The 57,671-nt window shown below is 37.8% G+C and carries 51 protein-coding genes (1 of these 51 running past the window's edge); 27 read left to right on the top strand and 24 right to left on the bottom strand.

The annotated features are described in order from the left end of the window. Together ESU54_RS18285 and ESU54_RS15095 are read left to right on the top strand one after the other, a co-directional pair. A partial coding sequence (locus ESU54_RS18285; protein ID WP_146848100.1) for a T9SS type B sorting domain-containing protein occupies nt 1–120 on the top strand: 120 nt, incomplete at its 5' end. A 9-nt stretch (nt 121–129) separates the two neighbouring features. Then, entirely contained in the window at nt 130–1,149 is a 1,020-nt protein-coding gene (locus tag ESU54_RS15095; protein ID WP_111845146.1) for a PorP/SprF family type IX secretion system membrane protein, read from the top strand. Between the two features lie 70 nt (nt 1,150–1,219). Here ESU54_RS15095 and ESU54_RS15100 read toward each other — a convergent pair whose 3' ends face one another. Further along, complete coding sequence (locus tag ESU54_RS15100) at nt 1,220–2,374, bottom strand: vWA domain-containing protein (RefSeq protein WP_111845145.1); 1,155 nt, start codon at nt 2,372–2,374, stop codon at nt 1,220–1,222. Nucleotides 2,375–2,586: 212 nt separating this feature from the next. On the opposite strand from ESU54_RS15100, the gene ESU54_RS15105 reads away from it, so the two are divergent. The 3 genes from ESU54_RS15105 (at nt 2,587) to ESU54_RS15115 (ending at nt 6,098) form a co-directional block, all read left to right on the top strand. Continuing rightward, nucleotides 2,587–4,782, top strand: coding sequence for a tetratricopeptide repeat-containing sensor histidine kinase (locus tag ESU54_RS15105; RefSeq protein ID WP_111845156.1), 2,196 nt, complete (start codon nt 2,587–2,589; stop codon nt 4,780–4,782). After that, a complete protein-coding gene (locus tag ESU54_RS15110; RefSeq protein WP_111845144.1) occupies nt 4,782–5,513 on the top strand; it encodes a LytR/AlgR family response regulator transcription factor in 732 nt (243 codons plus the stop codon). Before ESU54_RS15105 ends, ESU54_RS15110 begins: the two co-directional genes overlap by 1 nt. 72 nt (nt 5,514–5,585) lie before the next feature. Then, nucleotides 5,586–6,098 (top strand): gamma carbonic anhydrase family protein, encoded by a 513-nt coding sequence (locus ESU54_RS15115; protein WP_111845143.1) that lies wholly within the window; start codon nt 5,586–5,588, stop codon nt 6,096–6,098. 1 nt (nt 6,099) lies between these two features. Here ESU54_RS15115 and murI read toward each other — a convergent pair whose 3' ends face one another. The 8 genes from murI to ESU54_RS15155 form a co-directional block, all read right to left on the bottom strand. Beyond that, nucleotides 6,100–6,891, bottom strand: a complete 792-nt coding sequence (gene murI / locus ESU54_RS15120) for a glutamate racemase (protein WP_111845142.1) — start codon at nt 6,889–6,891, stop codon at nt 6,100–6,102. 175 nt (nt 6,892–7,066) lie between these two features. Beyond that, nucleotides 7,067–7,576, bottom strand: coding sequence for an OmpH family outer membrane protein (locus ESU54_RS15125; RefSeq protein ID WP_111845141.1), 510 nt, complete (start codon nt 7,574–7,576; stop codon nt 7,067–7,069). Between the two features lie 65 nt (nt 7,577–7,641). Further along, nucleotides 7,642–8,523, bottom strand: coding sequence for an OmpH family outer membrane protein (locus tag ESU54_RS15130; protein WP_111845140.1), 882 nt, complete (start codon nt 8,521–8,523; stop codon nt 7,642–7,644). Nucleotides 8,524–8,562: 39 nt separating this feature from the next. Continuing rightward, nucleotides 8,563–11,163 carry an outer membrane protein assembly factor BamA gene (gene bamA, locus ESU54_RS15135; protein ID WP_111845155.1) on the bottom strand — a complete coding sequence of 867 codons (2,601 nt, stop codon included), beginning with the start codon at nt 11,161–11,163 and terminating at the stop codon, nt 8,563–8,565. Beyond that, nucleotides 11,144–11,878: an isoprenyl transferase gene (locus ESU54_RS15140; RefSeq protein WP_394348877.1), complete on the bottom strand. Its 735-nt coding sequence runs from the start codon at nt 11,876–11,878 to the stop codon at nt 11,144–11,146. Before ESU54_RS15140 ends, bamA begins: the two co-directional genes overlap by 20 nt. Before the next feature lie 7 nt (nt 11,879–11,885). After that, the gene (gene porG, locus ESU54_RS15145; RefSeq protein WP_111845138.1) at nt 11,886–12,578 is read right to left on the bottom strand and encodes a type IX secretion system protein PorG; all 693 of its coding nucleotides are present in this window, start codon (nt 12,576–12,578) and stop codon (nt 11,886–11,888) included. Between the two features lie 99 nt (nt 12,579–12,677). Next, on the bottom strand, nt 12,678–13,562 hold the full coding sequence (locus tag ESU54_RS15150; RefSeq protein ID WP_111845137.1) for an NAD kinase: 885 nt from the start codon (nt 13,560–13,562) through the stop codon (nt 12,678–12,680). A gap of 69 nt (nt 13,563–13,631) precedes the next feature. After that, nucleotides 13,632–14,288 carry a CBS domain-containing protein gene (locus ESU54_RS15155; protein WP_111845136.1) on the bottom strand — a complete coding sequence of 219 codons (657 nt, stop codon included), beginning with the start codon at nt 14,286–14,288 and terminating at the stop codon, nt 13,632–13,634. Between the two features lie 88 nt (nt 14,289–14,376). Here ESU54_RS15155 and ESU54_RS15160 point away from each other — a divergent pair, with 88 nt between their 5' ends. The 10 genes from ESU54_RS15160 (at nt 14,377) to ESU54_RS15205 (ending at nt 26,152) form a co-directional block, all read left to right on the top strand. After that, nucleotides 14,377–15,090 carry a pyridoxine 5'-phosphate synthase gene (locus tag ESU54_RS15160; protein WP_111845135.1) on the top strand — a complete coding sequence of 238 codons (714 nt, stop codon included), beginning with the start codon at nt 14,377–14,379 and terminating at the stop codon, nt 15,088–15,090. Beyond that, on the top strand, nt 15,090–15,851 hold the full coding sequence (locus ESU54_RS15165) for an alpha/beta fold hydrolase (protein ID WP_111845134.1): 762 nt from the start codon (nt 15,090–15,092) through the stop codon (nt 15,849–15,851). The genes ESU54_RS15160 and ESU54_RS15165 overlap by 1 nt, the downstream gene beginning before the upstream one ends. 94 nt (nt 15,852–15,945) lie before the next feature. Continuing rightward, nucleotides 15,946–17,196 (top strand): OmpP1/FadL family transporter, encoded by a 1,251-nt coding sequence (locus tag ESU54_RS15170; RefSeq protein ID WP_111845133.1) that lies wholly within the window; start codon nt 15,946–15,948, stop codon nt 17,194–17,196. Between the two features lie 18 nt (nt 17,197–17,214). Further along, complete coding sequence (locus ESU54_RS15175) at nt 17,215–18,747, top strand: SGNH/GDSL hydrolase family protein (protein ID WP_111845154.1); 1,533 nt, start codon at nt 17,215–17,217, stop codon at nt 18,745–18,747. Between the two features lie 99 nt (nt 18,748–18,846). Beyond that, the gene (locus ESU54_RS15180; protein ID WP_111845132.1) at nt 18,847–19,191 is read left to right on the top strand and encodes a phage holin family protein; all 345 of its coding nucleotides are present in this window, start codon (nt 18,847–18,849) and stop codon (nt 19,189–19,191) included. Nucleotides 19,192–19,273: 82 nt separating this feature from the next. Then, nucleotides 19,274–20,593, top strand: coding sequence for a trigger factor (gene tig, locus ESU54_RS15185; RefSeq protein WP_111845131.1), 1,320 nt, complete (start codon nt 19,274–19,276; stop codon nt 20,591–20,593). Nucleotides 20,594–20,704: 111 nt separating this feature from the next. Further along, nucleotides 20,705–21,379, top strand: a complete 675-nt coding sequence (clpP, locus tag ESU54_RS15190) for an ATP-dependent Clp endopeptidase proteolytic subunit ClpP (protein WP_111845130.1) — start codon at nt 20,705–20,707, stop codon at nt 21,377–21,379. A 26-nt stretch (nt 21,380–21,405) separates the two neighbouring features. After that, the gene (gene clpX, locus ESU54_RS15195; RefSeq protein ID WP_111845129.1) at nt 21,406–22,638 is read left to right on the top strand and encodes an ATP-dependent Clp protease ATP-binding subunit ClpX; all 1,233 of its coding nucleotides are present in this window, start codon (nt 21,406–21,408) and stop codon (nt 22,636–22,638) included. A gap of 162 nt (nt 22,639–22,800) precedes the next feature. Beyond that, nucleotides 22,801–25,545, top strand: a complete 2,745-nt coding sequence (locus tag ESU54_RS15200; protein ID WP_111845128.1) for a T9SS type A sorting domain-containing protein — start codon at nt 22,801–22,803, stop codon at nt 25,543–25,545. Nucleotides 25,546–25,561: 16 nt separating this feature from the next. After that, nucleotides 25,562–26,152: a hypothetical protein gene (locus ESU54_RS15205; RefSeq protein WP_111845127.1), complete on the top strand. Its 591-nt coding sequence runs from the start codon at nt 25,562–25,564 to the stop codon at nt 26,150–26,152. A gap of 117 nt (nt 26,153–26,269) precedes the next feature. On the opposite strand, the gene ESU54_RS15210 is transcribed toward ESU54_RS15205, so the two are convergent. Beyond that, a complete protein-coding gene (locus tag ESU54_RS15210; protein WP_146744014.1) occupies nt 26,270–26,608 on the bottom strand; it encodes a hypothetical protein in 339 nt (112 codons plus the stop codon). 462 nt (nt 26,609–27,070) lie between these two features. Next, complete coding sequence (locus ESU54_RS15220) at nt 27,071–28,591, bottom strand: GH3 auxin-responsive promoter family protein (protein ID WP_111845124.1); 1,521 nt, start codon at nt 28,589–28,591, stop codon at nt 27,071–27,073. Between the two features lie 122 nt (nt 28,592–28,713). Here ESU54_RS15220 and ESU54_RS15225 point away from each other — a divergent pair, with 122 nt between their 5' ends. The 7 genes from ESU54_RS15225 to ESU54_RS15255 all read left to right on the top strand — a co-directional run bounded on the left by ESU54_RS15225 (nt 28,714) and on the right by ESU54_RS15255 (nt 36,968). Beyond that, a complete protein-coding gene (locus ESU54_RS15225) occupies nt 28,714–29,508 on the top strand; it encodes a DUF2797 domain-containing protein (protein WP_111845123.1) in 795 nt (264 codons plus the stop codon). 14 nt (nt 29,509–29,522) lie between these two features. Further along, nucleotides 29,523–30,650 (top strand): 2-amino-4-hydroxy-6-hydroxymethyldihydropteridine diphosphokinase, encoded by a 1,128-nt coding sequence (gene folK, locus ESU54_RS15230; protein ID WP_111845122.1) that lies wholly within the window; start codon nt 29,523–29,525, stop codon nt 30,648–30,650. A gap of 133 nt (nt 30,651–30,783) precedes the next feature. Then, complete coding sequence (locus tag ESU54_RS15235) at nt 30,784–31,713, top strand: pseudouridine synthase (protein WP_111845121.1); 930 nt, start codon at nt 30,784–30,786, stop codon at nt 31,711–31,713. A gap of 306 nt (nt 31,714–32,019) precedes the next feature. Further along, nucleotides 32,020–33,417 carry an arginine decarboxylase gene (locus ESU54_RS15240; protein ID WP_111845120.1) on the top strand — a complete coding sequence of 466 codons (1,398 nt, stop codon included), beginning with the start codon at nt 32,020–32,022 and terminating at the stop codon, nt 33,415–33,417. Next, nucleotides 33,407–34,345, top strand: coding sequence for an agmatinase (speB, locus tag ESU54_RS15245; RefSeq protein ID WP_111845119.1), 939 nt, complete (start codon nt 33,407–33,409; stop codon nt 34,343–34,345). The genes ESU54_RS15240 and speB overlap by 11 nt, the downstream gene beginning before the upstream one ends. Next, entirely contained in the window at nt 34,335–35,312 is a 978-nt protein-coding gene (locus ESU54_RS15250) for a deoxyhypusine synthase family protein (RefSeq protein WP_111845118.1), read from the top strand. Before speB ends, ESU54_RS15250 begins: the two co-directional genes overlap by 11 nt. Nucleotides 35,313–35,429: 117 nt before the next feature. Further along, entirely contained in the window at nt 35,430–36,968 is a 1,539-nt protein-coding gene (locus ESU54_RS15255) for a bifunctional GNAT family N-acetyltransferase/carbon-nitrogen hydrolase family protein (RefSeq protein ID WP_111845117.1), read from the top strand. An 18-nt stretch (nt 36,969–36,986) separates the two neighbouring features. Here ESU54_RS15255 and ESU54_RS15260 read toward each other — a convergent pair whose 3' ends face one another. Both ESU54_RS15260 and ESU54_RS15265 read right to left on the bottom strand, forming a co-directional pair. Continuing rightward, on the bottom strand, nt 36,987–38,390 hold the full coding sequence (locus tag ESU54_RS15260; protein WP_111845116.1) for a glycosyltransferase 87 family protein: 1,404 nt from the start codon (nt 38,388–38,390) through the stop codon (nt 36,987–36,989). 72 nt (nt 38,391–38,462) lie between these two features. Next, on the bottom strand, nt 38,463–39,590 hold the full coding sequence (locus ESU54_RS15265) for a TolB family protein (RefSeq protein WP_111845115.1): 1,128 nt from the start codon (nt 39,588–39,590) through the stop codon (nt 38,463–38,465). Nucleotides 39,591–39,621: 31 nt separating this feature from the next. Here ESU54_RS15265 and ESU54_RS15270 point away from each other — a divergent pair, with 31 nt between their 5' ends. Then, nucleotides 39,622–40,851: a M20/M25/M40 family metallo-hydrolase gene (locus tag ESU54_RS15270; protein ID WP_111845153.1), complete on the top strand. Its 1,230-nt coding sequence runs from the start codon at nt 39,622–39,624 to the stop codon at nt 40,849–40,851. Between the two features lie 383 nt (nt 40,852–41,234). Here the strand turns inward: ESU54_RS15270 and ESU54_RS15280 are convergent, their stop codons facing one another. From ESU54_RS15280 to miaB, 11 genes are all read right to left on the bottom strand, one after another. Continuing rightward, nucleotides 41,235–42,629, bottom strand: a complete 1,395-nt coding sequence (locus ESU54_RS15280) for a radical SAM protein (protein ID WP_111845113.1) — start codon at nt 42,627–42,629, stop codon at nt 41,235–41,237. Further along, nucleotides 42,601–43,374, bottom strand: coding sequence for a prolipoprotein diacylglyceryl transferase family protein (locus ESU54_RS15285; protein ID WP_111845112.1), 774 nt, complete (start codon nt 43,372–43,374; stop codon nt 42,601–42,603). Before ESU54_RS15285 ends, ESU54_RS15280 begins: the two co-directional genes overlap by 29 nt. Before the next feature lie 101 nt (nt 43,375–43,475). Then, nucleotides 43,476–45,110 (bottom strand): chaperonin GroEL, encoded by a 1,635-nt coding sequence (gene groL / locus ESU54_RS15290; RefSeq protein ID WP_111845111.1) that lies wholly within the window; start codon nt 45,108–45,110, stop codon nt 43,476–43,478. A 78-nt stretch (nt 45,111–45,188) separates the two neighbouring features. Then, entirely contained in the window at nt 45,189–45,464 is a 276-nt protein-coding gene (locus ESU54_RS15295; RefSeq protein ID WP_111845110.1) for a co-chaperone GroES, read from the bottom strand. A 151-nt stretch (nt 45,465–45,615) separates the two neighbouring features. Beyond that, the gene (gene secG / locus ESU54_RS15300) at nt 45,616–45,948 is read right to left on the bottom strand and encodes a preprotein translocase subunit SecG (RefSeq protein ID WP_111845109.1); all 333 of its coding nucleotides are present in this window, start codon (nt 45,946–45,948) and stop codon (nt 45,616–45,618) included. Continuing rightward, on the bottom strand, nt 45,945–46,847 hold the full coding sequence (locus tag ESU54_RS15305) for a hypothetical protein (RefSeq protein WP_111845152.1): 903 nt from the start codon (nt 46,845–46,847) through the stop codon (nt 45,945–45,947). The genes secG and ESU54_RS15305 overlap by 4 nt, the downstream gene beginning before the upstream one ends. Nucleotides 46,848–46,851: 4 nt before the next feature. Further along, entirely contained in the window at nt 46,852–47,364 is a 513-nt protein-coding gene (locus ESU54_RS15310) for an LptE family protein (protein ID WP_111845108.1), read from the bottom strand. 33 nt (nt 47,365–47,397) lie between these two features. After that, nucleotides 47,398–48,675, bottom strand: a complete 1,278-nt coding sequence (locus ESU54_RS15315; protein ID WP_111845107.1) for a sigma-54 interaction domain-containing protein — start codon at nt 48,673–48,675, stop codon at nt 47,398–47,400. Nucleotides 48,676–48,712: 37 nt separating this feature from the next. Further along, nucleotides 48,713–49,573, bottom strand: coding sequence for a hypothetical protein (locus ESU54_RS15320; protein WP_111845106.1), 861 nt, complete (start codon nt 49,571–49,573; stop codon nt 48,713–48,715). 18 nt (nt 49,574–49,591) lie between these two features. Beyond that, nucleotides 49,592–50,458: a hypothetical protein gene (locus tag ESU54_RS15325; protein ID WP_111845105.1), complete on the bottom strand. Its 867-nt coding sequence runs from the start codon at nt 50,456–50,458 to the stop codon at nt 49,592–49,594. A gap of 12 nt (nt 50,459–50,470) precedes the next feature. Continuing rightward, a complete protein-coding gene (gene miaB, locus ESU54_RS15330; protein WP_111845151.1) occupies nt 50,471–51,907 on the bottom strand; it encodes a tRNA (N6-isopentenyl adenosine(37)-C2)-methylthiotransferase MiaB in 1,437 nt (478 codons plus the stop codon). Nucleotides 51,908–52,038: 131 nt separating this feature from the next. On the opposite strand from miaB, the gene ESU54_RS15335 reads away from it, so the two are divergent. The 4 genes from ESU54_RS15335 to porK all read left to right on the top strand — a co-directional run. After that, on the top strand, nt 52,039–52,809 hold the full coding sequence (locus tag ESU54_RS15335) for a hypothetical protein (RefSeq protein ID WP_111845104.1): 771 nt from the start codon (nt 52,039–52,041) through the stop codon (nt 52,807–52,809). Nucleotides 52,810–52,964: 155 nt separating this feature from the next. Beyond that, entirely contained in the window at nt 52,965–55,463 is a 2,499-nt protein-coding gene (topA, locus tag ESU54_RS15340; protein WP_111845103.1) for a type I DNA topoisomerase, read from the top strand. Then, nucleotides 55,463–56,626 (top strand): formimidoylglutamase, encoded by a 1,164-nt coding sequence (locus tag ESU54_RS15345; protein ID WP_111845102.1) that lies wholly within the window; start codon nt 55,463–55,465, stop codon nt 56,624–56,626. Before topA ends, ESU54_RS15345 begins: the two co-directional genes overlap by 1 nt. A gap of 113 nt (nt 56,627–56,739) precedes the next feature. Next, a protein-coding gene (gene porK, locus ESU54_RS15350; RefSeq protein WP_111845101.1) for a T9SS ring complex lipoprotein PorK/GldK crosses the window boundary here: on the top strand, nt 56,740–57,671 show its 5' portion. Its footprint extends 442 nt past the window's final position; 932 of the gene's 1,374 nt are visible here — the first part of the coding sequence; its start codon is at nt 56,740–56,742; the stop codon falls past the right edge of the window.

Raw genomic sequence — 57,671 nt, forward strand, 5'->3', positions numbered from 1 at the left:
GGATGGGACGGTACCTATAACGGCAGACCGCTGCCCTCGAGCGACTACTGGTTCCGGGTGGAATACACCGAGGACGGAAACGCAAAGGAATTTAAAGGACATTTTACCTTAAAACGATAAATAGAAATTATGAACATTAAACAAATCCCCATTATCCTATTTTTGATATCATCGCTTTACGGATTTTCTCAAGACGGCATACCTGTATATTCAGACTATTTTTCTGATAATTTGTATTTACTCCATCCTTCCATGGCTGGGGCATCATCATATGCCAAACTCCGAATAACGGCACGTCAGCAATGGTTTGATCAAGATGAAGCTCCCAATATGCAAACTATAAGTTTTCATACTCCTTTGGGAAACAATACAGGAATTGGGGCTATTATTTTTAATGATAAAAATGGGTACCATTCCCAAACCGGAGGCTATTTAACTTTCGCATATCATCTATTGTTTTCACGGAGCAGGGTAGACATAAACCAATTATCTTTTGGTTTAAGTGCGGGTTTAACACAACAAAAGCTTGATGAAACTAAATTTTCCTTAGAAGATTACGACCCAATAATAGCTGGAATTGTTCAAAGTACTTCCTATTTTAATGTGGATGCAGGTCTTTCTTATAATTTCTTAAATTTCTCGGGCCATTTTACAGTAAAGAATATTATTTTTCAAAACAGAAGTATTTATTCGAGTGAAATTGAACCCAATAATCAGCGCAATTATTTAATTTCCGGAGCATACGCCATTCAAAGCAGAAAGACGCCATGGACCTATGAACCATCTCTAATGTTTCAAATGAAAGAGAGAACCGGTGAAAAATCCATCGATGTAAATTTTAAAGCATATCGTTCCATGGATTTTGGCAGACTGTATGGGGGAATTTCATACAGAAGAAGTTTTGATGGGAGCGAATATTTGGATGGAACTGAAATTAAGGCTCAAAAATTACAATACATAACTCCTGTGATAGGTGCTAATTATAACAAATTTATGTTCGCTTACACCTACACACATCAATCGGGGAGTATAAAATTTGGCAGTGGTGGTTTTCATCAGATTACTTTAGGGTATAATATTCTTGAGGGTAAAATCCAAACTTGGGACCAGGATATGAGATATAATGGGATGCTACGTCCTGATAATTAAAATCGCTTCATAATACAAGAAAAGCCTGATACCATTATACGTATCAGGCTTTTTTTATATTAAATAAAACTTATTCCCAAGTATAATTCTTTTTTTCAGCTTGCTTTTTTATGGCTTGCACCATTGCGTTTTCTAAACCGTTGCTAGTCTCTTTTGTGTTTTCTGCAATATACTTTCTACGCTCTTCATTGAGGTCCATAATTTCTTTTTGGATTGCTTCTCTTTCGGAACGCTTTACTTCAAGATATTTTTTTATTTCGGAAGCACTCTTTCCTTTCAGTTCCTTTGGCAATTCGTCTTTTTTCAACTTGTCATAACTGAAATTTGCTTCTTCTTCGGCATCTACCAAATCCCAAGTGCTATTGGTATACAGATGGCTTCCTTTTGAAACCGTTCGGCTTACTGCGTTGGCTTTACTATATTCTGCAGCGTTGGCATCCTGTTCTTGCTGTACGCGACTTTTGTTACTTCCCGCGCTTCCGTAGGGAACATAAGTTTTGTTTAGTTTCACATTCAATTGGATGATAATATCATCATAAGGGGAAGGTACATATACAGTTTGCTGATTTTGATTTATCGCCATATAGTCGCCATAGGTAAGTTGGGCACCATCTTTCCAGTAGCTGTCTATTCCGTGTTTATAATCGCCACAGAAAATGGTATTCACAACCACGCCGTTTTCCTTGGCATTTGCCGCGGCATCTTTGTAATTGATTCCTCCTTGATCAAAAGGCTCATTGCCTGCTATAAAAACCATTTTCAAATCATCTGCTTCGTTTCCCCAATCAAGTTTGTTCAAAGATTCTTGGATTACGGCACCGCAGTATTCGCTTCCGCCATTGGTGGTCAATGAAAAAAGTTCTTTTGAAACATCGTCTAAATCTTCCGTAAAGCTTAAAATTTTACGGATGTAATTGTCTCGTGAATTCAAATTATCGTTTCCATATTCGTATAAAGCTATTTGAAGTTTCGGACGGTCATTGCGGCATTTGGCATAGCTCAACTCATTCACAATCTCCCAAAGTTGGGCCTTGGCTTGGTCTATCAATCCGTCCATACTGTTGCTAGTGTCCAGTAAAAGAGCCACCTTTATATAGTGGTCTTTTTTCGGGTTTTGGGTTTCCAATGTTGCTAATAATTGCTTGTCGGTTTTCTGGTTATCCGCTTTGCAGGAAATCGTCAGCATGAAGGCTGCGAAGATGAAGATGATTTGTAACTTTTTCATAATTATTTTTTTAAATGAGTTTACAACGGTATAAACCTAAGGCGAACTTTTTTTGAAAAAAACCAACTTTGAGGAAGGGGTTTATCTGAATTAGTGAAAAGTATTTTTGGATGAGTGAAGTATTCTTTTTTTGCATTAGTGGAAGCTATTTCAGAAAAACGTAATTTTAAACATTGCGCCAAAGTGCGTATGTTTACCGTTTTAATGACAAAATGAAAAAACTTCTTTTCCTTTTTTTGGCCCTTACCTTTTTTTGTTCCACAGATAGCTTTTCACAAGTAAAGCGTTTGACGAACAATAAGCCTTTTATGCTGAAAGGCGAGGTGATTGATGGCGAAACCAATATACCTATCGCAAAGGTGAACGTGGAGATTTTGGGCGGACAATACACAACCACAAACGGACAAGGCAGGTTTGCGATTTCAGCCAAAATAGGCGATGAGCTTGTTATAAAAAGCGATGATTTTGTAACGGTTTATCACACAATTAAAGAAAACGATTTTATAACCCTGCGGGTCGAAAAGGCAAAATCAGAACCTGCGCCAATTGTGTCCAAAAGTTCCAAAGGTAAAGAGCAAGCAGGTTTCAACGTTTATTTGGACTCTGCAAAATTCTTTCTGAAAAAAGATGCACAGAAAAGCATTGAATACGTTACCAAGGCGCTGGAACCGATGCGCGGCAAAACCATTTCAAATAAAGAGAATAGTTTGGCCTTTGAAACTTTGGGTGACATCAACTTGTTTTGGACCTTGCCAGATCTTGCCATCGACAATTATAAACAAAGTATTCAAAACAATGCAAATACAGATGTTTCAATCAAGTTGGCAAAGGCCTTTGCGCAAAACAAAAACTATCAGGAAAGCATTTCGGTATTTCAAAAATTGTTGAAGGAGAATCTTTCTGCGTACCAAAAAGTAGAAGTTTACGAAGGTTTAGGCGATACGTATAAGGCAATTGGAGATGGCGTGAAAAGTGTTTTTAACTATCAAAAAGCGTTAGATGTAGCCAAAGAGAATAAAATTACGCCGAAAATTACAAACTTAAATTCCAAGATTGGCGAAGCTTATGCCCAGAGTGGTGCTTTGAATGAAGCTGAAGAATATTTTGACAATTCCCTCAAACTTGCCAAAAAAGAAAATAAACAACGAGCTGTTTCAGAAAAAAACAAAGTGGCAGATTTTTACAACCAAAACCGCGAATACGATAAAGAAATCCAGCTTCGTGAAGAAACTTTGGAAGAACTTAACTCGATGGGAAAAGCCGCCACGGTTGAAGATGAAGCCCTAACACCACAACGGCAAAACTATAAAATTGCAAATGCTTTTGTGGCGCAGGAAAAATATAAACAGGCTATTCCGTATCTCGAAAGAAGTATTGCAGAGGCAGACAAAAAGGAAGATTTAATTGTTCAGAAGGACGCTGTGCGAAAACTTTCCGAGATTTATCGAGACATTGGCGAGTTTGACAAAGCAACCGAAAGCTATCAACGGTATGTAGAAGTTGTAGATGAGCTTTATGTGAAAAAGGAACAGGAAATAAGCCAAGCGGCACGTCTTAGCAAAGAAATTACCCAAAAACAAAACCGAATTGCCAGCCTCGAAAACGACCGAAAGCTGAACGAAAGCAGATACAAACTCGCTTTTGAAAATCAAGAATTGATTGAAAGAAACAGCCAAATCCAAAAGTGGGTTATCATTTCATTAGCTGTTATTGTTTTGCTGCTGTTTTTTGCAGCTTACACCCAGTACAAAAATGTGAAACAGCAAAAGTTCGCCAATAATGTTTTAGCATTGAAATCGCTTCGATCCCAAATGAATCCCCATTTCATATTTAATGCGCTAAATTCCGTGAACAGCTTTATTGCGGTCAACGATGAACGTACCGCAAACAAATATTTGACGGATTTTTCACTGTTAATGCGTTCCGTTTTGGAAAACAGCGAAGAAGATTTTATCCCGCTCGAAAAAGAAATTGAGTTGTTGCAGCTGTATGTGAAGCTGGAACATTTCAGATTTAAGGATAAATTTGACTATAAAATTACGGTTGATGAAAACATAAAACTGAATGAATTTGTGATTCCACCAATGTTACTTCAACCTTATGTTGAAAATGCTGTGTGGCACGGACTTCGGTACAAAGAGGAGAAAGGTTTACTGGAAATCAACTTTCAACAAATTGATTCTGAAACCATAAAAATTTCCATAACCGATGATGGAATTGGCCGTTCAAAATCGAAGGAATTCAAAACCGAAAACCAAAAGAAACAAAAGTCGAAAGGAATGGGCAACACCCAAAAGCGCATTGCTATTTTGAACCAAATGTACAAAGACAAGGTGGATGTGAAAGTGGAGAATATTTTTGAAAACAATGAAGGGACCCGAGTGGAACTTATTTTAAAGAAAGATTGATGAAACTAAACGCAATAATTGTTGAAGACGAAGAAACCAGCAGGGAAATTCTGCGGAATTATTTGGCAAAATACTGCCCGAGTATTGTTTTAAAAGGTGAAGCCACAAACGTGGACGAAGCTTTGGTTTTGATAAGGAATAACGATTTGGACGTGGTTTTCCTCGATGTAGAAATGCCTTACGGAAATGCTTTCGATTTGCTTGACAAAGTTGGCGACCGTCAGTTTGAAACTGTTTTTGTTACTGCCTACAATCATTATGCGATTGATGCTTTAAATGCCCATGCTTCCTATTATTTGCTAAAACCAATTTCAATAGATAAATTGATTGAGGCTGTTGATTATGTTTCGGAAATAAAGACAAAGGAAAACAATCTTCAAAATTCAATTTTAAAGCCGCTTCAGACGCAAGTTGCTGGCAAGATTACAATTCCCTTGCAAAATGGTTTTGAAGTGCTTCAAATGGAAGATATACTCTATTGTCAGGCAGATGACAATTACACACAGATTCATTTAAAAGTCGGAAAGCGATTGGTGAGCAAAACCTTGAAATATTTTGAAGATTCACTTTCGGAAAATGGGTTTGCTCGGGTTCATAAATCCTATTTGGTAAATGTGAACGAAATTACTGAATACAAAAAAGGAAAGGGTGGGAGCGTAGTGCTTAGTAGCGGTAAGGAAATTATGGTTAGCCCATCACGTAAAAAAGAATTGTTGGCTTATTTTGGATAAAAGTTGCAAGTTTGATATGATTAAATTTAATTGCTTTTATTTTTGAAACCTGAAACCTGAAACCTGAAACAAATGATAATTAAATCCGTAAACGGAAAACACCCTCAAATCCCAGAAGATTGTTTTATAGCTGAAAATGCTACGATTGTTGGAGATGTAGTGATGGGCAACGAATGTAGCGTTTGGTTTAACGCTGTAATTCGAGGTGATGTGCATTTCATTAAAATGGGCAATAAAGTGAATGTTCAAGATGGCGCTGTAATTCACGCGACCTATAAAACTTCGCCCACTACAATTGGGAACAATGTTTCCATTGGGCACAATGCCATTGTTCACGGCTGCACTATACACGATAATGTTTTAATCGGAATGGGAAGTATTGTTATGGACGATTGCGTGGTTGAAAGTAATACGATAATTGCCGCGGGTGCTGTGGTTTCGAAAAATACAAGAGTTGAAAGTGGAAGCATTTATGCAGGCATTCCCGCCAAAAAAATAAAAGATATTAGCCCCGAATTGACCAAAGGTGAAATTGAACGGATTGCCAATAATTATGTTATGTACTCTTCGTGGTTTAAGGAATAATTTAGAAGTCTTTTTTTTCTATAGAAATCTTTTTAGCATAATCTTTCAATAGAAATTTTAAAGTATCCGTTTCAGCATTTGTAAAAAACTCAAGCTTTGGTTTGGTGTTCTCTTCGCGAAGCAAATCCAAGCTTTGTAAAACTATTTTTGTTTGCCGTGCAACCGCTTCGCCGGAATCTATAATTTTCACATTTTCAGGAAGTAATTTTTTCAACTGCGGAATTATGTAGGGGTAGTGGCTACATCCCAAAACAACATAATCAACATTAGCTTCAATCAGCGGTTTAATGTATTTTTTTAAAAGTGAGATCATTTCTGGACCGTCAAGATTTCCCGCCTCTATCAAAGGCACGAGACCTTCGCCAATAATTTCAACCACGCTTATATCCTTTGTAAATTCCTTTGTTGTTCTGCTGAAAAGTGCACTACTGAGGGTGCCTTTTGTAGCCAGAATTCCAATGCTTTTTGATGTGGTTTGTAGTGCTGCGGGTTTAATAGCTGGTTCTATACCAATAATGGGAATGTCGTAATTTTCCCGAAGTGTTGAAATAGCATTCGTTGTTGCCGTGTTGCAGGCCACAACAATTATCTTACTGCCTAGTTCCAGCAATTTTTCAACATTTTTAATGCTGAGCGCAGTGATTTCTTTCGATGATTTATATCCGTAGGGTGCATTTTTGCTATCGGCGAGATAGATGGTATTCTCAAACGGTAGTAGTTTGTGGATTTCCTGCCATATAGATGAACCGCCAACACCCGAATCAAAAATGCCTATGGGATTATTTTTATCCATTTTATCTGTATAAAATATTTGATCTTTAGGAAGATGGAATGTCCAGGTATACCACTTCAGTTAATTTGCAATTTGTTTATAGGTATTTCGTAAAAGTAGCCAATTACTTCAAATTTGGATAAAAAAAAACTGCCCATAAATGAGCAGTTTTAAAATTTATAGTTTTAAGAAAGAATTACATTCCCAAATCTTTTTTAACATCTGCCATAAGATCTTTTCCGTCTGCAAGGATAACGCCGCTACCTACGGTTGAATCCAATACATATTGATATCCTTGTGCTTTTGCTACTTTTTGAATTGTAGATTGAGCTTTTTCAAGAATTGGCTTAAAAATATCAGTTCTTTTCTTGTCTAGATCCTGAAGTGCTTGTTGTCTGTATGCTTGAATATTTTCTTGCATCCCTTGAACTTCTTGGAATCTTTTTTGATTTTCTTCATCAGTTTTAGTGGTGGCCTCTGCATCGTACTGCTTCATTTTGGTCTCTAATTCCTTAGCCATTGCCTTAATCTCTGTGTCGTACGTTTTTTGCACTTTTTCCAATTGGCTTTGCGCTGCTTTGTACTCTGGCATAGCTTCAATAAGCTCTTGTGCATTAATATGTGCAATTTTTGATTGAGCATTCACAAAACTTGTAGCTCCCACGAAAAGTGCAATTGCAACTAATAACGTTTTCATTTTTTTCATTGTAAGTGTATTTAATTTAAGTGTTATTTTATTTTAAAGTATTGATTGTTAAGTTTTTATAATGCCTATTGGCCACCCTCATCGCCATCGCCTTCATCACCACCTTTTGGAGGATTGTTGTTGTTTTGGCGGGATTCTATAATGGAATCTTTTCTTTGCTCTCTTTCCAGAATCAAACGTTGTCTACGTTCTTCAAACTCTGCTTTCTTTACAGCGCGGATGGAATCGCGTTCTTTTTGACGTTGGGCCATCATTTCTTCACGTTCAGTTTTTTTGGCTTCAACTACTTTTTCGCGTTCCTCTTGTTTTTCTTGAATAGCTTTTTCTCTTTCGGTAACTGCGCCTTCTTCTTCTACTGAAAGGTTTTCACGTTGTTCTATTTCGCGTTTTTCTTTTTTATCTGCGGCTTGTACTCTTCTGCCGGCGCGTTCAATGCTACGTAGCACTAAATCGCTGATATCGTTTCTTTTTGCTGCAAAAAGCATTACAACATCTGCAGATTTGTCAAAGATGAAATCATACTTTTTGTTTTCTGCAACTTCCTGAACAATATTGAAAACCTGATCTTGGATAGGCTGAACCAGTTGTCTACGCTGTATCATCAAATCTCCATTTGGTCCAAAACGGTCCTGCTGATATTTAAGCATTTCGTCTTCCTTGATTTTTATTTCCTCTTCGCGTTCATCGATCAATTCTTTTGTCAAAAGAACCCTTTCATTCGCTAGGTTCAATTTCATTTGATCAATTTCTTTTTGTTTTTTCTCAATGTCCTGTTTCCAGCGTTGCACCTTACCTTCTAACTGTATGGAAGCTTCTTTATATTCAGGAACACTTTCCAAGATATATTCCATATCAATATATCCTATTCGAACGCCTCTTTGTGCTTCTGCCATGAAGGTGAAGCAAAAAAGGGCAAGAGTAAAAATGAGTATTTTTTTTGTCTTCATATTATTTGGTTGTTGTTTAAGAAAATATCGTGCCAGTTTTTAAAATTGTTGTCCAATAATAAAGTGGGTTTGCCATCCATTTGGTTCTGTTCCGCCCAAAACAGGGTCGAATCCATATCCAAAATCGATGCCTAATAACCCAAATGCTGGCATAAATATACGCAATCCTGCGCCAGCAGAACGTTTTAGCTCAAATGGATTGTAATCCTTGAATCCAGTATAGGATGCTCCACTTTCCGCAAAACCAAGCACATAGATAGATGCCATCTGTGCAAGGGTAACAGGATATCTTACCTCTAACGAAAATTTATTGTAAATCGTATTTCCATCTACATCAGATAAAGATTGATTGGGATAACCTCTTAATTGAATTACCTCACGGCCGTCCAAACTATAGGCTCCAAGACCATCTCCACCCAAAAAGAATCTTTCAAATGGTGGTACGCCCCTTTCTTGATTGTAAGCTCCCAAAAATCCCAATTCGGTATTGGTGCGAAGTACTAATTTTTCATAAAGACGGGTGTACCAAGTTCCTTTGAATTTAATTTTATAATACTCCAGCCATTTAAAACGCTCTTGGTCAATTTCAGAAATTCGTTTGGAAGCATTTACAAAATTAGGATTATCAGAGGTAACAAGATCAAGTTGATCCCTTTCTTCAGATAATGCTTTGTAATCTATATTGTTAAATGCCGAATAGGGTATGGTTAATTTAGCAGTAATACTAAAATCAGAACCCTGGGTAGGATAAATAGGGTTGGTGGCGGTATTATTTCGACTTATGCCGATGGTATATGCCAAGTTATTGGAGTACCCATCTCCAAAGGTAAATAGCCCTGTGTTGTAATTGTTCAGATTATAGTGCTGGAAACTTATGGCATTAGACCAAACAAAATAATCATCAGGCCATTTTATCTTTTTTGCCAAACCTACGGATCCACCTGTTATGGTAAAACTTCTTGATTTGTCTGCCTGTCTATTATTGTAATCGTAATAATTCTGGATGGTGTGGGTGAAAGAAGTGGATAATTGTACTGGCTTCTTGCCGCCCAACCAAGGTTCGGTAAGTGAAAGACTATAAGTTTGATAGTAACTACTTGCTTGCGCTCTAAGTGATAGTTTTTGCCCGTCACCCATTGGCAAAGGCTTGTATGCCTTAAAGTTGAATATATTGCGAAGCGAAAAGTTGTTAAACGAAAGACCTAATGTTCCAACAAAGCCACCGCCACCATAACCTCCTTGAAGCTCAATCTGGCTGGAGCCTTTTTCAACTACGGAATATTCCAAGTCAACAAGGCCGTTGTTTTCATCAACTTTTTTGAAGTTTGGAGAAAGTTGTTCTGGGTCAAAGAAGCCCAATTGGCCTAATTCGCGAATGGTTCTTATAACATCACGTTTACTGTATTTCTGACCTGGACGCGTTCTTAATTCTCTATAAATAACGTGGTCGTTGGTGCGATCGTTTCCTATTACTGTAACATGGTCAAAGTAGAATAAGCTACGTTCCATAATTCTGATTTCAAAATCTATGGTGTCGTTGCGAACAGCTACTTCCACAGGGTTTATACGAGCTGCAAGGTATCCGTTGTTTTGGTAGAGGTTGGTCATGTCTTCTGCATCTGGTGCCGAGTCGTCTTGAATACGCTCCTGCAGTAAAACACCATTGTAAATGTCACCTTCTTTTATTCCTAAAACTTGGCGCAGTTGACTGTCTGTAAAAACACTATTTCCGATGAACTTAATTTCACCAAAATAATATTTATCGCCTTCTTCAAGTTTTAGGTCTAAGGCAATGTTCTTTTTGTCAAGAACCCTAAGTGTGTCGCTTAAAATCCTTGCATCGCGATACCCGTTTGATTTGTATTTTTTAAGAAGTGATACTCTGTCTTCTTCAAAACCTTCTTCAGTGAATTTTGAGCGTTTCCAAACACGGGCAAAGTTTTTACGTTTTGTCTTTTTCATAGAACGGCGCAATTTACCGTCTGTGAATTGTTCATTCCCTTCAAAGTTAATTTCTTTCACTTTAACACGTTTTCCTCTATTTATAGAAATAGTCATGTTCTTTGAGATTTCTACACCTGTTGAATCTGTGAAAGGAGTGGTGGTGATGGTTACATCGGTATTGTAATAACCTTCTTTTTTGTATTTATTTGAAATGTAATTTTTTGTAGTGTTAAGAAGGTTTTTGGTTATTTTAGTACCGGCATTAAGGTCGTTGTCTTTAATAATTTCCTTTTGCTTGGCTTTGCGGATACCTTTTCCTGTGATGGTTACCTCATGAAGTTTTGGCAATTCCACAATGTAAAGTTCCAAATCCACATTATCACCTTCAATATTGGTAACATAAAAAGCAATGTCGCTAAAGAGGTTTTGCTCCCAAAGTTTTTTGGTAATTTGGCTCAGTTTTTCACCTGGAATGTAGAGGCGGTCGCCTTTTTTAAGTCCTGTAAAAGCAACGACGGTCTGTTCGTTAAAGCTTTGTGCTCCAGCAACCGTAATATTGTTTATGGTATATTTCTTACCGCTGTCAAGTTCTTTTTGCTGTGCCTGTAGTGTAAAAACGGAAAGTATTGTAAATAATAAAATACAATAAGATTTTCTGTATGTATGCAATAGGGAACTATTGATTAAGTTGTTCACTGGTTTTTCCAAATCTTCTTTCTCTGTGTTGATAATTTAATATTGCTTCAAAAAGATGGTCTTTAGTATAATCCGGCCAAAGTGTTTCAGTAAAATACAGTTCGGCATATGCTATTTGCCAAAGCAGAAAATTGCTGATGCGCTGTTCGCCACTGGTGCGGATCAATAAATCTACATCTGGTAAATTTTGCGTGTAAAGATGATTATTTATTACCGTTTCATCAATATCATGCGGCGAAATTAGGTTATTTTTAACTTTAAGACTAATCTCTTTTATTGTTTTTGTAATTTCTTCCCTAGAACCATAACTAAGGGCAAGGGTGAGGGTCATTCGCTTGTTATCCTTTGTTTTATCGATAACATCCAGTAATTCCTTGTGCGCTTTTTTTGGAAGTGCATCCAGATTGCCAATGGCGTTGAGCTTTATATTGTTGTCTTGAAGTGTCTTTATTTCCTTTTTAAGGGAAGAAACCAAAAGTTTCATCAACAGTTGAACCTCCAATTTTGGACGGTTCCAGTTTTCGGTTGAAAAGGCATAAAGTGTTAAAAATGGAATGCCTATTTCGGCACATCCTTCTACAATTTCACGTACTGCCTTGGTGCCGTTTTCGTGACCAATAGAGCGAAAAAGACCTTTCTGTTTTGCCCAACGCCCATTGCCGTCCATGATAATGGCAAGGTGTTGTGGCAATTTGTCTTTGTCTATTTGGTCCATCTTCATTTTAAAAGTTACAATAACAAGGCTTTCTTCCGAAGGCAAAAGTAACTGTTATTCCAGTAAATACGTACCAATCGTCGCTATTTGTGTTTCCAAATTTAAGGCTTTCCGCGTCTGCGAGTCCTTTTATGGGGTTGCTTCCGTCCAGATCGTCTGTAAATGTGTAGCGTGCGCCAATTTCAAAACCAAACATTGCATTTTGACTGATGGTTGCTTTGTAGCCTATTACCATTGGTATTGCAATACTCAATGCATTGTCATATTCAACAATTTGACCCGAAGCTTTTTTGCGCAATGCTGTATAACTAAAACCCGTGAGACCAGTATATAGGTATGGAGCAGAAATTGATTTTTGGGCATGAACGTCAAATTCCCAAAAGGTATATTCTAAACCAATTGATAATTCTTTAATTGTGTTTTCAAAGGAATATCCGCGTTGCTTTCTACGGCTGTTTGAGCTTTTGGCATCGTCACCTTTTATTTGTGCTACCATTACCGAGCCTCTAAATGCGTGTCTCGCGCTGCGGTTCCATTTAAAAATGCCGCCCACTGCAAAACTATTTGGATTGATGTAGCTGGTGTTTCCAACATCACCTATGTAGTTGGCGCCACCAACCATTCCGCCTATTTCGTAGGTTTGGGAATGTGCAAAGAACACAGTCGAGAGTATTAAAAATACAGTAGTGAAATACTTCATATACTTTAAAAGTTTGCAAATATAACAATTAACTTGGCTTGACATTGTTGGAAGCCAATTTGTCTCTGTTGATTAACAAATTTTGATGGATTTTATTGTTTAATTCCGCTTGTCCTCACCCCACAAAAGTTTTTTGCGTAGGGTTTTTATAAAGCTATCATCGTGAAGTTGGATCAATTTTATTGTAAATGGCGCTTTTTTAATAATAATGTGGGTTTCGTTTTCCAAAGTTGCAATGCGTGAATCCATGGAAAGTAAAAAAGTGTTTTCTCTTCCGGAAACTTTTAATGAAACAACACTCGAATCGGGCAGTACCAAGGGCCTTGCGTTAAGATTGTGAGGCGCAATAGGCGTGAGCACAATATTGTTGGCCTCTGGATCTATCACCGGGCCGCCGCAACTTAGGGAATATCCTGTGGAGCCTGTAGGTGTTGCAACAATTAATCCGTCAGACCAGTAGGATGTAAGGTATTTGTCGTTGACAAGTGTTTCCACTTTTATCATGGAAGTTGTATTCCGTCTGTTTACGGCAACTTCGTTTAGCGCAAAATTTAAGGGATGAATTTCGTCGCTTTTCGGAAAAGTTTCTACAGCTAACAAACTTCTTTCGGAAATGGAATACTCACCTTCCAAAATCTGATTTAGGCTTTCAGTCATTTCTTCTTTTTGAATCGTGGCCAAAAAACCAAGCCTTCCCGTATTAATTCCAACAATCGGGATACCCAAATCTGCCACGAAAGTTACTGCCTTTAGAATGGTCCCATCACCACCAATGCTGAAAAAAAGGTCGAAACTGGAATCCAATTCAGTAAAAGTGGAGAATCCCGAGAAGTTTTTTGTGATATCCTGATTTTGGTTGATGATGCCCAGAAAATTCGCTTCAATAAGTACTTCGGCCTCTCTTTTCTGAAGCGCATCCAGCAACATCTGAATATAGATTTCTGAATTTTCGTGATAAAACTGCCCGTAAATACCTATTTTCATTAGTATTGATATTGTTGTTTTTATTTACTTTTAACTGAACACTGAACACTGAACATTGAAGACTGCTACCTATATATTAAGGTATTTATCCAAATATTCAGACCGTTCCTTCAAATCTTCCAAAAACTTATCCTCTTCATGATGGCTAATCACGTTATAGTTATATCGTCTAAAAGTTTGAACAATACTGTTCATTGCGGTGTGGCCTACTTTTAAGGTAACCTGAACAGTGTCATTTTCAATTTTTGAAATAAATACTCCAAATATCCGTGTTCCATTAGATTCCACAATTTGGCAGACTTCACTGAATGAATAATCTTGAATTCCTTTTTCAACTTCAATAATTCCGCCCGTTTCGTTCAAAAAAGGGGTGTTGTTGAAAAGGCTCATAATATCGCCCAATTCATAGTATCCCAAATATTTGTTCTCCGCGCCCAACACTGGCATTATGTTGCTGTTGTTTAAGGCGAAAGCCTCTAAAATATCTAGCCAATTGGTATCTTCGAGAACGTGAAAGGGTTCCAAGGCATACTGAAAATCGCTAAGCGCTTTGGTGCTGTCAAAGCAATACGCATCGTTTTCAGAAACACAACCTATAAAATGGCCGTCTTTTTCAACGGGAACGTGCGAATAGGTAAGCTGATTGAATACCGTTTGCACGTCTTTTATCTTCGCCGAAACGTCAAACGGTTCAATATCGTTGATAATATAATTTAGGGTTTCCATCTAAAATTATTTTTAATGCAAATTACTTAAAATAAAGGTTCATTAGCTTTATGAAGGTTTGTATTTTTGTTAATTCTAATACAAAGAAATGACAAAATTAAGCGTAAACATAAATAAAATTGCCACGTTGCGCAATGCGCGTGGAGGCAATGTGCCCAACTTAATTCAAGTTGCAAAAGACGTACAGAAATTTGGGGCACAGGGAATCACAATCCATCCAAGGCCCGATGAACGCCACATTCGTTATCAAGATGCGTATGACTTAAAGCCCATTGTTTCCACGGAATACAACATAGAAGGCAATCCGATGGATAATTTTATGCAGCTGGTTTTAGAAATAAAACCCACGCAAGTTACCCTCGTTCCAGATGCTGTGGGTGCAATAACTTCCAACGCGGGTTGGGATACGGTGAAACACAAAGATTACTTAAAGGAAATAATTTCTGAATTTAAGCGAAACGGAATTCGCACTTCCGTATTTGTAGATCCAACCTTAAAAATGATTCAGGGTGCCGCCGAAATTGGTACTGACCGAATTGAACTATACACCGAAGAATTTGCCAAGCAATATTCTATGGGAAAAAAAGAAGCCATAAAGCCTTATACTGATTGTGCAATTCTTGCAAATAAACTGAATTTGGGTATCAACGCAGGTCACGATCTTTCGTTGGAAAACATCGCGTTTTTTAAGGAAAACATCCCAAGCCTTTTGGAAGTGAGCATAGGTCATGCGCTTATTTGTGAGGCGCTTTATGATGGGCTGGAGAAAGTCATTTCAGAATATTTAAAAAAACTTAGTTAATGACCCTACACTCTCAAATACTCGGCTCCGGTAAGCCTTTCGTAATCCTCCACGGTTTCTTAGGAATGAGCGATAACTGGAAAACACTGGGCACTCGCTGGGCTGAAGATGGCTATGAAGTACATCTTTTGGATCAACGCAACCACGGACGAAGTTTTCATAGCGATGAATTTTCGTATGAAATAATGGCTGAAGATGTAAAAGAATATAGCGAAGAACACCATTTAAAAGAAATTATCCTGCTCGGCCATTCCATGGGTGGAAAAGTTGCAATGCAATTCGCCGTTACCTATCCCGAAATGGTTTCAAAACTGGTTGTTGCCGATATTGGCCCAAAAGCCTATCCGCCACACCACCAGGATATTTTGAAAGCGCTTTCAAAATTAGATTTCTCAAATATAAAATCCCGTGGCGAAGCCGAGGATATTCTTTCAGATTATATAAGAGACGAAGGCACGCGACTATTTCTTCTTAAAAACCTATATCGAAAAAGCAAAAACGAATTGGCACTTCGTATAAATCTACCAGTCCTTTCAAAAAAAATAAAGGAAGTAGGGGTGGCTCTTTCAGAAGACGCTGTTTTTAAGGGTGATACGCTTTTTTTGGGAGGTGAAAATAGTGGCTATATTGAGCCGATGGACGAGCTTTTGATAAAAAAACATTTTCCAAAAGCAAGAATCGAAACCATTTCAAATGCTGGACATTGGTTACACGCAGAAAATCCCGACGAATTTTATGATAATGTTATGAATTTTTTATAATATTGTAAAGGTTTATTATGCACGCATAATAAATACGCAAGAATAATTCCTTACATATTAACCCTCTGTTATTAACTCAAAAAATAAAACAATTATGAAAAAAGTATTATTAATTGCCGTTTTTGCACTTGCATCGGTGGTAACTTATGCGGGCGGTTACCGCGTAAGTTTGCAAGGCAATAAAGCCTTGGCGATGGGTCACACAGGCGTTGCTGTTATAAACAGTAGCGAACTTGTATTTTTTAACCCAGCCGGATTAGTGTATTTGGAAGATAAATTTAGTGTCTCCGTTGGTGCACATGGTGTTTTTTCAAATATTGCATACCAAGACACTGAAACTGGCGCAAATGCCCGTACAGATAGTCCTGTGGGCACACCATTTTATTTATATGCTTCATATCAAGCTGCAGATTGGTTAGCTTTTGGTCTTGGAGTATACACCCCTTATGGAAGTTCTGTGAAGTATGAAGACGATTGGGCGGGTTCGCATTTGGTAAACAATATAGATCTTGCTGCTATTTACATTCAGCCAACCGTTTCGTTTAAAATAAACGATAAGTTGAGTTTTGGTGGTGGTCCAATATACGTTACTGGTTCAGTAAACTTCAACAGAAACCTAAACCGTACACTTACCGATCTTGATGGAAACCGTGCAAACGTAACCATTGATGCTTCTGGTGTGAGTAGCTGGGGTTGGGTTGCTAGTACAATGTTCAATCCTACCGAAAATCTTCACATTGGTGCTACCTACCGTTCCGAAATTATCCTTGATGCAGAGGACGGTACCGCCGAATTTGAAAATATTCCAAACTCTCCTTTAACGCCTTTTGAAAATACTTCAATTAAAGCATCACTGCCTTTGCCTGCAGAAATGACTGTGGGGATGTCCTACGATTTCTGCGAAAGTTGGACCTTCGCTTTCGACTATAATCGTACCTTTTGGGATGTATACGAATCGTTGGATATAGATTTTGCCAATGAAGATATTCCAGATTCAAAGAACGCACGTAATTACAAGAATGCTTCTATCTATCGTTTCGGTATGCAATACGAAGCTACTAAAATGTTCACGTTGAGAGCTGGTTATTATTTTGACGAATCTCCGGTTCGTGATGGATATTTTGCTCCTGAAACACCGCGTAACGACAGTAACAACTTTACCGCTGGTTTAACCGTAAATCTTGGCGAGCACTTACAGATTGATGCGTCATTCCTGTTTTCTCACTTCAAAGAAGTGGATGCATCTTACAATTATTACTTCGAGAATGGTGTAGCAGTTCCTTTTAGTGGAACATACAAAACCAACGCATTCGTTCCAGGATTGGGTCTAACTTATAAACTATAATTGAAAAAAACCTCAAAGATGAAAAATATACTAAAATATACATTCGCACTTTTAGCCATAGGCTTTGTAAGCTGCGAACCCGAATTTGATAGCCCTGTAACTGACGATGGGTTTTACAGTAGCGGAACAGCAAACCTTTCAAAATATGTTGCTGTCGGAAACTCATTGACAGCTGGTTATGCTGACGGTGCTTTATACATTACTGGACAGGAAAACAGTTACCCAAATATTATGGCACAACAGTTTGCTTTTGCCGGAGGTGGTGAATTTTCACAACCTTTAGTGAATGATAACACTGGTGGTTTGTTACTGGGCGGAACTCAAATTGCTGAAAACAGATTTGTACTTGCAGTTGATGCAAATGGAAACCCTGGCCCAGTTCGTTTGATAGGAACTCCAACTACTGATATTACAAACCATCTTTCTGGAACCTATAACAACATGGGTGTTCCGGGGGCGAAAAGTTTCCACTTAGGGGTTTCTGGTTATGGAAACGTAGCTGGCGTACTTTCGGGGGCGTCTAATCCTTATTTTGTGCGTTTTGCAAGTAGTGAAAGCGCAACTGTAATTGGAGATGCCGTAGCGCAAAATCCAACTTTCTTTAGCCTTTGGATTGGTAATAACGATATTTTAAGCTATGCTACTTCTGGTGGTGCAGGTGTGGATCAAACAGGAAATCTGGATCCAACAACTTATGGTCCAAATGACATTACAGATCCAAACGTTTTTGGTTTAGTTTACAGCCAACAAGTTGAAGCTTTAGTAGGAAACGGTGCAAAAGGTGTTTTGATAAATATTCCTGAAGTAACTTCAATTCCATATTTCACCACTGTTCCAACAAATGCTATTCCATTGGATGCTGCTACTGCTGGAGCATTAAATGCTCAATTTGGCGCATACAATACACAAATATTGCCAGGTTTGGTAGGAATTGGGGTTTTGTCTCCCGAAGAAGCTGCTTTGCGTATGATTAATTTCTCCGCAGGACAAAACTTTCCTATTATGACAGATGACGACCTTACCGATATAACAGCTATTTTGCAAGGTCCTCCGTTTAGCTTACCTGCTCCTTTAGCAACATTATTGGGCCAATTACGCCAAGTAAAGTCTGATGACCTTATTGTTTTGACTGCCTCTTCTGTATTGGGAACTACTCCAGATCCAGGCAACCCACAAGGTGTTATTGGTGTTTCAATTCCACTTAGTGATAAATATGTATTGGCTGTTTCGGAACAAGTTCGCGTAACAGCTGCAAGCACAGCATACAATGCAACAATCCAAGCACTAGCTGGTGCAAAAGGATTGGCTTATGTTGATGCAAAAACAGCATTGGCAAGAGTTGCAAATGGTGGTATTCCTTATGATGGCGGTGTGCTTACTTCACAGTTTGTTACAGGTGGTGCTTTTTCCCTTGATGGCGTTCACCCGTCACCAAGAGGTTATGCTTATACTGCAAACCTTATAATTAGAGCAATCAATGAAACTTATGATGCCACCATACCAATGGTGCATATTGGCAATTATGGAACCGTAACGGTTTCTAATAATTAATATTTGGAAATTAAGTTTAGTAAGAGCCGCTCTCAGTTGAGGGCGGTTTTTTTATTATATTTACTAAAAGCTTAGCTAATATTTAATACGATCTACCACATGAAGTTAATAATCAAATTACTCCTTACAGCTGTGGCGGTTGTTGTCTTGGCAAAAATCCTTCCCGGCGTAGCTGTTGAAGGTTATGGTTCCGCAATTATAGTTGCTATTGTCATCGCTTTGCTGCGGTTGCTAGTCAAACCAATATTGGTCATTTTAACCTTACCCATTACAATAGTCACTTTTGGGTTGTTTTTGCTAATCATCAACGCCATCATCATTTTATTGGCCGGTTATTTTGTGGGAGGCTTTACCGTAACCACTATCTGGTGGGCGCTAATTTTCAGTCTGCTGCTTTCGCTTTTCCAATCTATACTATTTTCACTTTTACCGGAAGATAAATAATTGACTGAACAACAGTCCGTAAATGTTTGTTGAGTTTTGTAAAAAGCCGTATTTTTGCATCCCGAAATTCAGAAGAGAAAAAATGAACATTACAAAAAAAGACATTGATAAACTGAATGCTGTACTTACAGTGGAAGTTTCAAAAGACGACTATTCAGCCAACGTTGAAAAAGTGCTGAATAATTACAGAAAAACCGCCAATATTCCAGGTTTCAGAAAAGGCCACATCCCAATGGGAATGGTAAAAAAACAATATGGAAAAGCTGTTTTGGTTGAAGAAGTAAACAAAGTTTTGCAAGATGCGCTTCACAAATTTCTTACCGAAGAAAAACTGGACGTGCTTGGAAATCCACTTCCGAAGAATGAAACAGAAATAAATTGGGAAGCTGATGATTATTCCTTTGAATTTGAATTGGGCCTCGCTCCAGAATTTAAAGTTGATGTAAAAGGCAAGGAAGTTGTACAATACAAAATTGTTGCAGATGATGAAATGCTAAACAATCAAGTAAAGACCATCCGCAAGCAATACGGAAAATTGATTTCGAAAAAAGAAGTAGCGAAAGGTGATGAAATCACAGGAATTTTTACTTCATCTGAAAAAGATATCGAAAATAAAACGACACTTTCCACGGAGGAAATTGCAGGTAAAAAACAATTGGAAAGCCTGATTGGCGCAAAAGTTGGCGATACCGTTACATTTAAAACAAAAGGAATGTTTGCCGATGATCACGATAACCAGAAATACTTGGGCGTTGAGCACGATGATGCTCACGGTCTGGATATTGAGGTTTCCTTCAAAATAGAAGAAGTGAACAAACGCGAAATGGCTGAACTAAACCAAGAGTTGTTCGATAAATTGTTTGGAGAGGCTGTTGTTACTTCCGAAGAGGAATTAAAAGCGAAAATTAAGGAAGATGCAGAAGGACAATTTGCACAGCAGAGTGACCAAAAATTATTGAATGATGTTGTTGATTCATTATTGGAAAACACAAAATTCGATCTTCCCAAGGAATTCTTGCAACGTTGGATAGCAATGTCTGGTGAGAAAAGACTTTCCGAAGAAGAGGCAAAAGCTGAATACGAGAGAAGCGAAAAAGGACTTCGTTACCAATTAATTGAAGGAAAACTTCGTACAGAAAATAAATTGCAAGTAACTTTTGAGGAGTTGAAAGACCATTCAAAAAACATGATAAAAGCGCAGATGGCACAGTTTGGTCAAACCAATCCAACTGATGAGGAATTAGAATCCATCGCCGCACGTATTCTTTCAAACAAAGAAGAAGTGCAGCGTTTGAGCGAGCAGATGAACTCAACTAAATTGCTTAATTTCTTTAAGAAAAACGCAAAATTGAAGACTAAAGAGGTTACTTACGATAAATTCATTAAGGAAGCCTACGTATAATTCAGCGAAGAAATAGTTATCTTTAGGCGTTGAATTATTTAATTTAACGCCTTTATAATTTTAAACCTTTTCCTGTTCAGGAAAGTATTTTTTTAAACCGAACAAACATTTATGAACTACAGTAACGAATTTAGAAACTTTGCTATAAAAGATCAAGGCATCAGCGATATGTATTATGACAAAATCATAAGCAGTATGTATCCAACGAACTTAACACCTAATATTATTGAAGAACGTCAAATGAACGCCGTGGCAATGGACGTTTTTTCTCGTTTGATGATGGATCGAATTATTTTCCTCGGCACCGGAATCAACGACCAAGTGGCAAACATAGTGCAAGCCCAATTATTGTTTTTGGCAAGTACTGATGCTGCTCGCGATATCCAAATTTACATCAATTCACCTGGTGGAAGTGTTTATGCAGGCCTAGGAATTTATGACACTATGCAATTCATCAAGCCAGATGTTGCAACTATTTGTACCGGAATGGCAGCTTCAATGGCGGCGGTTCTACTTTGTGCAGGTGAAAAAGGAAAGCGCAGCGGTTTAACGCACTCGCGAGTTATGATTCACCAACCTTTGGGCGGTGCGCAAGGGCAAGCGAGCGATATTGAAATAACCGCACGTGAAATAATCACTCTAAAAGAAGAGCTTTATAAAATTATAGCGAAACATTCCGGCCAAACCTACGAAAAGGTATACGAAGATAGTGATCGCGATTACTGGATGAAAGCTGATAGAGCCATGGAATACGGAATGATTGATGAAATATTGACACGTAACTAAATTTAGACTTTTTGAAAAAAGATAATATGCCGAAAGAAGATTTAGAATGTTCCTTTTGCGGCCGTAAAAAGTCGGAAACCAACTTGCTCATTGCAGGATTGGATGCCCACATTTGCGATCGTTGTATTGAGCAGGCCCACGGAATTGTTGTTGAGGAAGCTTTGCATGCGGGCAATACGGAACTGTCCAAAGATTTAATGCTGAAGAAACCAAAACTCATAAAGGCCTTTTTGGATGAATATGTAATTGGACAGGAATTCACCAAAAAAGTTATGTCAGTTGCCGTCTACAATCATTATAAAAGACTGCTTCAACCAAAAAGCGATGACGATATTGAAATACAAAAAAGTAACATCATCATCGTTGGTCAAACTGGAACTGGAAAGACTTTAATTGCAAAAACAATTGCAAGAATGTTGAACGTTCCTTTGGCAATTGTGGATGCTACAGTTTTAACCGAAGCCGGCTATGTTGGCGAAGATGTTGAAAGTATTTTAACACGTTTGCTACAAGCTGCGGATTACAACCTTGAAAAAGCTGAAAACGGAATCGTTTTTATTGATGAAATTGATAAGATAGCCCGTAAAAGTGATAACCCTTCAATTACTCGCGATGTGAGTGGTGAAGGTGTTCAGCAAGCTTTGTTGAAACTTTTGGAGGGAACAACGGTAAATGTTCCGCCAAAAGGAGGCAGAAAGCATCCCGATCAAAAATTCATTGAAGTAAATACCGAAAATATTCTTTTTATCGCCGGCGGTGCTTTTGATGGTATTGAACGTCATATTTCAAAACGTTTAAATATGCAAGCGGTTGGTTTTACAGCTTCTTTAAAAGAAAACCAAATGGAGAAAGATAATATACTCCGCTATATTATTCCGAAGGATTTAAAGGATTTTGGTTTGATTCCCGAAATAATCGGTCGTCTTCCCGTGCTTACTTATATGAATCCACTAGATAAAGAAACGCTTCGCGCAATACTTACAGAACCTAAAAACGCCATCATTAAACAGTACAAAAAACTGTTTGAAATGGACGGGATTGATTTTGTGATCACTGAAGAGGCTTTAGATTTTATTGTGGAACAGGCCATTGATTACAAACTTGGAGCCCGTGGTTTGAGGTCGCTTTGTGAAGCTGTCTTGACTGATGCCATGTATGAAATGCCTGGTACAGATGAAAATACCGTCCAAGTCACGAAGGAGTATGCGGAGGAAAAATTGAACAAATCAACAATTAAAAAGTTGAAAGCGGTTTCTTAATTTTTTTTAAATAGTAAAGTATTAAATCCCAGAAAATTACACTGGGATTTTTTATGTTAATAAAAACTTAATGGTAAATTTATTTGTCGTTCCAATAATTTGTTTCATTTTCGTAAAACCGTAACTCCCCAATTAGAAGTATAATCTAAAACTTTTAATGTTATGAAACAAAGTATTACCCCCCCCCCCCGAAGAATAGTTTTATTGCTATTTTTTATGATTGCCTGCGCTGCCACGTCACAAACTTTTATGGATAATGTACGTGCCGAGATCCAGACAAAGATCCAGCATCTTAATTCCAATGACGTTCCTACAAGGATACTTTATGACAGAACGCTGCCCCTTTCAAATCTTTTGGGTTATGGCACCCCTTCCGGCTTTGCTCCTTTAGTGCCAAGTGTGCCAAGCAGTAGTTCCGGACATTATTTTTTGGCGATGGAGGATTTATATAGAACGGATTATTTGAGTAGATTTACAAATCCTGAGACTTTAATTACAAGTAACCAATCTGCAAGTAATATAATTAATATTGGTATTATTAATGCCGATATCAACAAATTTAAGGAAGATGCTGTAGCTATTGGTGCATTATTGGTACAAGGTAACGACAGTCTTTTTTACGATAACCCAAATTCATCGCTATCGCCCTATAATACCTATAAAAATGTTTATGTCGCCTCAACCCTAAAAAACAAGACTGGTGCAAAAAATATTTATTTTAAATTGCCGAGCACATTTTGGAAAGAAACTGCACAATACAGTATTACGAACCTTCAAATTGATTTTGATAACGGAAACGGGTTTGTAACGGTATCGAAAAACCAAACATATTACATACAATATGCAACGTATGGAACTAAGGAAATAAGCATAAAGGCAACCTTTAGCAACAATAGTACCAAGACCCTGACCGCAGACCTAGAACTAATCAACACTAGCAGCATAACCGTTACAAGTGAAACGATGACTACCCTACCGGGCACTTGCGATATACCTGTTTTCCAAACATTTTCATCTGCGCCCTATACCTTTCAGGGGTACGATGAGGGCCAGGCATATGCGGGTTTTGGAAGGTATGAAAACTATAGTGGCACCAATTGCATTACTAAGCCTGTAATTGTGGTGGAAGGCTATGATCCTGATGATACTTTTGATAATAATGATATTTTTGGGACAGCTCAATTAAACAGAAACGGTCTTGCCACAGATCTCATTGGGAACGGCTATGATGTCATCACCTTAAATTTTGAATCCCGAACCATTAACGGAGAAATTCAGGCTGGAGGAAGTGATTATATAGAACGGAATGCCATGGTCTTGGTAAAATTGATTACCTACATTAACCAAAACAAGGATACCAACGCCGAGCCTACCAAGGTTATCGGGTTTAGTATGGGCGGCGTTATCGCGCGTTATGCCTTACGGTATATGGAGCTTAACAGCATTACACACGATGTGGATCTATATGCTTCCGTAGATGCACCACACCAAGGGGCTACAATTCCACGCGGGGCTCAGGAAATGGTTGACTTTGTGGACGATGTGGTGCCCAACTGGGGAGAAAACTATGTAGAATTTTCGGAACTTGGCGAAAACCTGGAAAACCCGGCCGTAAAACAACTGCTTTCCAACCATTATAATTCCGCTACCTTCCACAATACCTTGTACAACAATCTAAATGCCATGGGCTATCCGCAACAAACACAGCGGAATATAGCGGTAGTGAACGGAAGCTTTAATGGTTCTGGCACCAATGATATAAATCAAAAATTTTTTGAGGGCAAGGCCCATTTGCTTTGGGTCTTAATTGATGGAAACATTCGCTTAAAGTTTACCAATAATTCTGGTAATGCAAGGGTATTCAATTGGAGGCTCAAGTTGCTGGGTGTAACTATATGGCACCGTGAGCGCTATGCCTACACCAACCCAAGCGTGGGCAGTCTGGAAAACGCTCCGGGCGGTATTGCTTCCCTAGATATGCTGGACGAGGATATCCTGCAGCTTACAGAACTTGGGTTTGATTGGTTTGTTGCGGGCATGTCCCAGCATTTGGATACCGACGAGTTTAGCTTTATCCCCACCAAGAGTGCGCTTGATTATATAGGAGACCCGGACCTATACGAAGATATAAACCGCAATTTGGTATGTAGCGGCAATACACCGTTTGATAGTTATTTCTCTGCGCCTTCCTTCAATGAGCCCCATACCTTTCTATCATCGGGTTCCTCCAACTTTCTCTTTGAGGAAATAGAGGGAAACCCACAAGATCCTTATCCCGGTGGCACGGGAACCTACCCTTATGGCGGAGAATATAGGGTAGATCCCCCAATTGGTATTACATATACATTATTGACGGGTGGCGGCAACAATACCCTGCTGGGCGATCCAGACCCCTTGAATTTACCAGCTGCCCAAAAGGTAACCGTATGGCCCAATATGCCAGTGGGCGCATCCAACCCAACCTGGACGGTTTGGGCCGACAATGATAATTCGCTGGACAGTTGGTCTTCGAGCGGTAGCACTTTGGTCTTCCATTATATGAACAAAAATTTTAACTCTGTCATTGATTTTCGGTTCACGATTACCGATGAGTGCGGCAACCCACAATTTACCCCGGTACGGTTCATTATTGTGGAAGATGGGGGACGGCCGCAACCCATAGAGGATTTTGTGGTCTATCCCGTTCCCGCAAAAAATATGATAACCATTACCAATACCCAAAGCGAAACCCCCGCAATTGGAGCCGTGCTGTTTGATATGTTTGGACAGGATAAAACCGCAAACCAGACTATAAACAACAATTCCATAACCCTTGACGTTGGTAAAATACCAGAAGGCCTCTATATTTTAAAAATTATTTTAAACAATGGAACTGAGGTTATAAAGCATATAAGTATAGAAAGATAATTTTAAACAGACAGTAATGAAAAACAATATGATTTTAAAAACGCTTATTATATGCGCTTTTATTGCAACAAGTTGCAACAAAGACGATGACAATAAAGATGACCAAGGTTGCATCAAAGATGAGAATTTTTTTGAAGCAGAGTTTGATGGTATGATAATTGAACCAAGATGGATAACTGGGGGAGGAGTTAGTGCATATACATTATATGTATATAGAAATAATGAAGATGAAAATGATTGGGAAGTCACTTTTACTTCAAACAATAGAATATCTCTACATTTTTCATTAATTAATGTTGACGGAACCGGCAATTATCCTATAGATGCAGCAGCGTCAAACGAACTTCCTCCCACACCTTTCACGTTTTCCAAAACATATATTTATATTGAAAAAATTATAGATGATTCAACAATTTATTATTTCAGCGAAGAAGGAACGGGAGATATAGAAATTACTGATTATAATATTGAAGATGGTATTTTAATTGGAACCTTTAATTGTGAATTATACAATTCCTTAGACCCGAGTATAATAATGCCAATTAGTGGCGAATTTAACATCAATCTTTCAACCCTCAATATTGATAAAAGACCCTGCTGGCTGTAATATGAAAAAAAGAATATTATCAAAAAGCTAAAAGCGGTTTCATAGAAAGAACTTGTTTTAAAGCAAAAACCCCGACTGTATCGGGGTTTTTTTATGTGTGTTTTTCAGCAATTTTTATTACTCCAATTTAATAAAATACAAATTGGTAAAATCACTTAGAAGTAGATGTCCTTCAGAGTTAATGGAAAAATTTGTAGTTACCATTTCTCCGTCGAAATTTATATCTAATATGTTATCATTTGCAATCCAAGCAAATGGGATAAGACTGGAAATTTCTGTGCCTTCTTCTAAATCTGTCTCAGACTCAATTCTAAAACCAGTATTGTCAGCGTTGAAAACTAGTTTGTATTCAAATTCATTATTAAAATCGCTTCTTTGCCATTCTCCAATTAAATCAGTAGCTAAAATCAATTCATTGTCGTCATCCTTGTTGCAGGATAAGATAGAAATAAACACAAAAAATAAAATGATTGATTTATAGATTTTTGAATTTTTCAAGTTTTGTTCCGTTTTAGTTTATAATTCCTTTTCGGAAAGAAAACTGAAATAAATTATGGACACGCAACAAGTGTCTTGTTTTTATTGTGAAGTATTTTCTGTTGCATTTGTTCTTTTTTACTTTTCAGGTTGTAGCCAGCTACCTCATTTTCTTTTTTGTTTGCAGATTGCGTGGTCGCGCAAGAAGTAAACAGAACCGTAAAAGCTAAAAAACATACTATAAAAAAAAACTGTTTCATTTTGAAATACTAATGATTTTATAGGCCAAAAGTACTTCGGAAGTAAAGTGCTCACAAATGTTTTAGTTGAACTTACTAGTAAACTCGTTGAACTACATTTTTAAAAAATAATAACCGATAAAGTGTTCAAAACGCCCGATTTACAACATCTTACGAAGGTCTTAATTTTTAAAAATACAGTTTAAATAGTGCTATTTAAGTGTAAAAGTTCCTCTAGATAGTCCCTAGTATTAGAAAGTCGCGGAACTTTATGTTGTCCCCCAAGTTTATTTTTTTCCTTTAACCAATCATAAAAGAGACGTTCCCGCGCGTGGTGAATTTTTGGCGCGTTAAGAGTAGTGTTATTAAAACGTTTGGCTTCATAATCGCTATTTACCTCCTGCAAAGCGGAGTCCAAAAGCTGTGTAAAGGAAGTTAAATCCTCTGGAGGCGATTTAAACTCAATAATCCACTCGTGTGCCCCTTTTTCTTTTCCGTTCATAAAAATAGGGGCTGCGGTGTAATCCACAATTTCGGCATTGGTAAGCTGTGAAGCCTTTCGCAATGCAGTTTCTGCATTTTCAATAATCAATTCTTCTCCAAAAACATTGATGTGGTGCTTGGTTCTTCCTGTAACCTTTATTCGGTAAGGGTCGGTTGAAGTGAAGCGAACCGTGTCACCAATTTTATAGCGCCAAAGCCCTGCGTTGGTTGTTATTACAACAGCATAGTTTTTTCCTTCTTCAACCTCGCTCAACGGAATCGTCTTTTCTTCGGAAGTGCCGTAACTATCCATCGGGATGAATTCATAAAAAATTCCGTAATCAAGCATCAACAGCAGTTCCTTATTTTCATTACGGTCCTGAATAGCGAAAAATCCTTCCGAAGCATTGTAAATTTCATAATACCTAAAGTTGTCTTTCGGCAACAATTTGTTGTATTGATCTATGTATGGATCAAAGTTTACGCCGCCGTGAAAATACACTTCCAGGTGTGGCCACACTTCAAAAAGATTGCCTTTGCCTGTAGTTTCCATCACTTGGTTTAGCAAAACCAACATCCAAGAAGGTACACCAGCAAGACTTGTTACGTTTTCTTTGATGGTTTCGTTTACTATCGCCTGCATTTTGGTTTCCCAATCGCCCATCAGAGAAATTTCGTTGCTTGGTGTACTGCTGAACTCTGCCCAGAAAGGCATATTGTCTATTAAAATTGCCGAAAGATCGCCAAAGACAGTTCCGTTTTCTTCGTAGAGTTGTTTGCTTCCTCCTAACCGTAAACTCTTTCCCAAAAATAATTGTGCATCTGGGTTGTTGTTGAGATACATGCACAGTAAATCCTTGCTCGCGGCATAATGGCAATCTTCCAAAGAATCGGTGGTAACGGGTATAAATTTGCTTTTCGCATTGGTGGTGCCGCTGGATTTTGCAAACCATTTTATAGGTGCTGGCCAAAAAATATTGCTTTCACCTTTTCGTGCACGTTCAATACGCGCTTCGCTTTCTTCATAGGTTGTAATAGGAACACGTTCAGCAAATTCGCGATATGTTCGGATACCTCCAAAGTCATACTGCCGCCCAATTTCTGTGCTTTTCGCTTTTTGGAGTAAACTGAATAGTAGTTCTTCCTGAACCTCAATTGGGTACTTTAAAAAAAGGTCTATTTGGTGAAACCGTTTTTTCAAAAACCAAGAAGCAATGGAATTTACAATGGGGATTGGCATATTTTTCCGCTATCTTTATGCTATAAAAATACGATTTTATAATTACGATTTCCGCTTTTTTTGAAGTGATGTTTTCACAGTGTTTCTTCAGAAAGGGTTTTGGTATAAATAATTTTGAATAAATGAATTACGAAGGAGTACTCACAAAAATGCAAACTGAAAACGGTTCGCCCATTCAGTATTATCTGGTTTTTGAAAACGATTTTTTGATTGTGAATCAATTACTGGATAAAAAAATTAGCATCGATTTTTTACACTACCAATGCTTAAATTGTGGGCTTCAAAAGAAAATTTACCGCCAAGGATTTTGTTATGATTGTTTTTATGAAATTCCCCAAGCAGCAGATTGGATTATAAACCCCGAACTCAGCAAAGCACATTTAGGGATTGAGGATCGCGATTTAGCCTATGAGGAAAAGGTCCAACTGCAACCACATGTGGTTTATCTTGCAAACAGTAGCAGTGTAAAAGTTGGAGTTACTCGCAAAAGCCAAATTCCAACAAGATGGATTGACCAAGGTGCCCACGAAGCCATTGAAATTGTGGAGGTTCCAAACCGCTACCTTGCCGGAATTACCGAAATGGCATTGAAAGCCCACGTCAGTGACAAAACAAATTGGCGTAGCATGTTGAAGAACGATCTGAAAGATGAAGATTTGGTGGAATGGCGAAATAAATTGAAACAATTTATTCCAGCAGAAGCAGTGGAGTATTATTTAGAAAATAATTCAGAAACCAATCTACAATTTCCCGTTTTAAAATATCCCGAAAAGCCAAAATCACTCAACCTTGAAAAAACTCCTTTTTATGAAGGAATTTTAAAAGGAATAAAGGGACAATACCTTATTTTTGACGACGACACCGTGTTCAACATTCGTGGAAACGAAGGATACGTAGTTTCAATAGTAGTAAACTAATATAAGGGAATTCCATCAAACCACTATCCAATATATATCTGTCCTTAGGAAGCAATATGGGCAACCGTTTTGAAAATCTTCAAAAAGCGGTTGATAACTTGTTTGAAAAAATTGGTTCCATTGTAAAAATATCTCCGGTTTATGAGACTCCGGCAATGGGTTTTGAAGGCGATCCTTTTTTAAATTGCGTGGTTTGGATGCAAACCGATCTTAAGCCTTCAAAAATCCTGAAAATAGTTTTGGGAATTGAAAAAACAATGGGACGCAAGCGAAATGTCTTTGAAACATATACTTCCCGGCCGATTGACATCGACATAATTTTTATTGCCGATTTAATTATTGAAACTGAAAAACTTACCGTTCCACATTCAGAAATGGAGAAACGGAAGTTTGTGTTACAGCCCTTGGCAGAATTGAATTCACATTTGATTCATCCTATTTCGCAAAAAAATATTATTAAACTTTTGGCCGAAACCGAAGATAAAAGTGTTCTTGAAAAACAATCCAAATGGCTTAGCAACCCGATGAAGGATTATAACATTTCGCAATACAATTACATTGCTATTGAAGGAAATATTGGCGCCGGAAAAACAAGTCTCGCTACAAAGATTGCAAATGATTATAATGCCAAATTAATTCTTGAAAGGTTTAAAGACAATCCATTTCTTCCAAAATTTTATGAGGATGCAGCGCGCTACGCTTTCCCATTGGAAATGTCTTTTTTGGCAGACCGCTACCAACAATTAGTGGATGACATAACTCAGTTCGATCTTTTTAAGGAATCAGTCATTGCAGATTATGATGTAAATAAATCCTTGATTTTCGCAAGTATCACTTTGCCAGAGGAAGAATATGCGCTTTACAAAAAACTGTTCCAAGTAATGCATAAAGATTTACCGAAGCCGGATATGTATATTTATTTATACCAAAACACCGAACGGTTGCTGGAGAACATAAAAAAACGAGGCCGAAAATACGAACAGAGTATTGAAGCTGATTATCTTCAAAAGTTAAATACTGGCTATTTGGAATTCATCAAAAACCAACATTCAGAAAATATCAAAATCATAGACATTTCAGAATTGGATTTTTTGAAAAGCAGAGCGGATTATTTAAAGATTTTAAAATCAATAATTTCGTAAAAAAAGAAAGAGTAAACAGTTGCCGTTTGAAGTACTTAAAACTGAAACCTATCCCTGCGAATTTATTTTTATTTCCTTGAAAAATTGATAGTTGAAAGCATTTCGGATTGATTACCTTTGCAAAAAATATTAAATGAGCACACAAGACAATTACGATAAAGGAAGAAGTTCCAACAAGCCCGGAAAAAATGCCAGAAAGAAAAGCATGGCTCGTGGAAATGCTCCTTTGAAGTCTGATTCGCCAAACCGAAAAACCGGTCGAGAACAAGACCCAGCGAAACCAAAATTGAAATTCGATAAAACCGGAAAAGAAATTGGACGTAGAGAAAAACCTGTAAAAGAAATAAAAAAGAGTAATCCCGAAGATGGAATTCGCTTAAATAAATACATTGCGAACAGTGGAGTTTGCTCACGCAGGGAAGCAGATACATACATTGCCACAGGCTTGGTTTCTGTAAATGGAAAAATTATCAACGAGATGGGCTACAAAGTCCAGTTGACAGACGACGTTCGTTTTGACGGCCGCAGATTAAACCCCGAGCCAAATACGTATGTTTTGTTGAACAAACCAAAAGGTTTTGCCACAACAGACAGCAACGCTAAAGGAATGACTGTAATGGATTTGGTTGCCAATGCTACTACTGCCAAAATAAAGCCTTTTGGCCGTTTGGGCAGGAATGCTACAGGTTTGTTGCTCTTTACCAATGATGATGAGTTCGTGCAAAAGTTCACCAAAAAAGGAATTTCAAGGCTTTTCCATATTGAATTGGACAAAAACCTAAAAGCCGAACACCTTAAAAAAATAAAGGAAGGGATTACAATTGAAGGCAAAGAAATAGCCGTAGAAGAAATAAGCTACGTAGAGAATTCACCAAAAAGTGAAATAGGTTTAAAGATAAAACATACAGGAAACAGTATTATTAGAACCATTTTTGAACATTTAGGATATGATGTAGTGCGGGTAGATTGTGTTACCCTCGGCCCCTTGACAAAAAAGGATTTGTCTCGCGGTAGGTGGCGCATACTTACAGAAAAGGAACTCAATATGTTCAGTATGATATAACCGAGAGTGAAAAACTCTGAGGTTTTATAAATTATTGAATTTTTTTTGTCACTTTTGTATAGAAATTAAACAAACAGTATTTTAAAATGGTTGGTTTTTGAAATTTTTCAAAAACAAAAATTCTAAATGAACAACACATTTTTACTTCCAGTCGCTGCTTCGCAGCAAGTTACGGGCAAAAGTTCCACTGTAAACGCCTTGCCTATTCGCATGTAAACTTCAAGTTAATTTTTTGTTATACTTTCCTTTTTCTAGGGAATAGACAACAAGAGTTTTTAATTTACACTTTTCAACATAAACAAAAGAATGAACACCAAATACATAGATTTAATAAATCAAACCTATTATTTCCCACAGGAAGAGTTTCGTTTGGGAGATAATGGGCTGGAATTTCACGGCGTAGACTTAATGGCGCTGGTTGAGCAATACGGTGCGCCGCTTAAATTTACCTACCTTCCAAAAATTTCGGAAAATATAAATTTGGCCAAAAAATGGTTTGCCCAAGCTATTGAGAAGAACAATTACAAAGGCACTTATAACTACTGCTATTGTACAAAAAGCTCACATTTTAAACACGTTTTAAATGAAGCTTTAAAGAATGATATTCATATTGAAACCTCTTCGGCTTTTGATATTGACATCGTAGAAAGCCTAAAGGAAACTGGAAAGGTAACAGATAAAACATATGTTATTTGCAACGGTTTTAAACGCGATCAATATATTACAAATATTGCCAGACTTATCAATAATGGCCACGAAAACTGTATTCCTATTATTGATAATTACGAAGAAATTGAACTACTTTCAGACAATATTGAAGGACATTTCAATGTAGGAATCCGTATTGCTTCGGAAGAAGAACCAAAATTTGAATTCTATACTTCTAGATTGGGTATTGGCTATAAAAACATCATCCCGTTCTACGAAGAGCAAATAAAAAACAACGAACGTGTAGATTTAAAAATGCTACATTTCTTCATCAATACTGGTATTCGTGACACTGCGTATTATTGGAATGAATTGGTGAAATGTTTAAAAGTGTACGTTCGTCTTAAAAAAATCTGTCCTTCTCTAGATAGTTTAAATATTGGTGGGGGTTTTCCAATTAAAAACTCTTTGCATTTTGAGTACGATTATCAATATATGATAGACGAGATTTTAAACCAAATAAACATAACTTGTGAAGAGGCAGATGTGCCAGTACCGCACATTTTTACCGAATTCGGAAGTTTTACCGTCGGCGAAAGTGGTGGAGCTATTTATGAAATTCTCTATCAAAAACAACAAAATGATAGAGAAAAGTGGAATATGATAAACTCTTCTTTTATTACAACCTTGCCAGATACTTGGGCAATTAGTAAAAAGTTTATCATGCTACCCATAAATCGTTGGAATGATGAGTACGAAAGAGTGCTTTTAGGTGGTTTAACCTGTGACAGTGATGATTACTATAATAGTGAGCAAAACATGGCAGCAATCTATCTGCCAAAATTCAGAAAGGAAAAACCTTTGTATATTGGCTTCTTTAATACGGGAGCATACCAAGAAACTATAGGTGGTTTCGGAGGCTTGCAGCACTGCTTGATTCCTCAGCCAAAACATATATTGATTGACCGTGATAAAAATAATAATATAACAACCAAACTTTTTTCAGAACAACAAACAAGCGAGCAATTGCTAAATATTTTAGGTTATGAGCATTAAGACGTACGCCGGAATCCCGCAAAAATATGCGGCTCTTGAAACATCAAAAATTGTATTGATCCCAGTTCCCTATGACGGAACCAGCACTTGGCAAAAAGGTGCCGACAAAGGCCCTGAAGCCTTTTTGGATGCTTCGGAAAACATGGAGCTTTATGATATTGAAACCCAAACAGAAGTGTACAAGCAAGGAGTTTATCTTGCAGATGCCATCACAGAAAATTCCTCTCCAGAAGCAGTGGTTTCTGAAGTGCACAAAACCACAAAAGACTATATTAAAAGAAATAAATTCGTAACCATTTTTGGTGGCGAACACAGTATCTCTATTGGCACCATTCGCGCATTCAATGAGTGTTTTGATGATCTTACCGTGCTTCATATAGATGCACACGCAGATTTGCGCAAAGATTTTCACGGAAGTACCTGCAACCACGCCTGCGCTGTTTACGAAGCTAGCCAGACCACAAATTTGGTACAAGTAGGTATTAGAAGTATGGACATTGCCGAAACTCGCGTAATGGACGAAGAAAAAGTATTCTTCGCCCACGATATGGCAAAAGACGAATACTGGATGGACAAAGTTATTGAAGCTTTGGGTAACAATGTTTTTATCACTTTTGACCTTGATGCGTTTGATCCTTCAATCCTACCCTCAACCGGAACTCCAGAACCAGGCGGACTTTTCTGGTACGAAACACTTGATTTCTTAAAACAAGTTTTTGAAGATAGAAACGTAGTAGGTTTTGACATTGTAGAATTGTGCCCAAATGAAAATGAAAGAGCTTCGGATTTTGTGGCAGCGAAACTTTACTACAAAATGTTAACCTATAAATTCGCAGGAACTGAAGAAGGCGACGAATACGATAACCATTTTAACGAAACCAAAAAAGGCGTTTCAAAATTTAATACAGAAGAAGAAGATGAGTACTAGCAAAGGAGCTATTTCCAAGTTTATCGAAAAATATTATCTACACTTTAACGCCGCAGCTCTTGTTGATGCCGCAAAAGGGTATGAAGCACAATTAAACAAAGGTTCAAAAATGCTCGTGTCTCTTGCTGGCGCTATGAGTACTGCAGAGTTAGGAAAGATTTTTGCCGAAATGATACGTCAAGATAAAGTTCAGATTATCTCCTGTACAGGCGCAAACCTTGAGGAAGATATTATGAATCTTGTAGCCCACAGTCATTACGAACGCGTGCCACATTATCGAGATTTAACACCACAGGACGAGTGGGATTTGCTTGAAAGAGGTATGAACCGCGTAACCGATACTTGTATTCCTGAAGAAGAAGCTTTTAGAAGAATCCAAAAACATATCGTGAAATTATGGAAAGATGCCGAAGCAAAAGGTGAACGTTACCTTCCGCACGAATATATGTACAAACTTCTTTTAAGCGGGGTAATGGAAGAACATTACGAAATAGATTTAAAAGACTCTTGGATGTACGCAGCTGCCGAAAAAAACCTACCCATAATCTGTCCAGGATGGGAAGACAGTACCATGGGTAATATTTTCGCTAGCTATGTTTTGAAAGGCGAATTGAAAGCCTCAACAATGAAAAGTGGTATTGAATATATGACTTTCTTGGCAGATTGGTACACAGAAAATTCCAAAAATGGAATCGGTTTCTTCCAAATTGGTGGAGGAATAGCGGGAGATTTTCCAATTTGTGTGGTGCCCATGCTTTATCAAGACATGGAACGTCCAGAGACACCATTTTGGAGCTATTTCTGTCAAATAAGCGATTCCACAACCAGTTTTGGAAGCTATTCCGGAGCAGTACCCAATGAAAAGATAACTTGGGGAAAATTGGATATAGACACTCCAAAATTTATTATTGAAAGTGATGCTACTATTGTAGCGCCCTTGATTTTTGCGTATCTTTTGGATATGTAAAAATTGATATAAAGATTATTTCCAACCAGATAAGAATCAAAATCTAATAGATAAAATCGCTTCCCTTTACTTAAGTATTTAGGGGAGGCGATTTAGAGTTATTTAATTAAAAAAATAATGGAAAGCCCAAAGATTGAAAATATTGAACTGAAATTTTTAACGCTCAGAGATTACGAAGCGTTGAAACAAGCTACCATTCAATCTTATGGAGGGCTGCCAAATAGCTATTGGAAGATAAATGAAATTGGAAACCTGATTGATATATTTCCCGAAGGGCAAGTGGTAATTATGGCGGATGGCGAAATTGCCGGTTGCGCCCTTTCCATTATTGTTGATTATGATGAAATTGAAGATCAGCATACTTATAAAGATATCACAGACGATCCAACCTTTAGCATCCATAACCCAGACGGCGATGTATTATACGGAATAGATGTGTTTATACGTCCAGATTTCCGTGGGTTACGTTTGGGAAGAAGATTATACGATTACCGAAAAGAACTTTGCGAAAACCTAAACCTTAAAAGCATTGTTTTTGGAGGAAGGATGCCCAATTACCATTTACATGCCGGTAAGGTTACGCCCAAACAATACATTGAAAAAGTAAAGAGTAGACAAATTGAAGATCCTGTTCTTAACTTTCAGATTTCAAATGATTTCCACCCTGTTCGCGTACTGAAAGGTTATTTGGAAGGCGATAAAGCCTCCGGTGAATTTGCGGTTTTAATGGAATGGGACAATATTTATTTCACAAAACCAGATAAAAAACCAAAACCCAGCGCCATTAAAAGTGTGGTTCGTCTAGGATTGATTCAATGGCAAATGCGTTCCTATTCAGGTTTGGAGGAATTGATGCAGCAGGCAGAATATTTTATTGACAGCGTTGCTGGTTACCGTTGCGATTTTGCGATGTTTCCCGAATTTTTCAACGCGCCGCTGATGGCAGAATATAACCATATGAGCGAGCCGGACGCCATCCGTGAACTTGCAAAATATACCAAGAAAATTACCGAAAAACTCTCTACCCTTTCCATTTCATATAACATAAACATCATTACCGGCAGTATGCCCGAAATGGTGCGCGGCAAGTTATATAATGTAGGTTATTTATGCAGAAGGGACGGAAGTGTGGAACGTTATGAAAAAATTCACGTAACTCCGGACGAAGCGAAAGTTTGGGGTATGGTAAACGGAAATTCCCTAAAAACCTTTGATACAGATTGTGGAAAAATAGGGGTTTTGATCTGTTACGATTCCGAGTTTCCTGAATTATCAAGATTGCTTTCAGACGAAGGAATGGACATTCTTTTTGTCCCTTTTCTTACCGACACACAAAACGGATATTCCAGAGTGCGTCTATGTGCACAGGCTCGCGCCGTGGAGAACGAATGCTACGTTGCTATTGCAGGAAGTGTAGGCAATCTACCAAAGGTGCACAATATGGATATTCAGTACGCACAGAGCGCTGTATTCACGCCCTGCGATTTCTCTTTCCCCAATAATGGTATAAAAGCCGAAGCAACCCCAAATACAGAAATGATTTTGGTGGCCGATGTTGATTTGGATTTGCTCCGTGAACTACACACCTTTGGTGCAGTTCGAAATTTAAAGGACAGAAGAAAGGATTTTTATAGATTGGAGCGGGTGAAGAAATAATAATAAACCTACAAGGTTTTAAAATCTTGTAGGTTTCAATTTTGTTTGAAGAAACAGTTCCCAAACCGCAACCCCAATTACAATAATATATTCCAAAGCCACTAACCATAGCTTTTCATCAAAGCCATCTTTTCCATAGGCTGAATAACTAAGCACTACCATAAAACTCCAAACAATTGGAAATTTATATTTCGTAAAAACCGACAGCAAAAGGGGAGTGGCAATGTACCACGGATGCACGGTGGTTGAAAGCAGAAAGTAGAATGAAACCGCAAGAAGCATAGCGGTTATCAATTGCTGAGGTGTTTTATTTTTTCTAAAAAAAGCAATTCCCAAAACAAAAAGAAACACTATAACGGGAAGAATCTTTCCAACGGTTTCAATCAAATTCCAACCCATAATCTGAAACCCAATCCATCGAATAATGTAATAAACACTCGCATTAAACTCAAAGTTTTGAAACCAAAGCGCAATGGTTGATGAAAAATTCTGGATAAATTCCGAAGATATAAATGGAATAAATGTTACTGCAGTAGTAACTAACACTACTATATAAAATTTAAATAAAGATGTCACGCTGAGCTTGCCTGTACTGAGCGAAGTCGAAGTATCGAAGCGCTGTTGAATTTCTGCAGTATCTTTTTTATTTATAAAATACTTCAAAAATAAAGGTAGAAACAGTAACGGAATCAGCTTCACTGAAATCGACACACCAATCAAAACGGCTGCCAATAGCCATTTTCCTTTAAAAAGTAAATACAAGGCCCAAAGAAAAAAGAAAAGCATCATCCCTTCAAAATGAAGGTTTCCGGTAAGTTCAATGATTATAAAAGGATTAAGAAAATACCAAAAGATATTTTTGATTGGAATATTTAATCTCTCCAATATTTTTTTTCCGAAGTAAAGAATTCCAACATCTGCCAAAATAATCGATACACGCAAAACAATCACCGAACCCAAAATACTTTTCCCTGCAAACAGTGCAGCAACCGCGAAAAATAATTGATTAATGGGCGGATAATTACTGAAATGGCTGGCATTTAATGCGCCCATTCCATCGCGCAATAGTTGCGATTGTTCAACTGTCACCTCGAGCGCAGTCGAGAGATCGGGAGTAAACAAATAGGGACTTACACCTTGCAACAGCAACCGTCCATCCCATAAAAATCGGTAAAAATCTTGAGAGAGATTCGGGATCGAGCCAATAAAAGTAAGTCGAAAAACAATTCCCAGACCAGCCAAAAACCAAAAGTTAAGTCTGAATTTTTCAATAAAAAGAAAAGCTGTAATAAACAAAGCTGAATAAAGAGTGATGAGTTTTATAAAATCACTTCGCTCTAAATCATATCCAAAACTGATGTAAAATGCGACGGAAAGTACCGCAAATAAAAGTGGGATTTTATATAATTTAATGAAATTCAAAAAACAGTTGTTTTTAATCGTTAGCTAGAATCCAAAAAATCTAAAATCAGCAATCCACAATCATTAATCAAATCAGTCTTGCCATTCTGCAATAAACATATTTGTATCGTGTCCGCCGCCATTATTTCTATTGGAAGAAAAAACCAGTTTTTTTCCATTATTTGAAAATACTGGAAAAGCATCAAAAGTTCTACCGTGTGTAACGCGTTCCAAGTTTTTACCGTCAATATCAATTAAATAAAGATTGAATGGAAATCCCCTTTCTGCCTCAAAATTGCTTGAAAATAAAATCTTCTTCCCTGAGGGATGAAAGAACGGTGCCCAATTGGCATTTCCTAAATGTGTAAGTTGTCTAAGTTCACTTCCGTCAGCATTGCATATAAAAAGCTCCATTTCGGTGGGTTGCACCAAACCTTGGGCGAGCAAATCTTTATATTCCTTTATTGCTGCTTCGGTTTTTGGGCGGGAAGCGCGAAAAATTAATTTACTTCCGTCCGGTGAAAAGAACGCCCCACCGTCATATCCTAATTCGTTAGTGATTTGTTTTACATTTTTCCCATCGAGATCCATGGTATAAAGTTCCAAATCGCCGCTTCGCATGGAGGTAAATACAATTTTATCGCCTTTTGGTGAAACAGTTGCTTCTGCATCATAACCAGGTTCGTTTGTGAGTTGAGCTGTAATATTTCCCTCTAAATCTGACACAAAAATGTCGAAGCTATCATAAACGGGCCAAACGTATTTTCCTTCCTTTTTCAGGGGAACTTCGGGACACTTTTCATCTTTTAGATGGGTACTTCCGTAAACAATATGCTTTCCATCTGGCAGAAAATAACTACAGGTGGTTCGGCCTTTTCCGGTGCTTACCATTGGGGGCTGGTTGTCTTTAAAAGTTTCGTCTGCATTCATTAAAAATATCTGGTCGCAGTTTACGCCCCAATTTTTGTAGTTGCTTTGGAAGATAAGTTTGCTGTCGTCAAAGCTCCAATATGCTTCGGCATTGTCGCCACCAAAAGTCACTTGCCGAATATTTTTAAAATGTTTTTCTTCGGGATAAATTAGGGTGTCATTTGTTTGGGAATCGAGAACCGCCTTTGTTGTTTTTTCAATTGAATTGGAGGATTCTTTCTCTGTTTTTTTTACTTCATTTTTACAACTTGCAAAAATCGAAACAATTAGCAATGCGTATAATATTTTCATTTTTAATGTACTTTTGAACAAAAGTAAGGATATGCGTGCAATTATAGTTTTATTTCTGGCAATAGTAGTTTTTTCCTGCAAGGAAGCAAAAGTGAAATCGATAACGATGAAAGAGGACGTTTCGGTTTTAGCTAACGATAGCTTGAATGGAAGGAAAACAGGTTCAGCAGACGAAAAGAAAGCTGCTGAATATATTGCAAAAAGATTCTCTGATTTAGGGTTACGATCAAAAGGAACCGACGGCTATTTTCAAAAATTCACTTTTAAGACCAGTAAAAACCCACATCAAGAAGCGGAATTTACTTCAGAGAAAAATGACAGTACTCAAACAGGTGAAAACGTAATAGCATATTTTGACAACAAGGCTGAAAACACTATTGTAATCGGCGCGCATTATGATCACTTGGGAATGGGTGGCGAAGGTTCGCTTTACCGCGAAGGCGAAGCAATCCACAATGGCGCTGATGATAATGCGAGTGGTGTGGCAATGATGCTGCATTTGGCAGATTCACTTCAAAAGGAAGGTTCCCCAAAAAATAACAACTATCTTTTTATAGCTTTTTCGGGTGAAGAAGAAGGATTATTGGGCTCGAATTATTTTGTAAAAAACCCAACCACCGACACCAAAAAAGTAACCTATATGCTCAATATGGATATGGTGGGAAGATTGAATGCTGAAAATGCTTTGGCAGTTTACGGCTTGGGAACATCACCAATTTTGAAACAAACCGTTAATGCAAATGCAGGCGATTTAAGTATCATAGAAAACGACAGCGGTGTTGGTCCCAGTGATCATACTTCTTTTTATTTGTCGGATATTCCAGTTCTGCACTTTTTCACAGGTCAGCATGAAGATTATCACAAACCGAGCGACGATACTGAAAAGGTGAACTTTGAAGGAATGGAAATCGTTTCAAATTATATTTTTAGCATCATCAAAGATTTGGACAGTCAGCCAAAACTTCCATTCCGAAAAACCAAAAACGAGAGCGAAGCAGTGCCTGATTTTAAAGTGACTTTGGGCGTGGTTCCCGATTATCTTTTCAGTGGAAAAGGAATGCGAATAGATGGCATTAGCGAAGATCGCCCCGCACAAAAAGCGGGACTACAAAAAGGCGATGTGGTTGTAAAAATGGGCGATTTTGAAGTGACAGATATGATGAGTTATATGAAAAGCCTTTCAAAATTTGAAAAGGGACAAACTACCCAAGTAACCATTGATAGAAGTGGGGAGTTGAAAGAGGTTGAGGTTACATTTTAAAGTTTTTAATTTATCAGTATTCCACAGTAACCTAGACCAATTATTGCATAAACAATTGAAATTATAATTTTACCTATTTTCTTTTCTTTATCGGTTGCTTCTAATCTTATAAGGACTTGACCGCAGATAAAAACAACAAATGGGACAAAAACAAATAAAATAAATAAAATCATTTTTTTAATTTAAATATTACATCATCATAGTTCCGCAAATGCCAAGACTAATAATTACATACACGGTTGCAATAATGAAGAGTATTTTGGGTGTCTTGCGTTTTCCATTATAGTACAAAACTCCACCGATAATACTAAGTATAATTGCTGGTGACAGAATTAATAAGATGACTATTACAAAGATGATGGTGTAATCTGCTTCTAAATAAATCATAACGCTTCAGATTTAAGTTTTTCTAAATATTCTTTTTTGTCATCCCTATAAAAAAGGTTCATTGTTTCAAAAGGGATGATTTTATAATCCTTGTCTACAATATGGACACAGGATTTTTTAATGCTACGAACGTCGAAATTGTAAGCGTCAATAAACTGCATTATAATTACCCTAAAAAGATTGTCATAGCCTAATTCCGGCGCATCAATATTTGGTAGACAACAGAGAATAGATTTAAGATTTTCCTGCGCACATTCCACTGAATTTCCTGTGCTGAAAAGCTCTATCATTTTTCCTTTCAACATTTCATCCTGTTCGTACACAATCGTATTTTTACTATTATCGAGTAAATCTTGCGGGTTGATGTAACGCGTTAACGGAAAAACCTCATCCCCTAATTTCAATGCGTAACCCATCACCAAAGCATCAGGATTACAGGGAACTGGAAGTAAATCTTCGGCGTTGAAAACTTCGGTTTGTTCCAAGATTTTTCTTCGAACTTCTGTGAGAGTAATTCTATCGGTTTCGGTGTTGAAATCTTCCAGCCTTCCCGCAATTTGCGTGGGTTGAAAGGTTACGCCACGAACACATTTTTGCTTTAATGCGAAATCTATAATCTTACCAATTTCACCGTCGTTTAATCCTTTTTGAAGCGTAACAACCAAAGTTGTGGAAAGATTCACTTCATTCAAATTAGCAAGCGCTTGCTGACGGATTTTACTTAAATCTGCTCCACGAAGTGTCTGCAAAACTGAATCTTCAAAAGAATCAAACTGCAAATAAATTTCGAAATCGGGAGCGTATGTTTTCAGTTTTTCGGCAAAATCTTTTTCTTTCGCAATCCTAATTCCATTGGTATTTAGCATTAAATGTTTTATTGGGAGCGTTTTCGCATAATCCAAAATTTCAAAAAACTGTGGATGGATTGTGGGTTCCCCACCACTAATTTGAACCACATCTGGTTCCTTTTCATTCCGAACCACGGCATCCATCATTTTTTTTATTTCGTCTAAAGTTCGATGTCTTCCGTATGTTGGAGACGAACCTGCATAACAAGTAGGGCAGGTGAGGTTGCAGCGGTCTGTTACTTCGATTATCGTCAAGCAAGAGTGCTGTTCATGGTCTGGGCACAAACCGCAGTCATAGGGACAGCCATAATGCGTCTTTGTGTTGAAGGTATATGGCATTTCTGAAGGCTTGTTGTAGTTGCGTATATTTTTATAGTATTCTATATCGTCCGCAATCAAAACTTTGCTGTTGCCGTGTTCGGGGCAACGCTTCAGCATAAAAACATTGTTTTCCTCAAAAACTATTTTGGCGTCAATTCTTTTTAAGCATTCCGGACAGAGACTTAATGTGAAATCATAATAGGTGTATTTTCTTACCGGCATATGGAATTGATTTTAAAATTGTTTTGTAATAATATAAAAGGCAAATAATACAAAGTATTTGAACGCTGCTCAGTCCCATAATAAAGAATTCATTGGGCTTCAAAAATTCTATAAAAAAGCGAAAACTGAAATAGCTAATCATAAACCATTGAAACATTTCGCCGCTTATCAACCCCGAAACCTCGAGGTTTTTCTTCTGAATTTGTCTTAGTATTATTGCTAAAAGTAGCAAAAAAACGAGTTCGTACAACGCAATGGGATGCCGAGAAATGCCATCGCCCAAATCCATTCCGAAGAGAGAGGAGGTTTCTATACCATAAGTGAATTCATTGGTGCCTGAAAGAAAGCATCCTATTCTGCCTATAAAAATTCCGAGGAGGATAGGGAAGGTAAACAAATCACCTGACGAACGTTCTTCGCCGATTATTTTTTTTGAGATCTCAACACCTAAAAGTCCCCCGAATAAACCGCCCATAATTGACTTTGCGTTTAGTAATTCAATCCAAGTATTTTGTGAATATTCAATAAAGGGATATTCCAAGAAACCTATAATACGCGAACCAATCAAAGCGCCAAAAGTGGCGCCGATAATGATGGAAAGTCTGTTGTTTGATGAAATTTCATCCGTGCTTCTTTTGCGAAGAAAAGCATAGTAGCGGAAACCTACGATAAAAGCCAGATATTCAAGAATGAGATGAATATTTATATTTATTCCGAAGAGAATTGGCTCGAAAGGGATTTCCAAATTTTGGCTGTTTGGTTATAAATGTAGTCAATTTTGGAAATAAAAAAACCTCACAAATCATAAAGATATGTGAGGTTTAGTTCTATTAATCTCTTTTGGAATTACATCATTCCGGGCATTCCACCGCCCATACCGCCTGGCATTCCGCCGCCGTTTTCTTCTTTAATATCAACCAAAGCGCATTCGGTAGTAAGAATCATTCCAGCAACCGAAGCAGCGTTTTCAAGCGCAATACGGGTTACTTTTTTAGGATCGATAATACCAGCTTTTAGCATATCAACATAGGTTTCGGATTTTGCATCATAACCATAGTTTTTCTTGCCTTCCAAAACTTTATTGATTACTACGGAACCTTCACCACCACCGTTTTCAACAATGGTGCGAAGCGGTGATTCAATTGCACGAGCAACGATCTGAACGCCAGTTGCTTCGTCTGAAGTATCAGTTGTAATTTTTTTCAAAACCTCGATAGCACGAACCAATGCCACACCACCACCTGCAACAATGCCTTCTTCTACAGCCGCACGGGTTGCATTAAGTGCATCATCCACTCGGTCTTTTTTCTCTTTCATTTCAACCTCTGAAGCAGCGCCTACATATAAAACGGCAACACCGCCGGCCAATTTAGCCAAACGTTCTTGCAATTTTTCTTTGTCGTAATCGCTGGTTGTAGATTCAATTTGAGATTTTATTTGGCTTACACGGCCTTTTATATCCTTTTTGTCTCCTGCACCATTTACGATTGTTGTATTGTCTTTGTCAATAGTTACGGTTTCCGCAGAGCCCAACATATCGATTGTTGCATTTTCCAAAGTGAAACCGCGCTCTTCAGCAATAACGGTTCCTCCAGTCAATACTGCGATGTCTTCCAGCATTGCTTTTCTTCTATCGCCAAAACCTGGAGCTTTTACTGCTGCAATTTTCAATGACCCGCGAAGTTTATTTACGACCAAAGTAGCCAAAGCCTCTCCGTCTACATCTTCCGCAATAATCAATAAAGATTTTCCTTGTTGCGCCACTGGCTCAAGAATAGGAAGTAAATCTTTCATTGAAGAAATTTTCTTATCATAAAGCAAAATCATTGGGTTGTCCAATTCAGTTTGCATTTTTTCGGTATCGGTTACGAAATATGGAGAAAGGTATCCTCTGTCAAACTGCATTCCTTCAACAACATCAACATAAGTTTCAGTTCCTTTGGATTCTTCAACGGTTATAACACCTTCTTTACCAACTTTTCCGAAAGCCTTAGCAATCAGTTCTCCAATTAGTTCGTCGTTATTTGCAGAAATGGAAGCAACTTGCTTTATCATTTCAGAAGAATTACCAACTTTAGTGGATTGGCTTTCCAAATTTTTAACGATTGCTTCAACAGCTTTATCGATGCCGCGTTTCAAATCCATTGGGTTTGCACCGGCAGCTACATTTTTAAGACCTTCTTTTACTATTGCTTGTGCAAGTACGGTAGCAGTTGTTGTTCCATCACCTGCAAGATCGTTGGTTTTTGAAGCAACTTCCTTAACCATTTGCGCGCCCATATTTTCAAGTGGGTCTTGCAACTCAATTTCTTTTGCAACGGTAACACCATCTTTGGTCACTTGTGGTGCGCCAAAGGATTTGCTGATAATTACGTTACGACCTTTTGGGCCTAAAGTTACTTTTACTGCGTTTGCCAATGCGTCAACACCGCGTTTTATTGAGTCGCGGGCTTCTACATCAAATTTTATATCTTTTGCCATTTTTTAAAATGCTTTATACTTTTGGCTATATGCCTTAAGCTTTGGTTAAACTAATTTTTTGAAATTTATTTAGAAATGTTAGATGATGGCTAAAATATCATCTTCACGCATAATGAGGTAGTCTTTTCCATCAAACTTTAACTCGCTGCCAGAGTACTTTCCGTAAAGAACAGTATCGCCAACTTTCACAGTCATTTTGTAATCTTCTTTGCCTTTACCAACGGCAACTACTTTACCTTTTTGTGGTTTTTCTTTTGCAGAATCTGGAATGTATATACCAGAAGCGGTTTTAGTCTCAGCTTCTTGCGGCTGAACCAAAACTCTATCAGCAAGGGGTTGAATTTTTAATGCCATTTCAATTTTATTTTTTAGTTGTTAAACTTGAGTTTAATGTTTGGAGAGCTAAAGGGCAGAAATTGTGCCACTGCCCATAAACTGACAGTTTATAAAACAAAAATGCCAGCTTGTCAGAAGCTGGCATTTTTAAATATTTTAAAATGTTGTATTATTCCGCTGGATCTGTAGTAGCTGGTGCTGGAGTTTGTGTGGTTGGAACCGCAGGAACAGCGCTTTCGTCAAAAGTTTTTGATTGTACAGTATTGCTTCCCATAATGAAAACGTTGGAAAACAAAATAAGTGCTAACATAATGGTTGCAAGAGTCCAAGTACTTTTATCTAAAAAGTCGCTTGTTTTCTGCACGCCGCCAATTTGTGCGCCGCCGCCGCCGCCGAACGATGAGGAAAGCCCGCCACCTTTTGGGTTTTGAACCATTATAACTATGACCAATAAAAAGGCCACTATCATTATTAAAATTAAGAATATTGTAAAAGTACTCATGATTGTTCTGAATTAATCAATTTATCTATCGCCCGAATTTGGTCTGCAAAGAAACCACTTTTTTCGGGATTTTTCAAAATTAATATTTTATATGCTTGAATTGCTTTTTTATAGTTTTTTTGTTGCAAATAAACTTTAGCCAAAGTCTCTGTCATTAGTGCCTCAGACGTTGGTTGAAAAGATGGGATTGGAATTTTCGGCTCTTCTTTTCGGGTTTTATTTTCTACATCCGGAGGAATTATTTTTGGCCGTTCTTGGATAAACTTGTCGATGAGGCCAAATTTCCGCTCTTTCTCGTCCTCTTTTATTGACTTTTCCGATTCCTCTTTCGAAATTTCTTCCGGCCGTTCAATGGGTTTCGCTTTTGTCAGTTTCAACCATTCGGAGAAAGAGTGAGTGTCGCTTTTGGTAAATTCCAAAGGTTTGTCAGGTTGCAGGACCTCCTCGAGTTTTTCTTCTTTCTTTTCAACTAAATTGGTGACAGACTCCACTTTTCTTTGAAAAAGTTGGGGATTCAAAATATCCTCAGCTTTTTGCATTTCGGCTTTCAGTTGTCTGTCTATTTCAAGGCTTATCTGTTCAGAAACATTATCGGAAATAACGTTTATTTCTGCTACCGAAGCATCGTGCTGCAAAATGGTTTGTGAAATTTCGTTTTGAATGAATTTTTCCGAAGTTATATAATCAAACAAAATATCGCGATCCGTGGTATGTGCAGCGGTAAGCTTTAAGGCATCGTTATAAAGAAAGCTGTCCAGATTTTTCAAACCTTTAAGCTGCAAAGCCCGCGCACTCTGGAAATAAGGATATTTCTTTATGAGCAAATCCAGCGCAGCTAAGTCTTCAGAAGTTATTTTCTGTGGGTTGGCTAGTAAATATGTGAAGTTGGAAGTGTTCAAGATATTACCAGTTTGCAAGCGATTTGTTAAAAATATCCTGGGTTAAGCGTTCAAAAATAATATCGACTGCAGCATCCAGCTTTGAGCCTGTTAATTGCGTTTGGCCGGGATAATCGTAATAAAAACTGAACGGTTGCTCAAAATCTTTCAAGGGTTCTTTTGTGTTGAAAAAACGAATGTTTATACTTATAGTAAGCCTGTTTTGAGCTGCCGTACTGTTTGAAGTTGCCGTGATTGGCGCAATGTAATATTGTGTTATCTCGCCTTCGTAAACCAAATCGCCGTTATTGTTCACAAGATCCAAGCTGGTTTGGTTCAGCAACAAATCCTGCAGTTTTTGCGTGAAATCACGAGCAATTCCTGGCTCTACAATAGGTGCGTTGTTTTGAAAATAATTCACCTGCACTGTTTTTGTAGTGCTGTAATTTATATCGGCCCCAGTAAATGAATACGGTCCGCAACCCTGCAATAGAATTGTTGAACTTATAAATAGGATAATTGAAAATATTTTTGGCATCGATGTTACTTTTATTTTTTTACTGACCACAGACTAAAGATCATACTGTTTTATCTTCCGGTAAAGTGTTCTTTCAGAAATGCCCAACTCGTCTGCTGCATCCTTTCGTTTTCCGTTGTATTTTTCGAGGGATTTCTTAATGAGCTCCAATTCCTTTTGCTGAAGGGAAAGGTTTTCCTCCTCCTCAATTTCCTCGGCATATTCGTATTTGTCTTTTCTGGATTCAGAAGCATTTTCGGGAATACTGAAAACTTCAACATCGGTTTGCGTTCCGTTGTTTTCTTCCTCTATTATTGAAGCCAATTCTTCTTCAGCATCGTTATCATCGGAATAAATTTTATTGATAAGTGACGATTGTTCCTCTTTAACCTTAGCTGCGTTGCCAGTTTTCATCAGTTCCAATGTAAGCTTTTTCAAATCGTTTACATCGCGTTTCATATCAAAAAGCACTTTGTAAAGAATCTCGCGTTCACTGCTGAAATCGCTTTCGGATTTTTTGGCATTTACAATTGCGGGTAGGTTGCTGCCCATATCCGGTAAATAATGCTTTAAAGTTTCATATGAAATTTCGCGGTTCTGCTCTAAAACTGAAATCTGTTCGGCAACGTTCCGCAGCTGACGAATGTTTCCACTCCAGCGGTATTTTAGCAAGAGATCTGTGGCTTGCTCGCTCAATCGGATAGTAGGCATTTTATATTTCTGCGCAAAATCCGCCGCAAATTTTCTGAATAGCAGGTGTATGTCTTCCTTTCTTTCCCGAAGCGGTGGCAAGTTGATTTCTACAGTGCTCAATCTGTAATAAAGGTCTTCTCGGAACTTTCCTTTTTCGATTGCTTCCACCATTTTCACATTGGTTGCAGCCACAATCCGAACGTCCGTTTTCAGCGCAGCGGAAGACCCCACTTTTAAAAATTCGCCATTTTCCAAAACCCTTAATAGCCGAACTTGTGTTGGCAAGGGCAATTCGCCAACTTCATCAAGGAAGATGGTTCCGCCATCGGCTACTTCAAAATAACCGCTTCTCGCTGCCGTGGCACCCGTAAATGAACCTTTTTCGTGACCGAAAAGTTCGCTATCAATCGTTCCTTCAGGAATGGCCCCACAGTTAACTGCAATGTATTTCCCGTGCTTTCTGTGCGAAAGAGAATGGATTATTTTCGGAATACTTTCTTTACCCACGCCGCTTTCACCAGTAACCAATACCGAAATATCAGTTGGGGCAACCTGTATTGCTTTTTCTACGGCACGGTTCAGTTTTGGGTCGTTGCCTATTATGCCGAATCGTTGTTTTGTTGCTTGTATGCTTTCCATAAATTACCCTGCGAAACCAGGGGTTTAATGTTTATAATTAATAATAATCGTAGGTCAATTCTTCAATAAGCACATTGTTCTTTTTAATCACTGCGCTTGTTGGGTAACCATCTGCATTGTAAACTGTTGTTTTGGTTTTCACATAGCTAGAGTCTGGTGTAGAACTATTATAAGTGACTTGTGTATAATTATTCTTTGAAAAATAATTATGTCTATTAAACAAACTAAGATGATCGCCAATAGTAGCGTTTAAGTAATTATTTTCAACACAGTCATATAAAGGATTTATGCCTTCATCGTATTCAAAAGTATAAGTTTCCACAAATCCATTACTTCGGTTTTGATTAATGAGGTCTATATTATCGCCAGAATATTCAATGATTTGTGTAGATGTTCCTGTATCAGTACTAACGTAGTTTTTTATAATTTTCCCTTCAGCGTTATAGTATATTTCTCCGTAAATTGATGATTGCTGAAATGTAATTTTATCGGCTTCTTTAGTGTAATCTCGAACACTTATAACTTCGCCGACACCATTTTTAAAAGAAATGTTATCAATATTATTGCTTGAATCGTAAGCAAAAATGTCTTGTCGATTTTTAGTTCCATCACCATAAAAGTGATTTTTTTCACTAATTACTCCTAAACTATTGTAGGTATACATCCAGTAGAATGACAAGTCTTGGTAGATCGTACTTTCGCTAAGAGTTTGTCCAGATTCATCAAATAACCTTTCTAAAGTATAATTGTCTGTACTTTGATTAAAATAGAAATTTTGGCTAAACTTCTTGATTTTTAATTCCTGTGGTCCAGCGGGTGGCCCATCGGGATCGTTATCATTATTAGAGCACGCTATCAACAATAAACTTGCAGTAAAAAGAAATAGAATACGTTTCATACTTTATTGTTTTTATGGTTAATAATATTCGTAGATTAATTCTTCAATTAACACGTCGTCCTTTTTAACTACTGCGCTTATTGGGTAACCGTCATTATTATATATTGTATTTTTAGTTATTATATAATTTTCCGAAGGCTCACTGCTTGTAAAGATGATTTTGGTAATATTATTTGGTGAAAAAAACAAAGAATATTTTGACAGCAACCCACCATCTCTCCAAACTGTATTAAAATAATAATCGTGAAATTCCTTGTAAAATGGGTTGGTATTTTCATCATATTCATACTTGTAGTCGTGCTGGGTAGAACCACTAGTGAAATTTATCTGCATTATGTTTGAAGCACTATCATAGGTAATGAGTTCTTCGCTCACCACTCCCAGATCGCCTATATAGTTTATTGCGTTTAAATTTCCAGCAGCATCATAATAAAATTCCTTTTTTACATCTCCAGGGGAATACCATTGCGCAATGATTTGATTTGTTTGATGGGTGAATCTCAAAGAATCTTCATAAACTCCGTTGCTGTCCTGGTCCATAAATAGATAGCTTAGCTTATTTTCTTCATTGTATATATATTTTTCAACAATATCTACGGGATAATTTAGATATTTTCGTGATTTTTTTGCTACTTGGCCTAAGGTGTTATAACTGGAATTCCATTCGTAGTCGCCAAAAATATCAATTATGTGGTCTTTTGTTTTTTTACCGTTTTCGTCAAAATAATATTCTATCAAGTGGCCGTCCTGATTTCCATTTGCATCAAAAGAGATACTCGTATATTTCTTGATTTTCAGTTCCTGTAGAGCCCCAGAACCATTATCATCATTAGAACACGCCAAAAAAAACAAACTTGCTGTAAAAAGAAAGAAAATACGTTTCATGATATTTTGGTTTTATGAATGCCCCACGGCCTCGCCAATCAAAGTAGCAGTGGTGCAATTGGTTATTTTTACTTTTACAAAATCTCCGGGGTTATAATTTTTCTTCGGAAAAACCGCAACATTGTTATGCTCCGTTCTTCCGCTCCATTCGTCCTTATTTTTTTTCGATTCTTTTTCAATTAAAACGGTAACTGTTTTTCCTAAAAATTCCGCGGTGCGAATCGCGCTATGCTTTTGTTGCTGATCCACAATTTCGGTCAATCTTCTGCTTTTTGTTTCTTCCGATACATCGTCTTCCAGTTTTCGGGCGGCCATGGTTCCAGGTCTTTCGGAATATTTGTACATATAGCCAAAACCGTATTTCACATATTCCATCAAGCTCAAGGTTTCTTGATGGTCTTCCTCGGTTTCAGTTGGAAAACCAATAATCATATCTTGCGAAATGGAGCAATCTGGAATGATTTCCCAAATCCGGTCAATCAACTTCATATATTCCTCCCGCGTGTGTTGACGGTTCATTTCCTTCAGTATTCGCGTGCTTCCACTTTGAACAGGAAGATGGATATGGTTGCAGATGTTGTCGTGTTTCGCCACAATATGCAAAACTTCTTCGTGCATATCCTGTGGGTTGCTGGTTGAAAAACGAATGCGCATTTTTGGATGGGCTGTTGCTGCCATATCAAGCAATTGGGCAAAATCGGTGGCAGTGGCTTGTTGCATTTCCGAAGCACTTTTGAAATCTTTTTTCAAACCGCCACCATACCAAAGGTAACTGTCCACATTTTGGCCAAGCAATGTGATTTCTTTATAACCTTTTTCGGCCAAATCGTTTATTTCATTTAAAATACTCTGAGGGTCGCGGCTGCGTTCACGACCACGAGTGAAAGGCACTACACAGAAAGTACACATATTGTCGCACCCACGGGTAATGCTTACATAAGCGGTAATTCCGTTGCCGCCTAGGCGTACAGGTGAAATATCGCCATAGGTTTCTTCTTTTGAAAGGATTACATTAACGGCATCTCGGCCTTCTTCTACTTCTTTCAATAAATTTGGGATTTCTTTATACGCATCAGGGCCAACCACTAAATCGACGATTTTTTCTTCTTCTAGGAATTTTTCCTTTAAGCGTTCCGCCATACAGCCCAAAACACCAACTTTCATTTTTGGATTGATTCGTTTTACGGCATTGTATTTTTCCAAACGTTTGCGAACGGTTTGTTCGGCTTTATCGCGGATAGAGCAGGTATTTACCAAAACCAAATCTGCTTCTTCCAATAAATTAGTAGTATTGTAGCCTTGGTCTGCAAGTATGGAAGCAACGATTTCGCTGTCGCTAAAATTCATTGCGCAGCCGTAGCTTTCTATATAAAGTTTTTTTGAATTATCTTCCTTGGCATCAAGAACCAAAGTATTTCCTTGTTTATTTTCGTCTATAATCTTTTCCATGGAAATTTTAAAATTGTAATCGCAGTCAATAACTTGACCATTGAACCCACAAAGATACAATTTTAAGCAACGGTGACAAAGTGGCAGATTTCTTTTTCATAGATTTGTGAATTAACTAAAATTCAAATAATATGGAGCCACACATATTTCAGAAAATTGAAACCGCCAAATCGCCTGATTTTGGAGGTATTTTGTCTAAAAGTTTTGAGCTTTTCAAAAAAGTATGGGTTGAGGGAATGCTGCACCTGCTCGTAACATTGGCGATTATTTTGCCTTTTTTGGCAATGCTTTACATTCCTTTTATAGCAATTTTAATTAAAGCCGAAGCCAACGGCGGCCGGCCAGATTTCAACCCCTTTTTGGAATATTCTGTGGCGTGGATAGCAATCTATATCGTCGCGTTTTTGGTGGTGATGATAATCATCCAAACAATTGCGTATGCAATAACCGCTCATTTTTTTAAGGTTTTAAAAAAAGCAGATACCGGTATTCCCTTAGAAACCGGCGGCTATTTTGATTATTTAAAAAACCACTTTCAAAAAATACTTGTATTGTCGCTTGCCGCATTTGGAATCACACTTTTAGCAGCAATTTTATGTTACCTGCCTATCTTTTACGTGATGGTGCCTTTGCAAATTATGTTTGTTATTTTTGCTTTTAACCCGCAATTATCAGTTTCTGAAATTGTTAAGACAGGTTTCAAACTTGGCAATAGATTTTGGCTAATTGCCTTTGGTTTAATCATTGTTTCATCTTTGATTGCGCAAGCGGGAATTATTTTATGCGGAATAGGACTTTTGGCAACGGCCTTTTTTACTCATATTCCGATGTATTATTTTTACAAGGAAACCATTGGTTTTGATGAAGAGTTGCAGGAAGATTTACCAGCAGGTTCATTTTAATTATTAGTTGAAATTAAATCATTTTAAGGTTGAAAATCTACCACTCCCAAAGCTTCGGGAGTGGTAGGAAAATTTTCTTTAATTTTCAAATTTTACAACCTTAATCATTGTTATTAAAAAATTCATATACTTTTGCAATCACAATAATATAGGATATGGCAAAGAATTTAGTGATAGTTGAGTCCCCAGCAAAAGCAAAAACCATTGAAAAATTTCTTGGGAAAGATTTCAAGGTTTCCTCCAGTTTTGGGCACATTGCAGATCTTCCGTCCAAGGAATTGGGGGTAGATGTAGAAGGGGATTTCACACCTAAATATATAGTGAGTAGTGATAAGAAGAAGCTGGTGGCAGAGTTGAAGGCCCTTTCCAAAAAAGCCGATATGGTTTGGTTGGCGAGTGATGAGGACCGAGAAGGAGAAGCCATTGCATGGCATCTTGCCGAAGAACTGAAACTGGATAAAAACAAAACCAAGCGAATTGTTTTTCACGAGATTACCAAAACAGCAATCTTAAAAGCCATTGAAAATCCACGTCAAATAGATTATAATTTGGTAAATGCCCAGCAAGCACGCCGCGTTTTGGACCGTTTGGTTGGTTATGAACTTTCACCCGTACTTTGGAAAAAAGTAAAAGGTGGGCTTTCTGCTGGGCGTGTACAATCAGTAGCCGTGCGATTGATTGTAGAGCGCGAAAGAGAGATTGAGGTGTTCAATCCTATTGGTTCATATAGAATTGACGCTGAATTTACCACCTTGGACGGCAGCAAATTCAAAGCAAAACTTCCAAAGAATTTTGATACTGAAAAAGAAGCCCACGAATTTCTTCGGAAGAACTTAGGAGCTTCCTATAAAATTTCAGATTTAACAAAAAAGCCTGCCAGCAAATCGCCGGCAGCGCCTTTTACAACTTCAACCTTACAACAGGAAGCAGCGCGAAAATTATATTTTTCGGTGGGCAAAACGATGACGATTGCACAGCGTTTGTATGAAGCGGGTTTTATAACCTATATGCGTACCGATAGTGTGAATCTTAGTAACGATGCTAAAAGTGCCGCGCAAAAGGAAATTACGCATTCCTACGGAAAAGAATACAGCAAGCCCCGCGATTATAAAGGTAAAAGCAAAGGCGCACAGGAAGCTCACGAGGCCATCCGCCCAACAGACATGAGTCTTCATAATATTACTGGCGATAATGACCAAGCGCGTTTGTACGATTTAATTTGGAAACGAACGTTGGCTTCACAAATGAGCGACGCCGCCTTGGAGCGAACCAACGTAAAGATTGACGTGCTATCCAAAGAAAAAGTTTCGGAAAACTTCACTGCGAATGGTGAAATGATAAAGTTTGACGGTTTCCTAAAAGTGTATTTGGAAGGAACCGATTTTGAGGAGGAAGAGCAAGAAGGAATGTTGCCAAATATGAAGAATGGCGATTCACTTGAAAATAACTACATAACAGCTACCGAGCGATTTACGCGTCCGCCGTATCGATACACCGAGGCTTCTTTGGTAAAACAATTGGAAGAGCTTGGCATTGGCCGACCATCAACATATGCGCCAACTATTTCTACCATTATTAGCAGAAATTATGTTGAAAAGGGAACTGTGGAAGGTGTGGAGCGAAAATATATACAACTTACGCTTCAAAAAGAAAATATTAAAGACAAAACCTTGACCGAAACCGTTGGTTCAGATAAAGGAAAATTGGTTCCAACAGACATTGGGATGATTGTGAATGACTTTTTGGTAGAACACTTTGAAAGTATTCTCGATTACAACTTCACGGCAAAAGTAGAGCAGGATTTTGACGATATTGCCGAAGGAAAAGAGGAATGGACCAAGATGATGAAGAATTTTTATGCCGATTTCCATCCACAGGTTGAACATGTGGAAGAGAATGCTGAGCGCGAAAGTGGCGAGCGCTTTCTTGGCGAAGATCCTGCAACTGGTAAAACTGTATTGGTTCGTTTGGGGAAATATGGCCCAATGGCACAGATTGGTGCACCGGACGATGAAGAGAAAAAATTTGCTAGCCTTCGTCCAGATCAGCAATTACATTTGGTTACTTTTGAAGAAGTAATGGATCTTTTTAAACTTCCAAAGACTTTAGGTGTCTATGACAATGAGGAAGTTGAGGTAAATAACGGTCGTTTTGGCCCTTATGTTCGCCTAGGAAAAACCTTTATTTCGCTTCCGAAGGGAATGGATCCTTTGGAGGTGGATATGGCTTTCGCAAAAGAACTAATTGAAGAAAAGAAAAAAGCCGACGCTCCTATATATTTGTATGAGGATCTGCCAGTTCAAAAAGGCGTGGGGCGTTTTGGGCCTTTCATAAAATGGAATAATATGTTCATTAACGTGAACAAAAAATACGATTTTGACAATCTTTCAAAAGAAGATGTAAAAGACCTTATTGAAGACAAGAAACAAAAGGAGATCGATAAGCTTATCAATGAATGGCCGGAAGAAAAAATACGTATTGAAAAAGCCCGTTGGGGTCGTTTTAACTTAATTAAAGGCAAAACAAAGGTGGAATTGCCAAAAGGCACTGAAGCAGATAAGATAACGTTAGAAGAAGCTAAAGACTTGTTGGCGAAGAAAAGCCCAAAAAAGAAAGCTGCCGCTAAAAAGAAAACCACAGCCAAGAAAAAATAATGATAGAATTTTTATCCCCAGTTTCTAAAAAAGTATTGGCGCATCGGGAAATTCTACCTATCGGAACTTTGGGTAAGCAAATTGAAGTCCATTCTAAAAAAGGGGAATTACCCAATTTGAAAGACGTAAAGTTTGCGATTATCGGAATTAATGAAAACCGTGCTGATGTAAATTTTATTGGGGGAGAAATTTCTTTTGACCCCTACAGAAAAGCGCTTTATTCCTTATATCCCGGAAATTGGAATTATAAAATAATTGATCTTGGAGACATTGAAAAAGGCGAAACGGTCGAAGATACCCGCTTTGCTGCCACAGAAGTTATAGCAGCACTTCTCATAAAAAATATCACTCCGCTCATTCTTGGGGGAAGTCAGGACATGGCATATGCACAATATCGCGCTTATGATGGAATAGGCGAAATGGTAAATATTGTTAATGTTGACAACCGCTTTGATCTTGGAAATGCAGACATGCCCATCTCCAATAAATCATATGTTGGAAAAATGGTGGTTGACAAGCCTTATAATCTTTTTAATTATAGTACTTTGGGCTATCAATCTTTTTTCAACGCACCGCAGGAAATAGCTTTGATGGACAAATTATTTTTTGATGCATACAGATTAGGTGAAATTTGTGCAGATATCTCGGTGGTAGAGCCTATAATGCGAGATGCCGATATGGTGGCATTAGATGTTGCCGCAATAAAAAGCGCAGAATTAAGTTATAAAAACAACGATAGTCCCAATGGTTTTGATGGACGTGAAATTTGCGCCATTTCCCGATACGCTGGCATCAGCAATAAAGTAAAATCTTTTGGCGTTTATGAATTAAGCGATTCCATTGAAAGTAAAAGTGGCGCAATGCTCGTGGCGCAAATACTTTGGTACTTTGTTGAGGGATTTAATTTTAGAGTTGAAGATGATGATTTTGATAATGAAAAACTCTTTACTTCGTATAAAGTTCCAATAGAAGATGATGTATTGGAATTCAAAAAAAGCAATAAAACAGAGAGATGGTGGATTCTTTTGCCATTTATTTCAAATGTTAATAATAAATTAAAACGTAGAGCGTTATTACCTTGCACTTATGGCGAATATTTGGGTGCATGCAATCAGGAAATTCCTGAGAGGTGGTTAAAGGCCCGCCACAAAAATGAAGTATAATCAAACAAGTCAAGTAAAAACGGGGATCAATGGTTTTTCAAAAAAAAATTGTTTTTTTGAAATTTTATAGATAGGTTTACGCCCTTGAATCTCGAAATTTAACCTAAATACCTATGAAGAAGTTTATTGCATTAACTGCGATCGTTGCCTTTTTATTCAGTTGTAACTCCGGAGACCGGGGAGAGTTGGTTGGGGCAAAAGGTAAAAAATGGTATCCTCAAAAGCCTTACGGAATGACACTTGTCCCAGGTGGATCCTTCCTTATGGGTAAAAGTGATGATGATTTTGTTGCGGTGAATGATGCGCCAACAAAGACCGTTACCGTTCGTTCTTTCTATATGGACGAAACCGAAATCACCAATGCTGAGTACCGCCAATTTGTTAATTGGGTGCGAGATTCTACTGTAAGATTGCGTTTAGCTATTATGGCCGATGAAGTTGGAGCAACTCCTGGTGATGCTGGAGTAGGTGAATTTGCCTTCGTTGATCAAGAAAACGAAGAAATGACTCCTTACCAGCAGTATATGTATGATAATTACTTCGGTATGGGTGAAGACTACTATGCTGGAAGAAAATTGAACGACAAAGTAGATTTAATTTGGGACACTGCTGAGTATCCAGACGAGTACTATTCTGAAGTAATGGACACGATGTACATTCCAGCAGAAGAAGCCTACAACGGGCAGCGCACAATTGACGTAAGTAAATTGAATTTTCAATATACATATATGGATATTGAATCTGCTGCGCGAGACAAAACTAAGAGACGAAAAGACTTCATCAAAAAAGAAGAATTGAATATCTATCCTGATACTACAGTTTGGATAAAGGATTTTAATTATTCCTATAATGAACCAATGCACAACGACTACTTTTGGCACGAAGCTTATGGCGATTATCCAGTGGTAGGTGTTACCTGGAAACAGGCAAAAGCATTCTGTGCTTGGAGAACTTTATATAAAAACTCATACCAAAAATCAAAAAAGCAAAATTTTGTAAATTCGTTCCGTCTTCCAGGGGAAGCAGAATGGGAGTATGCAGCTCG

The organism is Aequorivita antarctica, assembly GCF_007997155.1.
GTDB classification, from domain to species: Bacteria; Bacteroidota; Bacteroidia; order Flavobacteriales; family Flavobacteriaceae; genus Aequorivita; species Aequorivita antarctica.

Excerpts from the sequence above, each read along its gene's own strand:
- ESU54_RS15095 (WP_111845146.1), top strand. The coding sequence starts at position 130 with ATGAACATTAAACAAATCCCCATTATCCTATTTTTGATATCATCGCTT.
- ESU54_RS15100 (WP_111845145.1), bottom strand. The coding sequence starts at position 2,374 with ATGAAAAAGTTACAAATCATCTTCATCTTCGCAGCCTTCATGCTGACG.
- ESU54_RS15105 (WP_111845156.1), top strand. The coding sequence starts at position 2,587 with ATGAAAAAACTTCTTTTCCTTTTTTTGGCCCTTACCTTTTTTTGTTCC.
- ESU54_RS15110 (WP_111845144.1), top strand. The coding sequence starts at position 4,782 with ATGAAACTAAACGCAATAATTGTTGAAGACGAAGAAACCAGCAGGGAA.
- ESU54_RS15115 (WP_111845143.1), top strand. The coding sequence starts at position 5,586 with ATGATAATTAAATCCGTAAACGGAAAACACCCTCAAATCCCAGAAGAT.
- murI (WP_111845142.1), bottom strand. The coding sequence starts at position 6,891 with ATGGATAAAAATAATCCCATAGGCATTTTTGATTCGGGTGTTGGCGGT.
- ESU54_RS15125 (WP_111845141.1), bottom strand. The coding sequence starts at position 7,576 with ATGAAAAAAATGAAAACGTTATTAGTTGCAATTGCACTTTTCGTGGGA.
- ESU54_RS15130 (WP_111845140.1), bottom strand. The coding sequence starts at position 8,523 with ATGAAGACAAAAAAAATACTCATTTTTACTCTTGCCCTTTTTTGCTTC.
- ESU54_RS15140 (WP_394348877.1), bottom strand. The coding sequence starts at position 11,878 with ATGGACCAAATAGACAAAGACAAATTGCCACAACACCTTGCCATTATC.
- porG (WP_111845138.1), bottom strand. The coding sequence starts at position 12,578 with ATGAAGTATTTCACTACTGTATTTTTAATACTCTCGACTGTGTTCTTT.
- ESU54_RS15150 (WP_111845137.1), bottom strand. The coding sequence starts at position 13,562 with ATGAAAATAGGTATTTACGGGCAGTTTTATCACGAAAATTCAGAAATC.
- ESU54_RS15155 (WP_111845136.1), bottom strand. The coding sequence starts at position 14,288 with ATGGAAACCCTAAATTATATTATCAACGATATTGAACCGTTTGACGTT.
- ESU54_RS15160 (WP_111845135.1), top strand. The coding sequence starts at position 14,377 with ATGACAAAATTAAGCGTAAACATAAATAAAATTGCCACGTTGCGCAAT.
- ESU54_RS15165 (WP_111845134.1), top strand. The coding sequence starts at position 15,090 with ATGACCCTACACTCTCAAATACTCGGCTCCGGTAAGCCTTTCGTAATC.
- ESU54_RS15170 (WP_111845133.1), top strand. The coding sequence starts at position 15,946 with ATGAAAAAAGTATTATTAATTGCCGTTTTTGCACTTGCATCGGTGGTA.
- ESU54_RS15175 (WP_111845154.1), top strand. The coding sequence starts at position 17,215 with ATGAAAAATATACTAAAATATACATTCGCACTTTTAGCCATAGGCTTT.
- ESU54_RS15180 (WP_111845132.1), top strand. The coding sequence starts at position 18,847 with ATGAAGTTAATAATCAAATTACTCCTTACAGCTGTGGCGGTTGTTGTC.
- tig (WP_111845131.1), top strand. The coding sequence starts at position 19,274 with ATGAACATTACAAAAAAAGACATTGATAAACTGAATGCTGTACTTACA.
- clpP (WP_111845130.1), top strand. The coding sequence starts at position 20,705 with ATGAACTACAGTAACGAATTTAGAAACTTTGCTATAAAAGATCAAGGC.
- clpX (WP_111845129.1), top strand. The coding sequence starts at position 21,406 with ATGCCGAAAGAAGATTTAGAATGTTCCTTTTGCGGCCGTAAAAAGTCG.
- ESU54_RS15200 (WP_111845128.1), top strand. The coding sequence starts at position 22,801 with ATGAAACAAAGTATTACCCCCCCCCCCCGAAGAATAGTTTTATTGCTA.
- ESU54_RS15205 (WP_111845127.1), top strand. The coding sequence starts at position 25,562 with ATGAAAAACAATATGATTTTAAAAACGCTTATTATATGCGCTTTTATT.
- ESU54_RS15220 (WP_111845124.1), bottom strand. The coding sequence starts at position 28,591 with ATGCCAATCCCCATTGTAAATTCCATTGCTTCTTGGTTTTTGAAAAAA.
- ESU54_RS15225 (WP_111845123.1), top strand. The coding sequence starts at position 28,714 with ATGAATTACGAAGGAGTACTCACAAAAATGCAAACTGAAAACGGTTCG.
- ESU54_RS15235 (WP_111845121.1), top strand. The coding sequence starts at position 30,784 with ATGAGCACACAAGACAATTACGATAAAGGAAGAAGTTCCAACAAGCCC.
- ESU54_RS15240 (WP_111845120.1), top strand. The coding sequence starts at position 32,020 with ATGAACACCAAATACATAGATTTAATAAATCAAACCTATTATTTCCCA.
- speB (WP_111845119.1), top strand. The coding sequence starts at position 33,407 with ATGAGCATTAAGACGTACGCCGGAATCCCGCAAAAATATGCGGCTCTT.
- ESU54_RS15250 (WP_111845118.1), top strand. The coding sequence starts at position 34,335 with ATGAGTACTAGCAAAGGAGCTATTTCCAAGTTTATCGAAAAATATTAT.
- ESU54_RS15255 (WP_111845117.1), top strand. The coding sequence starts at position 35,430 with ATGGAAAGCCCAAAGATTGAAAATATTGAACTGAAATTTTTAACGCTC.
- ESU54_RS15265 (WP_111845115.1), bottom strand. The coding sequence starts at position 39,590 with ATGAAAATATTATACGCATTGCTAATTGTTTCGATTTTTGCAAGTTGT.
- ESU54_RS15270 (WP_111845153.1), top strand. The coding sequence starts at position 39,622 with ATGCGTGCAATTATAGTTTTATTTCTGGCAATAGTAGTTTTTTCCTGC.
- ESU54_RS15280 (WP_111845113.1), bottom strand. The coding sequence starts at position 42,629 with ATGCCGGTAAGAAAATACACCTATTATGATTTCACATTAAGTCTCTGT.
- groL (WP_111845111.1), bottom strand. The coding sequence starts at position 45,110 with ATGGCAAAAGATATAAAATTTGATGTAGAAGCCCGCGACTCAATAAAA.
- ESU54_RS15295 (WP_111845110.1), bottom strand. The coding sequence starts at position 45,464 with ATGGCATTAAAAATTCAACCCCTTGCTGATAGAGTTTTGGTTCAGCCG.
- secG (WP_111845109.1), bottom strand. The coding sequence starts at position 45,948 with ATGAGTACTTTTACAATATTCTTAATTTTAATAATGATAGTGGCCTTT.
- ESU54_RS15310 (WP_111845108.1), bottom strand. The coding sequence starts at position 47,364 with ATGCCAAAAATATTTTCAATTATCCTATTTATAAGTTCAACAATTCTA.
- ESU54_RS15315 (WP_111845107.1), bottom strand. The coding sequence starts at position 48,675 with ATGGAAAGCATACAAGCAACAAAACAACGATTCGGCATAATAGGCAAC.
- ESU54_RS15320 (WP_111845106.1), bottom strand. The coding sequence starts at position 49,573 with ATGAAACGTATTCTATTTCTTTTTACTGCAAGTTTATTGTTGATAGCG.
- ESU54_RS15325 (WP_111845105.1), bottom strand. The coding sequence starts at position 50,458 with ATGAAACGTATTTTCTTTCTTTTTACAGCAAGTTTGTTTTTTTTGGCG.
- miaB (WP_111845151.1), bottom strand. The coding sequence starts at position 51,907 with ATGGAAAAGATTATAGACGAAAATAAACAAGGAAATACTTTGGTTCTT.
- ESU54_RS15335 (WP_111845104.1), top strand. The coding sequence starts at position 52,039 with ATGGAGCCACACATATTTCAGAAAATTGAAACCGCCAAATCGCCTGAT.
- topA (WP_111845103.1), top strand. The coding sequence starts at position 52,965 with ATGGCAAAGAATTTAGTGATAGTTGAGTCCCCAGCAAAAGCAAAAACC.
- ESU54_RS15345 (WP_111845102.1), top strand. The coding sequence starts at position 55,463 with ATGATAGAATTTTTATCCCCAGTTTCTAAAAAAGTATTGGCGCATCGG.